This window comes from Roseibium sp. AS2, from assembly GCF_038900065.1.
In the GTDB taxonomy this organism is placed as follows: Bacteria; Pseudomonadota; Alphaproteobacteria; order Rhizobiales; family Stappiaceae; genus Roseibium.
Map to the genome: position 1 here is coordinate 113,026 of NZ_JBBMQN010000006.1, position 57,671 is coordinate 170,696.

A 57,671-nucleotide genomic window follows, 5' to 3' on the forward strand; every position below is an offset into this window, starting at 1 on the left:
ACCTACGAATATTCCTCCCACTGCCCGCTTTCGACCGATAGCGGCATCATGGCCGGGGCCTATTCGATGGAGCGGCCCGACGGATCCCGGTTCGATGTCGTCATCCCGGCCTTCTCTCTGGACCTGCCGGACGCCATCCACAGCCTCAACTGACTGCGATTGACCGCGCGCCTGCCGCCGTCAGATGCTCCACAGGGCGCCGACAAAGCCAAGCAGCAGCCAGAGGATCCATTTGCGCCGGTTGAAGGCGGTCAGCAGGGTCACCGCGAGAATGCCGAAGGTCAGATAGATCGCGTGTCCGGCAAAACCGGTTCCCAGAACAAGGGCGAACAGATCCGGATCGCGGTCCTTGGCCAGATGGAAATGGTGTTCGGCGAACATCACCAGCGAATCCGCGGCCAGCCCGCACAGGTAGCCGGCAAAGGCGATCATCATGCGCTGGCCCCAGTTGACCGGCTTCGGCTCGGCCCGTCGGTAGACGCGGCGCATGCCGCGCGCATCGAGCCGCCCGTAACCGACCCGCTGACGGTAACGCCGCAGCGGGTAGCGGACACTGGCCTCATTTTCGAACGTGCGACTGACTGACATCCGGTTCCACCTTGCTTGCGTCCTGCCGGGAGAGCGGCAGTGACGCAGCGCCAGTCTCCCTTACCCCTAGGGTATTAGGTCACGGCGTTTTAGCGAGTGGAAAACAAAATCGCTCCAATTTGAGCGATCTCCGCAATTGTGCATTCAAGAGGCACGGAACGGCCGCATGGGCGGCAAGATGCCGGGCCGAGGGACGCCTCAGTCCGTCCGGTGCCTTGCGATGGCGCCGCGTTCGATGGCCGCCACGGTCAGCTTGTCGAGGGTGAACCGGTCGCGCAGCAATTGCAGGATACGCAGCTCTTCCTTTTCCACATGCAGGTCGGCCGCGGCCACTTCCACCGCCAGGGCGTAAGCGGTGTCATAGAGCTTCGCCGGTAGCAAGTCGCCGACCAGTTCCAGAACCAGGCGAAGGCCGTCGTCTTCCTGCAGGATATCGCCGCAGCGTTGCGCGGCCGGAATGAGCCGGCTGGCGTCATAGCCGTCGAAGATCGGCAGCATCTTGATCATGTCGCCGATGGTGGCCAGTTCCTTGTCGGTCATCTCGTTGTCCGACGCGGAAACGATGACCATCACGTAGATAAGGGCTTCCTGAACGCTGATTGGCTCGTTGCTAGACACTATTCATTCTCCAGTGGCGCCTGTTCAAAGGCGAATTGAATGCTCCGTTTATAGGGTCGGCGACAAAGCTTCAAGTCACGGACTGGCAACATGAGACCGACTGTCGGCGGGAAAACGGGGAGCGGCCGGTATTGAGGACACCGCAGATGAGATTGCACAAAATAGACGGTTGATCTAGTGTCGCGCCGCAGCATAAGGCGCGGTTACCCCAAAACCGGCCGGACCTGTCTTTCACCCACTCTTTTGCTACGAAACGACACGAGAACATGACCGAACAATCCCTGCCTCCGCTTGACCTTTCGCAAGAATTTGTCGAGGCGGCCCGGAAATCGAAAGCCTGGCCGTTCGAAGAAGCGCGAAAACTGGTCAAACGGATCGAAAACAGGGGATCAGAAAAACCGGTCCTGTTCGAAACGGGCTACGGGCCGTCCGGCCTGCCGCATATCGGCACCTTCGGCGAGGTGTTGCGCACGACCATGGTGCGCACGGCGTTCCGCCTGCTGACCGAAGACAAGGTCCCGACCCGTCTGCTGTGCTTTTCCGACGACATGGACGGCATGCGCAAGATCCCGGAAAACGTGCCGGACCGCGCGGCGCTGGAGCCTTATCTGCAGATGCCGCTGAGCGCGGTGCCGAACCCGTTCGGCGGTGACTATGACAGCTTTGCGGCCCACAACAACGCCATGCTGCGCCGGTTCCTGGACACGTTCGGCTTCGACTACGAGTTCGCGAGCGCGACCGAGTATTACGCCTCCGGCAAGTTCGACGACGTGCTGCTCAGGGCGACCGAGAAATACCGGAAGATCATGGACGTGATGCTGCCGACGCTCGGGGCGGAACGCCAGGCGACCTATTCGCCGTTCCTGCCGCTCTCGCCGACGTCGGGCCGCGTGCTTTACGTGCCGATGAAGGACGTCAATGCCAAGGACGGCACGATCACCTTCGAGGACGAGACCGGCGAGGACATCACGGTCCCGGTCACCGGCGGCAAGGTGAAGCTGCAGTGGAAGCCGGACTTCGGCATGCGCTGGGCAGCCCTCGACGTGGATTTCGAGATGTTCGGCAAGGACCACATGACCAACGCGCCCATCTACGACAAGATCTGCAACATCCTGGGTGGCAAGGCTCCGGAACACTACGTCTATGAATTGTTCCTGGACGAAAACGGCGAGAAGATCTCCAAGTCCAAGGGCAATGGCCTGTCCATCGACGAGTGGCTGACCTATGCCTCGCCGGAAAGCCTCGCGCTCTACAACTACCAGAAGCCGAAGACGGCCAAGAAGCTCTATTTCGACGTCATTCCGAAGGCTGTCGACGAATACTATACCTTCGTCCAGAAATACCAGCAGATGCCGGTCGAACAGAAGCTGCAGAACCCGGCCTGGCATATTCATTCGGGCAATATTCCGAAGATCGACATGCCGGTGCCTTTCGCGATGCTGCTGAACCTCGTGTCCGCCTCCAACGCGGACAACAAGGATGTGCTGTGGGCCTTCATCTCGCGCTATGCGCCGGGCGTGACCGCGGCAACGCATCCGGAACTCGATGCGCTGGTCGGCTACGCAATCCGGTATTTCGACGACTTCGTCAAACCGAAGAAATCGTTCCGGGCGCCGGACGAGGTCGAGCGGACCGCGCTTCAGCAGCTTGATGAGAAACTGGCTTCCTTGCCGGCCGATGCGGACGGAGCTGCCATCCAGGACGCGGTTCTGGATGTGGCCCGTGCGATCGAGCGCTATCAGGACCCTTCGAAGAAAGGTCCCGATGGCGGTCCGGGCGTGTCGGTGGCCTGGTTCTCCGCTCTCTACCAGCTCCTGCTCGGCCAGGAGAAGGGGCCCCGCTTCGGCTCCTTCGTGGCGCTGTACGGCGTTGCGGAAACCCGCGAGATGATCCGCAAGGCTCTCGCGGGCGAACTGGCCGCCTGAGCCGAAACCATCAGATCAGCGGCATTGCTGCGTGCCGCTGATCCGGGCGACCTTCAAAGACGCCGGCAACCGTGCTGGCAGTCGCCCGTCTGGAGGTCCGCCTAAGCTTCGGCGCGCCTGTCTGGTGACGTGGCTGCCTCGACGCCCTTCAGGTCATGCTCCATGGCGGCGCCCAGTTCTTCCAGGCACTTGAGAACTTGTTTGCTCGCCTTGTCCAGATCGACCAGCGCTTCGAAAGCGTCGGTGGAATGCCCCTGTTCCGCTGCGCTCAGAGCACGATGCCCGGCATCGTGCACGGCCCTGTGCGGTTTTTCGAGGTTCCTGAATGTGTGGTGAGATCTGATCTTCGCGTTCTTGATGCCATCATACCACTTGCCCAGACGGCACCCCAGATGATCCGGCATTTCCGAAGACGACCATTCGTCGTGACCCGTGACGGTGTCCACAACCCGTTTCTTGAAAAGCATATGGTCGATCCGGGCCATTTCCAGCACAGACCTGTCGGATTGGGCATCATGGAATGACCCGGCAACCTCACTGAGCTGGTCGTTGCTGGTCGTCAGGCTTTGCTGCATGTTCCGCAGCTGATTGTCTGTGTTCTGGTTGGACGCGGCAACCTTGGACACGTTCCGGGCGATTTCGTGGCTGGCCTCCTTTTGCTGATGCAGGATGTCGGTGATCTGGGAAACCCTCTCCGAGACCGCGCCGACCATGCCGTCGATTGACCGCATGATCTCGTTGGCGGAGCCGATTGCCTCTTCGCCATTCTTGATGGCACCCTCGGAACTCTTCATCGCGCTCTGGATGGTCTCCATGCCGGAAGCCAGCGCCTCGATGCGCTGTGCGATGTCTTCGGTTGCCTTTCCGGTTTGCGAGGCAAGGGTTTTGACCTCCGAGGCCACAACGGCAAAGCCCTTGCCGGCCTCGCCTGCGCGCGCGGCCTCGATCGTGGCATTGAGTGCCAGCAGATTGGTCTGATCGGCGATTGACTGGATTACAGAAAGAAATTCGCTGATCTGCGAAGCTGCTTCGCTGAGATCCGCGAGGCTCTGGGAGGTTTCCCGGGACGTTGACGATATGTCCCCGATGGCCTGGGACACGGCGGACATTCTCGACATGCCGTCTTTTGCGGCTGTGTTGGTCTGTTGAGCCTCTTGGGCGGCACCTTCACTGTTTTCGGAAATCTGACCGATTGATGTCACCAGCTCATCGGCAGCGGCGGAAATCGATTGACCATTTTCATTTGCCTCCCGGGTGTTGCGGGAAAGCAGAGCCATGGCCAGGACCAGCTCGTTCAGTCCGCAGATCGTATCCGCAGTTGTCCGCAGGTTGCCAAGGGCAGCGGATTTGCTCTCGCCGATCTTCTCCAGGCGGCGCTGTTCGGCTTCGAAGGCACGTTGCGCCAGGATCATGTCGAGGAAGAAACGCGTGACAACGGCTTGCAGGGCTTCGATCAATGTGCGTTGTGAAAACCTGTTTTTCCTGACCAGTTGGGGCAGTGTGTCGTTGAGCATGCGGCCAAAGGCCGTCATCAGCCATTCTGCTTTCAATCCGATACGGACGTGTGCCTGGCCGATACGGGCAGCCTGATCCTCGAATTTCTGGTCGGGGTCATTGTTGAAGATGTAGTTCCAATGGCTGCTTTGGGCGCTCTTCAAGGAAGAAGGGTTCTTTTCGTGCTTGCCCATCTTCTGGCGAAGCTCATCTTGAGCAAGCAGGTCTTCGTAGAAGCGGTCAAGAATGCCGGGAAGGGAGGATTCCAGCATTTTCCAGGCTTTTTGCGCAGAAGCCGTGCCGCCACCGGAACCGGTCATGAACTGAAGATATTTGGATACATTGGCGGACTGGGCAGGTGTTTTCTGGGCAGGGGCGCTCATAGTGCTCGAACTCGCATGGCGGATGAAAGGTCAGGAGGAAATTTCACAAATATTGTAAAAAAGACCTAATAACCTCCTGCACAAAGCGTCCGTAGTAATACGAATGACGTTGCGTATCGGCCCGGGCAACACCGGTTATCGGACAGGTACAGCCGTTCCGGCGCCGACCGGCTGCTGCTCGCTGAAATCCGCCGGGTCGGCTCTCAGGCTCCACTCGACGATCTCCGGTTCCAGTTCCTCAAGTCCGGGGAGAGGGCCAGGCGCGCTGTCCAAGGCGGTCTCGGGCAGATCGGTCAGCCATTCCGACTGCCATTTGCCGATCTTCTTGTCCCTGGCGATAGCGGCGAGTTCCACGATGTCGGCCGGTGCGGTCTCGGCGGGATCCGCCCAGCCGTAGCGGACCAGACGCCTTCCCAGGTCGAATGTGCCACGGCTGCACGTGGCGAGGATCTGCTGTGGACCTGTTTCCTCGATCTTGTCGCAAGTCACCTTGAACTGGCGCACCAGTCCGCGCAGGAATGTTCGCGCGCGGGCGCCGCAGGGCCAGGTGCCGCCCAGGCGGGACAGGCAGGTCTCGTCCGCCTTCAGGGGCTTGATATGCGCGAGTGTGACCGTGAGACGGTCCGAGCGGATCCGGCCACCGTCCAGCACCTGTACGCGCACCAGTTCGAGCGGCCCGTCGGGAATTGGCTCGACCGGCGGATCCTTGAGTTCCTGATAGCGTTTTGACGGTTCGACGCGCTTCAGGCTGCCGTCCACAATGGGCGCCGACACGCCGTCCGGCGACACGTTGCGGATATCATCGGGCAGGGGAGCGCCGACAGGACCCGGTGTGTCGCCCGCGGGAACGCCGCTCCCATCGGCTTGCGCCGGCAATGCGGCCAGTGTGCCGGCCGGCGCAGGCGTCTGGTCCCGAACCGGTTCGGGAGGATCGGCAAGCAACAGCCAGCCGACCAGACCGCCGCTGGCGGTCAGAACAAGGGCAGGGACCAAGAGCGGCCGAAGTTTCATTTCCGCGTCACTCGCATTTTCCGGATGTCCGGATAATAAGCGCTCCGGAGGCAAATGCCGAGTGTCCGGCGCATGCCGAATTGCGCTTGTCCCCGACTGCGCGCCCGATCCCGTTGCGGGCGGCCTGCCGGGTTCTCCCGGCCGGGAGGATTTCCGGGGCGAAAGTGCTGTCAAAGCCGTGCCTGGGACAGCCGCAGGCTTGTTCCTGCGATCCCTGATGAGTAGTGTCCGCACCGGCCGGCCGGCGCGCGGCGTCGCGGCCAGGATCAGTATCAGGATCAATATCAGGATCAGCAGGGACCGGGACGAGCAGATGACATTGATATTCAAGATTGTACCGCGGTCACTTTGGCAGACGGCTGTCGATCACGGGGTTTTCCCGGGTGCCCCGGTCGATCTTGCGGATGGGTTCATACACTTTTCCACGGCCGAACAGGCACGCGAAACCGCGTCGAAACACTTTGCCGGACAATCCGACCTGCTGCTGGCGGCATTCGACGCGGAAAGTCTCGGGGAGGCGCTGAAGTGGGAGCCCTCCCGTGGCGGTGCCCTGTTTCCGCACCTTTACGGTAAACTTGCCCCCGCAGCGGCGCTCTGGGTCCGGGAGCTGCCACTTGCGCCCGACGGCACGCACACTTTCCCGGAGATCGATCGATGACACTGGCCTGGCTCGAAACCACCGCTTTGAAGGGACTGCACTGTCTGGACGCGGAAACGGCGCATCGGATGACCATCCTGGCGTTGAAATCCGGGGTGCTGCCTGCCCGACGCCCTCTTGCAGATCCTCGTCTCAACGTCAGGCTCTGGGATCTGGACTTTCCCAATCCGCTCGGCATGGCCGCCGGTTTCGACAAGGACGGCGAAGTGCCTGACGCGTTGCTGAATCTGGGGTTCGGCTTTACCGAAATCGGTTCCGTCACGCCGATGCCGCAACCCGGAAATCCGCGGCCGCGCGTCTTTCGGCTGAGCGCGCATCAGGGCGTCATCAACCGGTTCGGTTTCAACAGTGAGGGCCATGCGGCCCTGCGCGCGCGCCTGGACCGGCGCAAGGGTTTCGACGGCATAGTCGGGATCAATGTGGGTGCCAACAAGGACGCCGACGACCGGAATGCGGATTATGTCGCCGGCATTCACGCCTTCGCGGACACCGCATCCTATTTCACGGTGAACATTTCCTCGCCCAACACGCCGGGCTTGCGCGATCTGCAGGCGCGTTCCGCCCTGGCCGAACTCCTGACCGGGGTGATCTCGGCACGGGACACGTGCACACGCCACCACGGGCGCCACGTGCCTGTTCTGCTCAAGATCGCTCCGGATGTGACTGATGCGGATCTCGAGGACATCGTCGAGGAGGTCCTCCTGAAGAATGTCGACGGGCTGATCGTCTCGAACACGACCGTCAGCCGTGAGGCACTGGGGACAAGCGGAGAGACATTCGAGGCCGGTGGCCTGTCAGGCCGGCCCCTGTTCCGGAAATCGACTATCGTCCTTGCCAAAGCCCGCAAACTTGCGGGCCCGGACCTGCCGATCATCGGCGTCGGGGGTATCGACAGTGCGGACACGGCCTGGACCAAGTTCACGGCGGGAGCGGATCTGGTGCAGCTTTACTCCGCTCTGGTGTTCAAGGGGCCGGCGCTCGTCAGCGAGATCCTGACCGGCCTGGGCGCGAAGCTGGATGCGCACGGCCTGACATCCCTGCGCGAGGCTCGCGACAGCACTGTCGAGGCCTGGGCATCGGAAACGGCATAGCCGGTCAAGCGAAGGTCTCGGCGGTCCGCCGCGGACAGGCGGCCAGCAGAGTGAGACCGCGTATTCCGAAAAACAGCAGGAAGGCAAGCCAGAGGCCGTGGTTGCCCAGGACCGGAAAAAGGCTGTAGTAGGCCGCCAGGTATATGGCGAGTGACAGCAGCATCATGTTGCGCATGGTCGATGACCATGTGGCCCCGATGAAGATGCCGTCCATCTGGAAGGCAAGCACACCGCAAAGAGGTGCGAGCGCCGCCCAGACAAGATATGTTTCCGCTTCGTGGCGAACTTCGGGCGCGGTCGTCATGAATGCGATCACGGCCGGACCGAACATCCAGAAGGCAACAGCGAGGATGCCGGCCAATGAAAAGCTCCACAGCGCAGTCAATTTCAAGGTCCGGTCGAAGGCCGGACGATAGCGTGCACCCACGGCCCGCCCTGCGAGTTGTTCCGCTGCGGTCGCAAGGCCGTCCAGAAAGAAGGCGGACACCATGACGAACTTCTCCAGCAGCGCGTTCGATGCCAGCATGATGTCGCTCTGGTCCGCGGATCGGGCAATGAAAAAGGCAAAGGCGTAGAGAAGGATAAAGGACCGGATCATGATATCGCGGTTGAGGACCATCAACCGCAGCAGCAGTTTTCGCTCGAGGATGACAGCCAGACCTGGCCAGGAGCCTCCCCTGGCGCAGTACAGCACGAGCATCCCGCCCAGAAGCGCGGCCGCGATCTCGCTGATCACCGTGGCCAGGGCGGCACCTTCCACGCTCCAGTCCAGAACAATCACGAACGCGATGCTGAGAACGATGTTGAGCCCGTTCAAAAAGAGCTGCAAGGCAAGACCGGTGCCCGCTCTTCCAAGACCGATGAACCAGCCCAGGATCGCATAGTTGGCCAGCAGAAACGGCGCGCTGTAAACGCGCACGTCAAAATACCGCGTCGTGGCCGACTGAACCTCCGGACCGCCGCCCAGAAACCAGAGACCGGCTTGCAGAAGGGGTACCTGGCAGGCGATCACAAGCAACCCGCCGCCAAGGGCGATGACCAATGCGTGCAACAACGCTGCCCTGATCGCCACCTCGTCGCGGCCACCAACTGCCTGGGCGGTCAGCCCTGTGGTGCCGGAGCGCAGAAAATTGAACGAGGTGAAGACGAGATCGAAGATAATCCCGCCAAGGGCGATCCCGCCGAGCAGCGCCGCATCGCCGAGCCGGCCGATAACCGCCATGTCGACGACACCCAGCAGGGGCGTCGACAGATAGGCAAGGGTCATGGGAACGGCAATGGCCAGGACGGACCGGTGTGTGACGGCGAAGGCCAGGTTGTCAGGGGCGGTGATGGCAGGGCGCTGGGACATGACGGGGCCGTGTGGACGATTTGGTGCGGGGATCGGGCGATGAAGGCCGCGTCCTTGGGATGAGACTGGAGGCTTCCAACCGGGCCGGCTTTTGGTGAGTGACCGATCTTCTTGTCCAGCTTGGTGCTCACGTCAATCTTTTTTGCCGCATACCCCTTATACACCGGCGCCTGCGCCGGGTGGAAAGGCGATTGCTGAAAAGGATGGTGCAGGCTCGCAGGTCTCCTATATTCCTTCCCATGAGCCTGGCCATCGTCCATCATCCGGCCTATTGCGCCGATCTGCCCGCCAACCACCGGTTTCCGATGGACAAGTTCCGGGCGGTCGCGGACCTGATCCGCGCGGAGGGCCTGCTGAACGGCGGCAGCTTTTACCGGCCGCGGCCCGCCCCCTTCGAATGGGTCGCCCTTGCGCATGATTCTGCTTATGTGGACCAGGTGTTCAACGGAACCATCCCTGAAAAGATTGTCCGGGAAATCGGGTTTCCGATGCGCGAGGATATTGCGCTACGTGCCCGCTGCGCGACCGGCGGCACGGTTCTGACCTGCTATCTGGCGCTCGAACACGGGATTGCCTGCAACACGGCCGGCGGCAGCCACCATGCCCGGAGGGCGCATGGTGCGGGCTTCTGCGTGTTCAACGACGTCGCGGTCGCGCTCCGGGTGATGCAGGCGGACGGGGCCATCGGCAAGGCGCTGATCGTCGATCTCGATGTGCATCAGGGCGACGGCACCGCCGATATTTTCCAGGGAGATCCGGACATCTTCACGTTTTCGATGCACTCGCAGAAGAATTATCCGGTCCGCAAGATCCCGTCGCATCTTGATATGGGCCTGCCTGACGCGACCGGAGACGTGGTCTATCTGCAAAAGCTCGCGGAGATCCTCCCGGCGCTGCTGAAACAACGGCCCTGGGACCTTGTCGTCTATAACGCAGGAGTTGATCCCTATGAGCGTGACCGGCTGGGTCGTCTCGCGCTGACGCGCGAAGGGCTGCGCTTGCGCGACCGCTTCGTGATCGAGACGGTTTTGGCAGCGGATGTGCCGTTGGCAGGTGTGCTGGGTGGTGGCTATTCAACGGATATCGATGAACTCGCAGATCGACACCTGACGCTGCATCGAAGTGCCAGCGCCGTCTCTGCGGAGAAGTCAAAGGGACAGGGTAGGATTCCTTTTCCGCACCCGGTGCCGGGCTGAGTGAGCCATTGGCGGGGTGAGGTCTTTCGGCAAAGGCGTGACCCGGCCTTTAGACAATCACCTCCGAAAGGACGGTCGTTATGCCGCCGGTGGAGACGTCGATCCCGATCCCGGGGCCGGAGTAAGCCGCCGGCGATGCCGGCTCGGACATCGGGGTGCCGGTTTCAAGGGCGCGTTCCAGTTCAGGGTCGTTCAGTGCCCTGTCACCTGCTGTCATGTTGCCACGGACATCCTTGAGTGCCTTGTGCGCGTCCTCATCATCGTCTTCGGCAAGTCTCTCCAGCTGGTCAGCCAACATCTTTATGTCCCGCGCTATTTTTCTCAACTCTTCGCGCTGGGCTTTCAAAGTCTCAACCTGCCCGGACTGATGGGCCTTGTCCGCTTCTTCCTGGCGATCCGCATAGGTTTGAATCGCGGCTGTCAGGTCCGCCTGCCAGCCGGCGTTTTCATCCTGGGCGTCTTGTTCGCCAGGTATGGTCTCACTGGAAGTTTGGGCGGCCCCGCCCTCTTCCTCTGACGGTGTGTTTGCCGGCAGGGGTCCGGTTGTTGTGACGGGAGCCCCGGTCGAAGCGGTCGCTGCGGTCGTTTCTGCAACTGCCGCCGCTGGATTGACGACTGCGCCGGCGCTCGCTGTGGCAGTGTCTACATGTCCGGTGGCGCTTGCCGCTATTGTCGAGACGGAGCTTCCCGCAGCCAGCGCACTGCCGGCCTTCGCAAGGCCCTGGGCAGCGGATTTGAACTCCTTGGAGATCTGTTTGAGTTCCTTGAGCAGCCGCTCCGCCTGTTCGGGAGATGCGAAGCGAAGCATCTCCTTGAGCTGTTCAATACGTTGCTTGATCTGGGAGATCTTCTGGCTGCGCATCGAATCCTGGTTGTTCTCGACCGACCTGGCCAGGCTGCTGGTGAGTTCGACGGATTCCTTGTAGCTGTCGAAAAGTGATTGCGCGGCGTCTTCTGTGTCAGAGCCTATGGTCGTGATGAGAGTCACGGCTGTTGACAGCTTATTGGAAAGACTGAAGTTTTCCTGTCCGGAGCGAAAAGGGAATTTTTGGAAATTTGCCGAGTTCAGGAGAGAGGAAACGGACATTGCCAGCCCAATGCAGGTGGGAAAGGGTGCGTTCAGTATCTCTTAAGAATGGTTAACGGGATCTTAATTTCGCGATCTGGTTGCAGCTGCGGTCCGTCGGCAATCCAGGTCTACCGCTGACGCCCCATCGCCAGAAGACGCATGATCAGCCAGATCGGCAGCACCACGATCGCACCGATGACGAGATAATTGCCAAGCCGGCCGAGGGCATGAAAGCCCATGTTCCACAGGCGTTCGACAAAATCGACCGCCATGTGCACCAGATCGAGCGGATCCAGGTTGAGCGCCGCCAGGATGATCCCCACGACAAACGACAGGAACACGAGCCGCAGCACCACCTGGGCGGGAGAGCCTCCCAAAAATCGGCTCAGGCCGGTGTCGGACATGCGTTGCTCCTGAAAATGTGTATTGCGTCACGCTGACAATTAGGAGCGATCGGCTGCAATTGCAATGCGCAGCGGAGCCGCCGGCTTGCCGGCACACGGTCTTCGGACACGATTGTCACTTCGTGACTTGTGCCTCGGTCTCTTTGGATGCTGCGGGTTCACCGGTTCCGCAGTCGGCGTAGGAGGACCGGTCGCGCACTTTTTTCGGCGAAACGCCAAACCATGTCTTCACGGCGCGCGAGAACGTGCTCAATTCGGAGAACCCCAGCAAATAGGCGATTTCCTTCATCGGTATATCCGTTCCACGCAGGTATCTTTCTGCAACGGAGCGGCGAATTTCCTCGCTGAGTTTCCTGAAACTCGTGCCTTCCTTCTCCAGCAGACGCTGCACCGCGCGCTGCGACATGCCGAGCTTCGAGGCGATCTGCGGCAGTGTGCAGGCGCCGTTGGCAAGGTTCGAAGTCACTTCGTTGGCAATTCTGGAGAGGGGCTGCTCGTTCTGTCCGAACCGGTCGAGTTCCTCGTTCGCCGCTTTCAGGATGATCTCGTAAAGGTGGGCATCATTTCGGTACAGGGGCCGGGACAGCAGCCCGATCGGAATCCCGATGCGGTTGTGCGGCATCCCGAACTTGAGGCGGCTCTGATACTTTCTCTGGAAGTTCGAGGTGCACGTGGGCGGCGCGGTCGCCAGTTCGATCGTGATCGGCGGCACCTTCATGGCCAGGGCATGCTCAAGCTGCTGCGACGCCCAGCCGATCCGAGCGAACATGTTCTGGCGCCATTGGCCACGGCCCTCCAGGACCGGCCATTCGACATAGCCGCCGCTCGCGTCTTCTTCGAAGATGATCTGGTAGGCGTTGGTGCGGATGGAGGAGAACCTGACCCAGGCCTGGCAGGCCTCTCTCAGGGAAGGGGCGCAGGCGAACAGGTAATCGAATATGGAAAAACAGCCGATATCGACGGTGTTGAACAGGTCGAACATGGCTGCGTCGTCACCGAGTGCCTCGGCCACATGCTCGAAGACGGCGTGCCAGGCGGTGACGGGAACAGTTCCCTGTGGGTCGTCGAGGCTGTCGAGATCGAAATTGTACATGCGCGCCATGGCCAGCCAGTCCAAATCAGCGTTTGGACAAATGTCGCGCAACACACGGAATACATCCGATCGCGCCCACTCGCCTTCAAGCGGCATTCCTGTCTCCAGCCAGACCGTGCACAATTATTTTTTGAAACTTTGCAAGACAAGTCAGCCGGGATCAAGTTTTGTCGTAAATTGCTAACAAGAAACCCGGAAAGATAGGTAATTGTACGAGTGTTGCCTCCATCAGGAGGCAACACTGTCGGCAAACTCAGGCGGCGTCCCTTGCAGCGTCATCCGCCTTTGGCGGGAATTTGCCGTAGAAAGACGCGTTTTCCTTCGCCATGTCCCGGAGCAGCTTGTTGGGCTTGAAGCGCGGGCCCCATTTGCGGGTGAACTTCCGGCACAGCTCCATGAAGGCCGGCGTGCCCATCATGTCGATATAGCTGAGCGTGCCACCGGTATAGGGGGCAAAGCCGAAACCGAGGATCGACCCGACATCGGCTTCCCGGACGTCGGTCAGGCATTTTTCCTCGAAGATGCGGACGGTTTCCAGCGCCTGCATCACCAGAAGCCGCTGCTTCAGTTCCTCGATGTTGAAGCTTTCGGCCGGCTTTGGCTGTCCGGTCACATCCGGAATGCCAGGCCAAAGGCTCTTGTCCTTGCCTTTGTAGTCGTAGAACCCCTTGCCATTCTTGCGGCCGAAGCGTTCCTGCTTGACAACCATTTCCTCAAGGATGTTGTCGAGCGGTCCTTCCACGTATTTGACACCGAGATCCTTGCGGGTCGCCGAGACGATCTTCCACGCCAGGTCCAGGGCGACTTCGTCGCCAAGCGAGAGCGGTCCGACCGGCATGCCGGCCATTCTGCCCGCGTTTTCGATCATCGCCGCCGGCACGCCGTCGGCCAGCATCATCAGGCCCTCGCGGATATAGGTCATCACGACGCGGGACGTGTAGAAGCCGCGGCTGTCGTTGACGACGATCGGGGTCTTCCTGATCGCCTTGATGTAATCGAGCGCCATGGCGAGCGCCCTGTCGGACGTGCGCTTGCCGAGGATCACCTCCACCAGCATCATCTTGTCGACCGGCGAGAAGAAGTGAATGCCGATGAAGTTCTTCGGGCGTTTGGAGGCCTGGGCGAGCGACGTGATCGGCAGTGTCGAGGTGTTGGAGGCGAAGATCGCGCGCGATTTCATCACGGCCTCGGCTTTTTCCGTCACCGTCTTCTTGATCTCGCGATCCTCGAACACGGCCTCGATCACCAGATCGCAATCGGCAAGCGCGTCATAGTCGGCGGTCGCGTTGATTTTCGAGAGCAGCTTTTCCTTCTGCTCTTCACTGGCGCGGCCACGCTTGACGGCCTTGGTGATCAGCTCTTCGGAATGGGCCTTGCCCTTGTCGGCCGCCTCCTGGTCCCGGTCGATCAGAACGACGTCGATGCCGGCCTGCGCCGTGACGTAGGCGATGCCTGCGCCCATGAAACCGGCACCCAGAATGCCGATTTTCCTGATCTTGTTCGGGCGCTGGTCGACGGGGCGCCGTGCCAGCTTGTTCAGCTCCTGCATGGAGACGAACAGCGAGCGGATCATGTTGGCCGCTTCCGGGGTCTGCAGCACCTTGGCGAAATAGCGGCTTTCGACCTGAAGGGCGAGATCCATCGGCAGTTGCAGGCCCTCGACGACCGAATGCAGCAGGTAACGGGCACCGGGATAATTGTCGTGGGTCTCGCGGCGGTAGATCGCATTGGCAGCGGGCCAGAATTGGAACCCGGCAGGGGAATAGACCTTGCCGCCCGGCAATTTGTAACCCTTCTTGTCCCAGTCCTTGACCGGGTCGAGACCGGCTTTCAGCATCTTCTTGGCGCTTGCCACAAGCTTGCGGGTGCCTGCAATTTCGTCCACCAGCTTCATCTGCTTGGCTTGCGGTGCCCGCAGGGTCCGGCCCTGAAGCAGGAATTGCATGCCCTGCTGGCCATCGGTCATGCGCATGATCCGCTGGGTGCCGCCGGCGCCCGGAAACAAACCCACCTTCACTTCCGGCAGACCCATCTTGAGGCCTTCGTCGACCACACGGCCGTGGCACGCAAGTGCCAGCTCGGTGCCGCCGCCCATGCAGGTGCCGGCAACGGCGGCAACGAAGGGTTTGCCGCAGGTTTCCAGCTTGCGGTAGATCTGCGACAGCTTGCGGGACCCGTCGAACAGCGCCTTTGCGGCGGCTTCTGCATCATCGCCCCGTTTGCCATGGAAGTCCTTCAGGAGGCCTTCCAGCATGGTCAGGTCGGCCCCTCCCGAAAAGGCGGACTTGCCGGAGGTGATCACGGCGCCCTTGATGGCATCGTCACCGGCGACCCGGTCGACCAGGGCGTCGAGTTCTTCCATCACGGACAGGTCGATGACGTTCATCGACTTTCCCGGCATGTCCCAGGTGATCAGGGCGAAACCGTCCTCGTCGGTCTCGATGGTGAAATTCTTGTAGCTCATCTGAAAAATCCTCCGTCGTGTCGGGGGCGGCCGCGGAGGCGCCTGCCCGACCGGTTGCGCAATGCCGTTACACGCGCTCGATGATGGTGGCCGTGCCCATGCCGGCCCCGATGCACAAGGTAACCAGGGCGGTGCTGAGATCGCGGCGTTCCAGTTCGTCCAGAACCGTTCCCAGGATCATCGCGCCGGTTGCCCCGAGCGGATGACCGAGAGCGATCGCGCCGCCGTTGACGTTGACCGTTTCCGGATCGAGGTCGAAGGCCTGCTGGTAGCGCAGCACCACCGAGGCAAAGGCCTCGTTGATCTCGATGAGGTCGATGTCCTTCATCTCCATCTTTGCGTTCTTCAGCAGCTTTTGCGTGACATCCACGGGACCGGTCAGCATCAGCGCCGGCTCGGAGCCGATGTTGGCGAAGGCCTTGATGCGCGCGCGCGCTTTCAGGCCGCTGGACCGACCTGCGGCACTGGAGCCGATCAGGACGGCGGCGGCCCCGTCGACTATTCCCGAGGAATTGCCGGCGTGGTGGACGTGCCGGATTGCCTCGACTTCCGGATGCGCCTGGATGCCGACGGCGTCGAAGCCGCCCATGTTGCCCATCATCTCGAAGGAGGGGTTGAGCGAGGCCAGCGACTGCATGTCGGTTTCCGGACGCATGTGCTCGTCGCGGTCCAGGATGGTGATGCCGTTGATGTCCTTCACTGGCACCACGGACCCGGCGAACCGGCCTTCTTTCCAGGATTTGCCCGCACGTTTCTGGCTCTCCACCGCATAGGCATCGCAATCGTCGCGGGAGAAGCCGTATTTTGTGGCGATCAGGTCGGCGGACACGCCCTGGGGCATGAAGTAGGAGGGGATCGCGACTTGCGGCTCGATCGGCCACGCACCGCCCGATGCCCCGAGGCCCACACGGCTCATGCTCTCCACGCCGCCGGCGACGACCAGCTTGTGCTGTCCGGCCATGACCTGCGCCGAAGCCATGTTGACCGCGTCGAGCCCGGAGGCGCAGAAGCGGTTGATCTGCATGCCCGGAACCGAGGTCGCGTAATCCGCTGCGAACACGGCCGCGCGGGCAATGTCGCCGCCGGCCTCGCCGACCGGATCGACACAGCCCAGAACGACATCGTCGATCCTGGCGGTGTCGAGGCCGTTGCGGTCGCGGATCGCTTCCAGCGTGGTGGCGGCAAGCCGGACGGCGGGCACTTCGTGCAGCGCCCCGTCCTTCTTGCCGCGTCCGCGCGGGGTGCGCACGTGATCGTAAATATAGGCTTCGGGCATCAGATCCTCCTCTAGATCAGATCAGCCTCATTTGGCGTCCGGCAACGGATGGCCGGGCATGAGGTCATAGGGGTGTTTCCATCCGGGCAGGGACTTGATCCGGTCCAGCCAGGCGGTCACGTTCGGGTAGGGGGCCATGTCGATGCCGAGTTCGCCGTCGTAGAAGAGATAGCTGCTGAGCGAGATATCGGCGATTGTCGGTTTTGGCCCGATGGCAAAATCAGTGGCGGCGAAATGCTTGTTCAGGATCGCAAGCGCGGCGTTCGAGCGGCCGTCCAGAAACTTGGTAACATCGTTCTCGCCGGTCTTGGCCAACGTTCTCATGAACCGCAGCGGACCGATCAGTCCGGAGACCTTCTGGTTGTCGAAGATGGTCCAACGAAGGATCTCGCGCCGCTCATCGTCATTGTCCCAGCCGAACTTGCCGAATTTCCCGAACAGGTAATCCATGATGACGGCGGACTGGGTCAGGATCCGGTCGCCTTCCACCAGAACCGGCACTTCGCCCATCTCGTTCAACGTGCTGCGGAACGCTTCCGAACGGGTTTCCCCGTTGAAGAAGTCGACCCATTTCGGCTCCCAGTCGGCACCGCACAGCTCCAGCATGAGCGCTGCCTTGTAGGAATGCCCCGACTGGGCCATGCAGTGAAGAACGTATTCAGCCATAATATGATATCTCCCTGGAAAATCGAATCCGGAGCAACACTACAGTGGCCGGGCCGGGGATGCGCGGGTTAGTTTTTCTCCGGAGCGGGGATCTGGCGGACGTGCATCAGAAAGCGTCCGCGCCGACCGACATCATGGTGTCCGAACCGCTGGAGATCCGGGCGAGGTGGGCCGAGGTTTCCGGCAGGGTGCGCTCCATGAAGAAGGTGCCGAAGGCCAGTTTGTTTTCGAACCAGTCGGCCTTTCCGCCTGCATCTTCCGCCAGCTTTGCCTTGATGGTCAGGGCCATTCTCGCCCACATGTAGCCGAGCGCCGTCAGGCCGAAGAGATGCATGTAGTCGGTGGACCCTGCGCCGGCGTTGTCCGGGTTTTTCATGGCGTTGTTCATGAACCACATGGTGGCTGCCTGAAGATCGTCCATGGCTTTCTTCAAGGGTCCGGTAAACGCTGCAAGCTCCTTGTCGTCCTTGTTTTCCTTCAGGAAGGTGTTGACCTCATTGAAGAAACTCATGACGGCGCGGCCGCCGTTGGCGGGCAGCTTCCGGCCGACCAGATCCAGTGCCTGAATGCCGTTGGCGCCCTCGTAGATCATGGCGATGCGGGCATCGCGCACGAACTGCTCCATGCCCCATTCGCCGATATAGCCGTGACCGCCGTACATCTGCTGGGCGTTGACCGCATTGGCAAAGCCGGTGTCGGTCAGGACACCCTTCAGGACCGGTGTCATCAGGCCCATCATGTCGTCGGAAAACTGCCGGGATTTTTCATCGTCCGAGCGATGCGACACGTCGCCGTGCAGCGCTGTCCAGATGACCAGCGCACGCGCGGCCTCGTTGAACGCGCGGATGGACATCAGCGTCCGGCGCACATCGGGATGCACGATGATCGGATCGGCCGGCTTGTCGGGGCTCTTGGGGCCCGTCAGCGACCGGCCTTGCAGGCGGTCCTTCGCATAGGTGACCGCGTTCTGATAGGCGACTTCAGACTGGGACAGACCCTGGACGGCGACGCCCAGGCGCGCCTCGTTCATCATGATGAACATGGCCTTGAGGCCCTTGTTCTCCTCGCCGACAAGCCAGCCGGTGGCATCGTCGAAGTTCATCACGCAGGTGGCGTTGCCGTGAATGCCCATCTTGTGCTCGATCGAGCCGCAGGAGACGCCGTTGGCATCACCGGCCGTTCCGTCACTGGCGACCTGATTGCGCGGAACCACGAACAGCGAAATGCCCTTCGTGCCCTCCGGAGCGCCCTCGATCCGGGCGAGCACCAGATGAATGATGTTCTCCGCAAGGTCATGTTCGCCGGCCGAGATGAAGATCTTGGTGCCGGTGATCCTGTATGAGCCGTCGGCTTGCGGGACCGCCTTGGTGCGGATGAGGCCGAGATCCGTGCCGCAATGGGGCTCTGTCAGGTTCATGGTGCCGGTCCACGTGCCCGCGATCATGTTCGGCAGGAAGGTCTTTTTCAGATCTTCCGACGCGTGGGTCGTGAGCGCGGCAACCGCGCCCGCGGTCAGGCCGGGATACATCGCAAAGGCCATGTTGGCCGAAGACGCGAATTCGTTGACGACAGTTGCCAGCGTATGCGGCAGGCCCTGGCCACCGTAATCGGGATGCGCAGCCAGTGTGCCCCAGCCGTTTTCGCAAAATGCCTGGTAGGCCTTCCGGAATCCATCTGGCGTCGTCACGGTGCCGTCCTCATTGCGGACACAGCCTTGCCTGTCACCGCTCTGGTTCAATGGCTGCAGGACCTCTTCGGCGAACTTGCCGCCCTCGCGCAGGATCGCCTCGACCAGATCGAGCGGGGCATCGGAGAAGCCCGGCAGGTCGGCATAGCGGTCGTAGCCGAAGACATCTTTCAACAGAAACAGCGTGTCGTCGACGGGCGCGGAATAGCTCGGCATGGAAATCCTCCCAGATCTGCCTGTTCATGGCGCCTTACGTTTCCGTAAACGTAAGCTTGGGCTCCTGTATACGCGTGATGAATTTGTCCGGCAAGTGGTTTCCCAAGGGAAGGGATGCCAAAAAAATACGTCCAAAACATGCTTTTGGGAATGATTCCGTGTCACCAGTCGCATGAATCCGTGACCTGGAGACGAAAAAACCGCCACCCGGGGGTGACGGTCAAAGCTGTGCGCAGCGGTCGTGAAACCGGATCAGGCCTCTTCGGCTTCTTTCTGCTTCAGCATTCCGGACACGATCTCGACGGTGCGGGACAGTTCCTCGATGGCCTGTTCGATGTCCTTGCGCTGGACTTCGAGGACGGCAATCTGTTCGTTGAACTTGGACAGCGCCACCCGCAGCTGGGTGACCTGACCGTCGCGCAGATCGTAGAGGTCGAGCATGTCGCGGATCTCGGAGAGGGAAAAGCCGACCCGCTTGCCCATCAGCACCAGTTTCAACCGGGCGCGGTCGCGGCGATTGTAGATGCGGTTGAGGCCATCGCGCTTGGGGTTCAACAGGCCCTTGTCCTCATAGAACCGCAGCGTGCGCAGAGTGCAGCCGAATTCCTTGGCAAGGTCGCCGATGCCGAACTGGGTCTTCTTGGTGCTGTCGTCGGACGCGGACACCACGTCCACGAGGTCGTCTTCGTTGAGAATTGAAAGCGCTTCGCTCATAGCAGTTGGTACTCGTTTTCCAGCCGTTATCCGGCTCATCATTGATATTGTCGGTGTGTCGAAACCCGCTCCCGGGAACATGCCTCCGGAGCGATCACAGCAATTGCGGTCTGGTGCAATGTGGCCCAGCCGGTTTCTTGCGCACTGTGTAGCTTACGTTTGCGTTAACGTCCAGTCACGCTGGGGCACCCCGGGAAAAAAACGTTAACAACGCCCCTGGGCGATTCGCGTCCAAGTTTGCTTGTGAACAGCGAATCCAGCTTCAAAACAACTGGTTTTGCATTTGGCAAGGCCGATTAACGGCCTGTTTACCCTAAGTCGACAAAGTCTTTCAAAACGCTGCGCCAGTCCTTTCGAGGGCAGAATTCGGGTGCAGACTTTCCATCAGCGGTCCGAAAGACCGTCAGTCCAGGGTCATGAGATGCCGGCTTGGAAGAAACACGAGGCAGGACGCCGCGGCCGCGATGCGTTTGAAAGCGACGGGTTTTACGACGCGCCACGCCGTGAACCTGCACACAATCGTATCGAACGGCTGACACGCACGGCGACGGCGCTCGGTGGCCACGACCGGTATCCGCAAGAGGGTGGCGACGACGATCTGGACGCAGTCGCGGACGAACTGGACCGGCTGCTGGCGGATCAGGACGGACCGGTCGCCCGGCAGTCGTCACCGCGGCGGCGCGACACGCGCCGGGAAGCGGGCGTCGATGAGGTCATGGGCGCGCTGGACCGGCTGGACGAGCAGGTACAGGGGCTGGCCGGATACGACGACCGCCGTCCGCCGCACAGGGCAGCGCCCCGTCACAGGTCGGGCCGCTATGCCGTCGATGACCTGCCTGAAGACGAGTATTATTCCGAGGACGAGGAAGACGACGGCTACGGCTATGGTTCCGGCTATGATTCTGGCAGCGAGTTTGTTTCCGCGCCGCCTCCCGGCCGTCGGGGCGGGCGCGATGCCCGCGCGAACCGGGAAACCCCTGCACACCTCTACAAGGATCTCGGCCGCCGCATCGATGCCCTGAGAGCACCGCAGGAACAGGCATTCGGCCAGGTGCGCGAGGAGATCGGTTCCCTGCGCGATGCCCTTGGCGGACTTTCGCGTGGAACCAGCGAGACCGTCAGCAGGCAGAACACGGAGCTGCGCCGTCTGTCGGACATGGTCGAACGGCTGCGCAAGGACAAGAAGAACGACCTGTTGGCCAGGGACATCCGCAAGGAAGTCGCCGAGCTCAAGGACATGGTCGGCCGCACCAACGTGGAAGGGGCGCTGCAGACGCTGGAACATGGCTATTCCCATATCCTTCAGCGCCTCGACGAACTGTCCCGTGCCTCGGTGGACCCCAGGGTCCTGCGCAGTGTCACCGCGCGCCTCGGCGAGATCGAGGAAGCCTTCGCCGTCCTGCCGCGCTCCGAGCACATGGTGGTTCTGGAAGACCGCGTGGTCAGCATTGCCGAACGTATGGAAGAACTTCTGCAGCGCAAGGGGCACGCCGACATCGAGCCGCTGCGTGCCGAATTGCGCGAAGTCCGCGGCTTTGTCGAGCAGATCGACATCAAGGGTCTCGTCGAGGGCATCGACGACCGCATGAAGTTCGTGTCCAGCCGCCTCGACGATCTGGAGGTGCTGGCCCGCGAGCAACGAGGCCTCGACACACGCCTGTCTGCGATGGAAGAGCGCATGCCGGAGCCGGAGACGATTTCCCGGCTGCAGGGCAGGCTTGAGGATATTGTCGGCATGATGGCCGACGACCGGGCCACCCCGGTCCCTCACGACCAGATCAGTCAGGTCGACAGCCGCCTCGACGAGATTGTCGACCGCCTGGAACGCATGGAGCGGACACCGCCACTGCCGTCGGGCGAGGCCGGTGCCTTCGAGGCGCTGGAAAAACGGCTTGAAACGATTTCGAACAAGATCGACGCGATCGAGAAGAAGTCGTCGCGGCCGGTCCCCGTTCTCGATGCGGCGGCGATGCGTGCGGGCGGCGGCCAGGACAGCGCGTTCCTCAGCCAGCTTCAGGAGCGCTTGAACGAACTGACCGCCCGTCTGGATCAGCCTCAGGACACGGTGACCACGTCGGATCTGGACAAGCTGCGCAAGGAAATCGGTTCCATGCGGGCCAGTGTGGCCGGGCCGGGCTCCACCGAAGCCCTGGAACAGCGCATCGCGGATCTGGCCCAGGTCGTGTCGAAGGGCGCCGAAGCCACCGATGACGGCCGGTTCGAGCAACTGGGCGCGAAGGTTTCCGCTCTGGCGGATCAGATCGAGAACACCTCAACGACCGTCTTCAGCGCCGATCAGCTGTCGCCTTTCTTCGAGCGGATTGAAAAAGGGCTGGAGCAGACGCGCGCCGATGTGACGGACATCGCCCGGAAGGCCGCGCAGGAAGCTGTCGCCAACGCCCCGGGCCCGAAAAACAGCCGGTATGACGAGACCATCAACCAGCTTCAGGGTGACCTGAAGCGTCTGCTGGATGCCGCGGAAGGCAGCGAGGAACGGACCCTCAATACCTTTGACGGCGTCAAGTCCGTTCTGGGCTCCCTGACCGAACGGCTGGACCATCTGGAGCGGGGCGACATGCCCGGCATGGCCGCGTCCGCGCCGATGGCTCCGGCGGCAAGTTTCTCCCCGCTCAAGGTCGAAGAGCCCGCGCCGCTGTTCGGCCGGGCGCAAAATGCCGACAAGGTCGATCGGGCAGCGGGCGAGGGAAACCTCGACGGCGCCGGGCTCTCCGAAGACAGGGCGCGCGACCGGAAGGCGGACTTCATCGCTGCGGCGCGCCGGGCAGCGCAGGCAGCCTCCGCGGAAGCTGCCCAGCTGGAAAAGCATCGCAAACCCGAAAGCGACCCCTCGGCTGCAGACGAAGAGCGCGGCAAGGAGCGTGTCGGCTGGCTGCGCAACGTCCTCAGGCGGGACAAATCCGCCGCGGTGGCGGACGACGGAGACGATGCGGCCACCGGTCCGGATCTGGAACCGGAAGACATCTCGGATCGGAATTTCGAAGCCCAGGACACCACGGTTCTGCCGGGTGACCGCCCGGCGCCCGAAGCTCCCCAGGCGTCCGGTGGCCGGCGCCGCGCCATCCTTTACACCGCTGCGGCCGTCGTCCTGCTGTTGGGAACCCTTCAGGTGGTCCGGCTGACGTCGACGGGTGGGGAAGAGGCAGACCAGCTTGCCTCGGTCTCTCAGGAGACACAGGACACCGGCGAGGTCTTGCCGGTGACGGACCCTGCTGAAACCACGGCTCCCGCCCAGGGCGCTCCTGCCGATCTGGCCGAGAACCGCCAGGCGGCCGCATTCGTATCTGGCGCATCTGGCGCAAATGACGCAAGTGACGCTGGCGGTGCAAGCGTTGCTGGCGCAGTTCAGGCTTCGGCATCGGCCCCGGCCATGGCCACGGATCCGGCGCGGCCTGCCACCGCCACCGGGGTGACCGCGACTGCGCCTGCCGCAACAACCGATCCTGCTCCCCGGACGGAGACTGTTCAAACGGCCGCCGCGTCCGCTCCGGCGACGCCGGAAACGGATCTGGCGTTTTCGCCGCCCTCACCGATCCCTGGAGGGTTTGGCGTTCCCCCGGTCGACAGCGCCGGCGGGTTCAAGGCCCCGGAGACCGGCGATGCCGCCTCCAGCCTGCTTGCCAGCCTGCCGCCGGAAGGTGTCGGCCCGATGGCGCTGCGCAGCGCCGCGGCCGGCGGCAATCCCGCGGCCGAGTTCCTGGTCGGTGTGAAATACACCGAGGGCAGCGGCGTGCCGGCGGATCTTTCCAAGGCGGCCGTCTGGTATCAGAAGGCGGCCGACAAGGGGCTCGCGCCGGCTCAGTACCGTCTGGCAAGCCTTTATGAGAAGGGCCGGGGTGTCGAAAAGGACCTGCCCAGGGCCAAGGCCTGGTATTCAAAGGCCGCCGAAGCGGGCAATGCAAAGGCCATGCACAATCTTGCGGTGATCTTCGCCGAGGGCGGCGGCGGGCAACCCGACTATGCTGCCGCGGCGAAGTGGTTCGAGGCGGCCGCGAATTTCGGCGTCAAGGACAGCCTGTTCAACCTCGGCATTCTCTATGCCGGCGGCATCGGCGTCGACAAGGATCTGGTCGCCAGCTACAAGTGGTTCGCGATTGCCGCCGACCAGGGCGATCCGGAAGCGGCCAAGCGGCGTGACGACGTGGCCAACATGATGGATCAGGCAACGCTGGCCAATGCCCGGCTTGCTGTCGAGCAGTTCGCGCTGAAGACACCCGATCCTGCCGCCAACAAGGTCACCATGGAACCGGGCTGGGCCGACAGCGCATCGTTGCCGGCGGAGAAGGTGGCGATCAAGGCGGTCGACAACACCGCGATGATACGCGATGCCCAGGACAAGCTGAATTATCTCGGATTCGAGACCGGCACACCGGACGGCCAGATGGGGCCGCGGACCAGCAGTGCCATCCGCGCGTTTCAGCGCAGCCTTGGCCTTCCCGAGACCGGCCTGGTCGACAGGCAACTGCTGGACGAACTCAAGAGCCAGGCGATCTGACACGTAATACCAACCTCAACAAATAAGAACGCATCTGATGGCCTGTTCCGGCCCGCCGGACGGCGTTGCATCGCTTGAACGGCCAACCAGGCCGTCCTGCGCAGCGCGCCTGGCCGGCAAATAGGAACAGTGCCATCAGATGGGTTCTTATTTGTTGAGATTGGTATAACGGCGGTGTGGCGACCGAAATGCGCCCATCCGAACCGGACGGGTCCGCAGACAGGTTGACACACCGGTCCGCACGGGTCTTTAACCATTTCAAGTTAGGCTTTTCGCAGTCTTGTCCGCAGTCAGTTCCGGCGTGATCCTGTGCAACTATACCTGCCCATTGCCGAGTTACCGGTCAATATCTTTGTGATATTTGGCATGGGCGGCGCCGTGGGGTTCCTGTCCGGGCTCTTCGGCATCGGCGGCGGTTTTCTTCTGACGCCTCTTCTGATTTTCTCCGGAATTCCCCCGGCGGTCTCCGTGGCGACCGTTACGACCCAGGTGGTCGCCTCGTCCGCTTCGGCGGTCGTCAGCTACTGGCGGCGAAAGGCGATCGACCTGAAACTGGCGACGATCCTGCTGGCGGGCGGCGTGTTTGGCTCGCTCATCGGCGTGGTGCTGTTCGACGTGCTGCAGGCGGCGGGCCAGCTCGATCTGGTGATCTCGCTGTCCTATGTCACCTTCCTGGGCGCGATCGGCGGGCTGATGCTGTTCGAGTCCATTCGTGCCATCCGCAGGCGCAAGTCCGGTGTGCCGCCGAAGGCCCGCAAGCCCGGCCAGCACAACTGGATCCACGGACTGCCGCTGAAGGTCCGGTTCCGCCGCTCGAAACTCTATGTCAGCGTCATTCCGGTCGTCGGTCTGGGGGCCATAATTGGTTTCCTGGGGACCATCCTGGGCATCGGCGGCGGCTTCATGATGGTGCCGGCGCTGATTTACCTGCTCAGGGTGCCGACCAGCATCGTCATCGGCACCTCCCTGTTCCAGATCCTGTTCACCATGGCAGCGGCCACGGTGTTCCATGCCATGGGAACGAAGACCGTCGATATCGTTCTGGCCATGACGCTTATGATCGGCGGTGTCATCGGCGCGCAATTCGGTGCCCGCATGGGCCAGAACCTGCGCGGTGACCAGTTGCGCCTGCTGCTGGCCATGCTGGTGCTGGGGGTCGGGCTGCGCTTTGCCATCGACCTGCTTCTCGTTCCCGATGACTTCTATTCCATCGCCGTGCGCAAGGGGGCCGGACTGTGATCCGCGCCGCTTTCCTCCTATGCGCCATGCTGGCCGTCACCGGAGCGTCCGCCCAGGGGCGGCAGACGCTTGACCTGGTGACCGCGCTGTCCTCCGACGTGATTTCGATCCAGTCGAATTTCACCGGCACGGAAATCGTCATCTTCGGTCAGGCAACCAACATTGAGCGTCAGCCGAACGATCCCAGCGGCTACGAACTGGCCATCGTCGTGGAAGGCCCGCCGCAGGACATCACGACCCGCCGCAAGGGGCGATTTCTCGGTGTCTGGGTGAACCGCGAGGCGGAACGCTTCCAGAATGTTCCCTCCTTCTACGCGGTCGCCAGTTCCGTCGATATCGGCCGGATGGCAAGCCGCACGGTTCTGGACGATCTCGGGATCGGCCTCAACCATATCAACCTGGCGGTCTCTGGCGTTTCCAACGTGGCGCTGGCCGACCGGGACGATTTCCGCAAGGCCTTTATCCGGTTGCGCAGGCAAACCGGGCTCTATTCGGAGCAGCAGACCTCGATCGAATTTCTGACCGACACCATGTTTCGGACCAAGATTCCACTACCGGCGAACATTCCCGTCGGTGACTACAAGGTGAAGAGTTTCCTGTTTCATCATGGCAAGGTGCTGTCGCAGACCGAACAGACCCTTGCTGTTGCCAAGACAGGTTTCGAGCAGATCACCTTCGAACTCGCCCAGAACTATCCGCTCGTCTATGGAATTCTCGCCGTCGGCCTCGCGATCTTCACAGGCTGGCTGGCAGGGGTGATCTTCCGCAAGGATTGACCTGACGTCATTTCCGCAACGGCATTCCAGTCTGTCCTCCTCCTCCTCCTAGAAGGGAGGCCGGACGAGAGGGGGGCAGGGAAAGGGCCTTCGGCTGCCGGAGCGCTCAGTCCCCGACGAGCCGGGACGCCGTGAACGGGAACAGCCGGTCGTTGCCGAGCATGAAGACGGAAAACTGCCGGCGGCGGAAGATCATGCTGTAGGCCTCGTGGGTGACATTGAGACCACCCGTCAGCGCGCCGAAAGCCGGTAGGACCAGGCGGCTGCCGTCGGTGACGAAGCAGGCCCTGCGAATGGAGCGTCCGAACCGGCGCACACGCGCCGCCGGATGCAGATGACCGCAGATTTCACCGGCGGAGTCCGAAGAGCCGACTTTCTCGACAGGTTCATGGCGAAAGGTCAGCGGACCGATCTTGATCTCGTCGACAGTGATGCCGCACAGGCGCACCGGCGCGACCGGGTCATGGTTGCCGGTGACCCAGATCCACTCGCGGCCGAGCTGCAGGGTCGTCAGCATTGCCCGGTAGGGGGCGGGCAGCCGGTCGGATCCGTCCGGATCGTGGAAGCTGTCGCCGAGGCAGATGACCGTGGCCGGATCGAAGGCGTCTATCACGCCGGCCAGTTTCTCGAGCGTGGCACCAGTGTCATAGGGGGGCAGCATGACGCCGCGGCGCGCGTAGCTGGAGCCCTTTTCCAGATGCAGATCGGCAACCACAAGGATGGACTGGTCCGGCCACCACAGCACGCCGCTGTCATGCAGGCCGATCAACTGGCCGTTGATCTGAATGTCGTGACACACCGGCGCAGCCGCGAATTTGCGCATGTGCGACATCAGGGCACTCATTCCATGGCCTCCAGTACCAGTTCCTCTGCCGCCTCTGCCAAAAGCGTATCGATTGCCTCTCCGTAGACCGGTTCTTTGCCAATTTCCAGAAGGATGGGCACGGCGAGGGGCGAGACGTGTAAAAGTTGAGTATGCGTGATTCGTCCCCGAATCCGTGCAAGAAGTTCCCCAAGCCGCGAGATATCCAGAAGTCCTTCGGCGGCGTCGTTCCAGGTGGCTTTCAAGAGAATGTGGTCCGGCTCATGGGCGCGCAGCACGTCGTAGATCAGGTCCGAGGACACGGTCACCTGCCGGCCCGTCTTCTCCAGCCCCGGATGGCGGCGCTCTATCAGTCCGGCAATCACCGCGCAATTGCGGAATGTCCGCTTCATCAGGCTGGAGTCCGCGAGCCAGGCATCCAGGTCGTCCCCCAGTATGTCTTGCTCGAACAACTGATCGAGCTGAATGCGGCCGGAGGAAAACAGCAGCGACAGGTCGCCGAGACCCCATATGGACAGTGCGTAGTCATTGGCCACGAAGCCGAGCGGGCGGGCCCCCATGCGTTCCAGACGCCGGGTCAGCAGCATGCCGAGGGTCTGATGCGCCAGCCGGCCCTCGAACGGATAACAGACCATGTAATGCTTGTTCGCCCGCGGAAAGGTCTCCACCAGAAGGCCGTCCTTCGCCGGCAGGACCGACTTGTCTCGCTGGAGTTCGAGCCAGTCCCGGACCTGTTCCGGTAGAGCCGCCCAGGAGGACGGTGTCGCCAGCATCGTTCTGACGCCTTCGGCGAGATAGGTCGACAGCGGAAACTTGCCACCCATGTAGGACGGGATCATCGGGTTGTCGGATTTCGAGCGCGAGACATAGGCTTCGCTCTCTCGAAGTCCCTCGAAGCGCACCACTTCACCGCCGAACAGAAACGTGTCGCCCGGGGCCAGTTGCTCGATGAAATACTCTTCGATCTCGCCGAGCAAACGTCCGCCGCGGCCCACGGGTGTCCTGCGTCCGTCCGCCTTGGAGCGGACCAGCCGCACCTTCAGCATCGGCGCTTCGACGATGGTGCCGACATTGAGCCGGTATTGCTGCGCGATCTTCGGATGGGAGATGCGCCAGAGCCCGTCCTTGCCCTTGCGCAGCCTGGCGTACTGGTCGTAGCTCTTCAGCGCATAGCCGCCGGTCGCAACGAAATCGAGCACCTTCTCGAACGTCTCCCAGTCGAGATGCCGATAGGTTTCCGAGGACCGGATCTCGTCGAAGGTGGCGAGCGCATCGAGCGGATCGGCGCAAGCGAGGCCGAGCAGATGCTGGGCCAGCACGTCGAGCGCGCCCTTGCGCAGCGGCGGCGTGTCCTGCTCACCGCGCCTGGAGGCCGCGAGCGCCGCCTGGCATTCCAGCACCTCGAACCTGTTGGAAGGGATCAGGACCGCCTTGGACGGTTCGTCCATGCGGTGGTTGGCACGGCCGATCCGCTGCGCCAGCCGGCTTGCGCCCTTCGGTGCGCCGATGTTGATCACCAGGTCGATGTCGCCCCAGTCGATGCCCATGTCGAGTGAGGACGTGGCCACGACCGCCCGCAAGGATCCCGAAGCCATCGCCGCTTCCACCCGGCGCCGCTGGCCGACATCGAGCGAGCCGTGATGGAGCGCAATCGGCAGCGTGTCCTCGTTGATCCGCCAGAGCTCCTGAAACACCATCTCCGCCTGGCTGCGCGTGTTGACGAACAGCAGCGAGACATTGTGCGCCTTGATCTGCCGGTACATGTCGCCGATGGCATAGCGCGAAGAGTGCCCGGACCAGGGCAGGCGGGCCTCACTGTCCAGGATCGAAATGTCCGGCTGCGCCCCGCCCGCGACCTCGACGACATGGGACAACGCGCGGGCTCCGGGATCGGGCTGGTTCACAAGATAGGCCCTGAGGTCGTCGGGTTCGGCAACGGTCGCCGACAGGCCGACGGTTCTGAGATCCGGCGCCAGTTTGCGCAGCCGCGCGAGCCCGAGCGCCAGCAGGTCTCCGCGCTTGGACGTCACCAGCGCATGCAGTTCGTCCAGAATGACGGTTCTCAGAGAGCTGAACAGCCGCGCCGAGGCCGGGTCCGACAGGAGCAGGGCGATCTGCTCGGGCGTCGTCAGGAGAATGTCCGGCGGATTCAGCTTCTGCCGCTGACGCTTGTGCGACGGCGTGTCTCCGGTGCGGGTTTCCAGCCTGACCGGTAGGTCCATTTCGCACACCGGGGCTTCCAGGTTGCGCGCGATATCGACGGCGAGAGCCTTCAGCGGGGAGATATAGAGCGTGTGAATGCCGTTGCCGGCCGCGCCTGGCTTGCGCTTGCCGCGTTTTTCCAGCTCGACAAGGCTCGGCAGGAACCCGGCCAGCGTCTTGCCCGCGCCTGTCGGCGCGATCAGGAGCGTGGAATGACCTTGAGAAAGATGATCGATCAGTTCAAGCTGATGGGCACGTGGATCCCATCCCCTCGCGGCGAACCAGGTCTGAAACTTTTCGGGAAGCAGTGCAGCGGCCATGGCACTGTTTTAGGATAACGGATACAAAAAGGCGAGGGATGCGCAAGGCGGTATGTTCACTTTGTGTTCAGGGCGGTGCCCGGCGCGTTTCTCACTGTTTTTTTAGCGCCCGGCGCTTGAACTGGCTCCGCGCGGACCCATAAAGCAGGCGATGCCAGATCTTCTCACTTTGACGCCCCGGGGTCTCTATTGCCCGGAGGCCGGCGCCCATATCGATCCGGTCCGGCCGGTCGACAAGGCGGTCATCACCCATGGTCACGCCGATCATGCCAGGTCGGGCCACGGCGCCGTTCTGGCGACAAGGCAGACGCTGGAGATTATGGCGATCCGCTATGGTGCGGACTTCTGCGGTCAGGCGCAGGCCATCGGCTATGGCGAGGTCCTGACCGTCGGCGGCGTCGATGTGTCCCTGCATCCTGCCGGCCATGTGCTCGGCTCCGCCCAGGTCCTGCTGGCCGCCCGGGGGCAGCGCACGGTCGTATCGGGCGACTACAAGCGTCAGCCCGATCCGACCTGCGCGCCATTTGAACCTGTCCTGTGCGACACGTTCGTCACCGAAGCCACCTTCGGCCTGCCGGTGTTCCGTCATCCGCCAGCTTCCGGGGAAATCGCGAAGCTGTTGTCGTCGCTGGAGCTGTTTCCCGACCAGACCCATCTGGTCGGTGCCTATGCGCTCGGCAAGGCGCAGCGGGTGATCGGCGAACTTCGGGCGGCGGGCTACACCAGGGTGATCTACCTCCACGGCGCGCTGGAAAAGCTGACGGCCTATTACGAAAGCCAGGGCGTTGGTCTCGGGCCGGTGGAACCGGTCGGGAAGCGCGGCAAGGAACTCAAGGGGGAAATCGTTCTCTGCCCGCCCGGGCAACTCTCGGACCGCTGGGCGCGCCGCTTCGGCGACCCGGTCACGGCGATGGCCTCCGGCTGGATGCGGGTACGGGCCCGCGCCCGCCAGCGCGGCGCGGAATTGCCGCTGATTGTCTCCGATCATGCCGACTGGGACGATCTCTGCCGCACGGTGATCGAGACCGGGGCCGAGCAGGTCTGGGTGACCCACGGCGTGGAGGAAGCGCTGGTTCACTGGTGCGAATTGAATGGACGAAACGCCCGTCCTCTCAATATGATAGGCTATGATGACGGCGAGGACGCCGACACGGTTCCGCTTGCGGACAGTGAGGCGGACCGGCGCAATGCATAACAGTTCTGGGGAGGCCATCATGGCGGATGACGGTGGAAGTGCGGACTCCGGCAATGGTGCGGATGACGGTGTGGATGACGGTGCCGGGTCCGGCGCGAACGGAGACGCGGAAGAAGCGATTGCACAGCTCTTCGACGACTACCAGGCCGGATTCAACGATTATGAAATCGAACGGATCTGTGACTGCTTTGCCCTGCCTGCCGTCATCTGGCAGCACGAAAAGGGCCATGTCTTTCACGACGAAGAGGAATTGATCGAAAACATCGAGGCGTTGTTGAAGGCGCTGGAGAAAGAACGCGTCAGCCATTCCGACTTTCACGTCGTCTCCAGCCATGTCAGCGGCTCCTCGGCCCTGGTCACTCTGGACTGGTCGCAGGAATCCTCCGATGGTGAAGCCGTTTTCGAATTCACCTGCCATTACCAGCTGATCCAGGACGGGCCGGACTGGGTGATCGCCGGGATCATCAATGAATAGGCCGGTCCGGCGAAACCTGGTATCCGGTGGTCTTCTGGCCATCTGCATCTTTGCGGCAGCCGGGGGGACCGCAGCTCGGGACGCCGCGCCAATGGGAGCCCTGACCCCGGCGGCACCAGAGCTGAGGGACTGCGATCTGCCACCGATTAAGTCCGGCAAGGTTCTGCTGGAAACGGACTGCCGGTACACGCAGCCGGTGATCATTGCGCACAGCAACGTCATTTTCGATTGCCGGGGCGCCACCATCACGGGTCTGCGCAAGCGCGGGATCACCATCCGGCCCGGCATGAAAAACGTCACCATCCGCGATTGCCGTCTCGACGACACGGGCGGCGTCCTGATCGAGGGCCAGACGCCTTCGGACGACGCCGCATCGCGCGAGATTGCCCGCGCGACGTCGTCCGAAGACGTGGTGCTGGAGCACCTGACGATCACCCGATCCTACATGACCGGCATCTTCGTCGATCATTACGTGGTGGGAGCGACGATCCGCAATTCCATTGTCGCCGACGGCCACCATGTCGGCATCTATCTCGAGCACGGCTCGCAGAAGGCCACTGTTTCAGGCAACCTGATCCGCAACAATGGCCTGTTCACCAACAAGGGCATCCGGCGCATCGGGCCGACACGGCGCGAAGGCCTGTCCGTGGACGGCTCCGCCTATAACCTGATCGAGAACAACATTTTCGAAGACAATGCCTTCGGCGGCATCTTCCACTACCGGAACTGCTGGGAATTCCACACGGCCAATCCCAACAGCCGCCCGCGCCAGCAGGGCTCGGACGGCAACGTCATTCGCGGCAACGTTTTCCGCGACATGGACATCGGCATCTGGGTGGCGTCGCGCCAGGCGCGCGATCTGGTGATGTGGGATTGCGGCGACACGAGCCCCTACGACAATCCGGTGTCTCTGAAACTGATGATGAAAAACCGGCCCTGGGGGCAGTCAGACGCGTTGCTGGGATACCGGTTCAATCCCGAGCTGATCGCCGGTCTCGTCGACAGGCGCGCACCGGCGCCGCGCTGGCCGTTCCCGACGGCGCTTTACCTGTTCGAGGATTTCGCGAAGGACAATCTTTACGAAGACAATTGCTTTGAAAATCTGAAGACCGGTATCCGGATCGAGGATGACGGCAATACCGTCAGGGACAATCTGTTCATCGGCGATTTCGAGTATCTTTATCTCGGCAGTCCGTTTCGGGCAGCTCTTCTTGACCGCCCGCTCACGGGAACCGAAATCATCGGCAACCGGAATGTCTCGCACGCAGGCCGCACGTTTCTGCAGAACAGCTTCATCGCCGAGGGGGAACACAGTGGAACGGTGATCAAGCAGCCGCGAACAGACAGTGGCGGCGATCTGGCCGGCGTTTCCTGCCGAACCCGGACATGACTGATCCCCCGCACGCATCCGCATGCGGGGGACAGGTCAGGACGCGGACCACGTCAGCTCTTCGCCTTGGTCGCCTTGCGTTCGGAACGCGACGGCTTGTTTCTCTTCGCGGCCTTCTTTTTCGCGGCGGCCGGCTTGGCGGCCGAGCGGGTGCGCGGCTTGCGGCGTTCGCCGTCTTCCGCGGACCTGGGCTTGCCGGCCGCGTCACCGCCACTGCTGTCAAGGTCACGGGCAAGAGCCTTCATGTCCAGCGGTTCATAAGCCGGATGATTGGGGGCCGCGTCCTTGTCGTCGGGACGGCGGCGGGTCTTGCCGCGCGGGGCTTCGGAATCCCGTTTCGGACCGCGCTTCGGTCCTCTCGGTTTCAGCGTGTCTTCCGAGCCCATGTTTTCATAGTCCGGAGCATCGCCCTTGTTGAAACGGCGCTTCGGCGGACCACTGCGGCCGCGCCGGTCATCGTCTTCCTTGGGCGGAGACGGGATCTTGCCGCCGCGCGCGTCCAGGAGGGTGATGGTGGCGTTTTCTTCTCCGGAACCGTCGCGCTTGATGACCTCGGCAAAGCGCTGGCCGTGGCTGCCCGCGATCTCGAAATAAAGCTGGTTCTGGAAGATCTTGATCGCGCCGACTTCCTTCTTGGTGACATGCCCGGCCCGGCAGATCAGCGGCAGGATCCACCGCGGTTCCGCGCGCTGACGGTGTCCGAGCGAAAGCGAGAACCAGATGCCGTCCTCGAATTTGCCGGTGATTTCGGCGCTGCGGCCGCCGCGCGCGCCCGCGTCCCGGCCCTTCAGAGCGGACTCGTTGAGTTCGCCGATCTCTTCGGGAGCCGGCAGGCGGGACTGGCGCAGCTTGACGAAGGCGGCGGCAAGCTGTTCCGGGCTGTGCAGAGCCAGCAGCTCCTGCGCGATGGCGCGGTCTTCTTCTTCAAGCTCCACGCTCAGGGCCGGGTCGGCAAGCAGCCGCTCCTTGTCCTTCGCGCGGATGTCGTCCGCCGTGGGCGCGCCTTTCCAGGTGGCCTTGATGCCCGCGAATTGCAGCACGCGTTCGGCCTGGCGTCGGCGCGGGAAGGGGACCATGAGCACGCAGGTGCCCTTGCGCCCGGCGCGGCCCGTACGGCCGGACCGGTGCAGAAGCGCGGACTTGCCGGTCGGAAGATCCGCATGGATGACGAGGTCGAGGTTCGGCAGATCGATGCCGCGGGCCGCCACATCGGTGGCGACGCAGACCCGGGCGCGGCCGTCCTTGATGGCCGCCAGCGCGCTGGAACGCTGTTCCTGGCTGAGTTCACCGGACAGGGACACGATGGAAAAGCCACGGTTGGCGAGACGGGAGGTCAGCCGGCTGACGGCCTCTCGGGTCGAGCAGAACACGATGGCCTTGTCTGAATCGTGCAGGCGCAGCACGTTGATCAGCGCATTCTCGCGCTCGTTCGGGGCAACGGGATGGGCGATGTAGTCGATATCGCCATGCTGTTCGCGCGCATTGATGGTCGACAGGCGCACGGCGTCCTTCTGGAATCGCTTGGCAAGTTCGGCGATCTGCTTGGGCACCGTTGCGGAGAACATCAGCGTGCGCCGTTCGCGGGGCGCAGCGTCGAGGATGAACTCCAGGTCTTCCCGGAAGCCCATGTCGAGCATCTCGTCGGCTTCGTCGAGGACCACGGCGCGGATTTCGGAAAGGTCCAGGGCGCCGCGTTCGATGTGATCGCGCAGGCGGCCGGGCGTGCCGACCACGATGTGAACACCCCGGTCCAGCGTGCGCCGTTCCATGCGCGGATCCATGCCGCCGACACAGGACGCCGTGGTGGCGCCTGCATCCTGGTAGAGCCAGGTCAGCTCTTCCTTGACCTGCAGGGCCAATTCCCGGGTCGGGGCGATCGCGAGCGCGATCGGTGCGCCTGCCCGGCCGAGGTGATCCTCGCCCTGAAGCAGGGTCGGGGCCAGCGCAAGGCCGAAGGCGACGGTCTTGCCCGATCCGGTCTGCGCGGAAACAAGCAGATCCGCATCTTCGGGGGCATCCGTGAGAATGCTTTGCTGTACGGGAGTGAGGCTTTCATAGCCCCGTTTCGCCAGCGCGGCCTTGAGCGCCGGGGCGAGAGACGTCATATCGGTCATCGAAATCTTTCAACTGCTCCGGATCATCTGCATGCCATTCAGCAGTCTACCGGATCGGGCCGATCTTGCATCAGCCAAAGGATGGCCGCGGCTTATACAGGCAAAAGCCGGCTTCGTCCATCCCGGATCACGCATGGCAGCCTTGACGCTGGCGATTGCAGATGCATTTAGCGCTGGTGAAAACGTGTTTTCCGGTCGGTATTGATGTCATGCGCGCATTCTCCCAGTTGCTGGACAGGCTCTCTCTCGAACCTCGGCGCCTTGCCAAGGAAGCGCTGCTGATGCGGTATCTGCGCGAAACCCCGGATCCGGACCGGGGCTACGCACTGGCGGCCCTGACAGGTGGTCTTGCTTTCAAGAACGCGAAACCGGCCCTGCTGCGGTCCCTGATCAGTGACCGGTCCGATCCGCATCTGTTTGCCCTGTCCTATGATTTCGTCGGCGACCTGTCCGAAACCATCGCGCTGATGTGGCCACGATCTCCGGACGCCCTGCCGGCACAATCGGCCGGCGGGCCGGAGGCGCCCTCCCTGTCGCAGGTCGTCGGTCAACTGGAGGAAACGGGCAGGACACAGATGCCGGGTCTCCTGACCGGCTGGCTGGACGCCCTCGACGAAACCGGCCGCTGGGCTCTGTTGAAGCTGGTGACGGGCGGCCTCAGGGTCGGCGTGTCCGCCCGCCTTGCGAAATCCGCCGTAGCCAGACTCGGCGGGCTGGACGTGGCGCAGGTCGAGGAAGTCTGGCATGGGCTGTCCGTGCCCTATCGGGATCTGTTCGCCTGGGTGGAGGGACGCGCCGGCCCGCCGGAAAACGACGACCCCGCGCCGTTCCGGCCGGTGATGCTGGCCCATCCCCTCGATGAAGACCGGGACCTTGAGCAATTGCGGGCCAGCGATTTCGCAGTCGAATGGAAATGGGACGGCATCCGCGTCCAGGCAGCCGCAGGCCGCTCTGACAAGGCGGGCGACGTCCGCCGCCTGTTCAGCCGGACGGGAGAGGATATTTCCAAGGCGTTCCCGGACATCGTTGAACTGCTGACCTTTGATGCCTGCATTGACGGTGAGCTTCTCGTTGTGTCGGACGGCGCGGTGCGTCCGTTCTCCGATCTCCAGAAACGCCTGAACCGCAAGACAGCCGGACCGAAACTGATCCGGGACTACCCGGCCGCCATCCGGGCCTATGACATCCTCGACCTTGAGGGCGAAGACCTGCGCGGCCTGCCTTTCTCGCAGCGGCGCGCCAGGCTGGAGGCTTTTGTCGCCGGTCTGGCGGACTCAAAAATTGACCTGTCGCCCATGGTCGACGCCGGGACCTGGCAGGCAATCGCAGGTGCGCGGGCGCGCCCGCATGAACATCTGCCCGCGTCCGACGCTGCGGCCGTCGAAGGCGTGATGCTGAAACGTTGGGATTCGGTCTATGCCGCCGGACGCCCGAAGGGGCTGTGGTTCAAATGGAAGCAGGAGCCGCGGCTGATCGATGCCGTGCTGATGTACGCGCAACGTGGCCATGGCAAACGCTCTTCCTTTTATTCCGACTATACGTTCGGCGTCTGGCGGGACGGTGAAGACGGCCCTGAACTGGTGCCGGTGGGCAAGGCCTATTTCGGCTTCACCGACGACGAGCTCCGGCAAATCGACCGGTTCGTGCGCAACAACACCGTCAACCGGTTCGGGCCGGTCCGCGAAGTCGCGCATGGTCCGGATGCCGGTCTGGTTCTGGAGGTCGCGTTCGAAGGGCTCAATCGGTCCGGACGGCACAAGTCCGGGGTCGCCATGCGGTTCCCACGCATATCCAGGCTGCGGTGGGACAAGCCACCCGCCGAAGCCGATCGCCTCGAAACGCTCGAGGCAATGCTGCCGGTGCAGGATCCGGCCCGGACCTGACAATCGGGCGCGGGATTGCCGGATTGCAGCAATTGGCCGTGCTTTGGCCATGGAATCATGGCACGCCTTGGCAAACACGAACGCTCGGCATCGTGCCGGCACTGGAGAGGCGACATGACAATCCGCATCCCGCGCAACGCTCTTTTTACCGGCGTGATGTCGGCGGCGATACTGTTCGCGGCGGCCGCGTCCGCACAGGACAGCGTGGCGCCGGCAGATGCGCAGGCCGCGACCCAGGGACAGCCGGAGCGCTATTCACTGGTTGCGATCGATGGCGACATTCTGAGAGTGGACCGGCAGAACGGCACCGTTTCGGTTTGCCGCGAGCAAAATCAGGCCTGGCGATGCCGTCCGGTTCCGCTGGCCGAAGACGCCTATCTCGCGGAAATCAGTGAACTGGCCGGCGAGGTTGACCGGCTGACCGCGCGTCTGGAGCAGCTTGAGAGCGCGGGGCCGAAAACGGACGGCAAACTTCCGCCCGGTTCCGCTCTCGACCGACCCGGCGCGGACAAGGACAGCAGCGATCACCCCTCTTTGATGGACGAGGAGGAGGAAGACCTTGAAAAGGTCCTGACCTTCACGGAAAGCGCCATGCGGCGTTTCTTCGGCATGGTCCGGGAGCTGCAAAAGGACTTTGAGGGCGACGAAAACTGAGTTTCACGCCTTTGCCTAGTCGATCAGCATCTGGTTGATGCTCTGGAAAGCTTCCTGGGGCAGTTCCACAGCGGTCCGGCTCTTCAAGTCCATCGTCAGTGCAACGACATCGACGGTCGCCGCGAGCCGGTTCGTTCTGCTTTCAAACACATGATGGCGCATGGTGAAGGTCTTGGGGCCGACGCTGGTGAACCCGGACAGGACCGTCACCATGTCGCCCGTCTTCAGCGGGGTGACCCAGGTCAGCTTCATTTCCGCTGCGACCCGGCCATATCCGTTGTCGGTCAGATAGGTGTGGTTCATGGGCGTGCGCTGCCAGACATGGGCGACACCATCGGTGCAGCACGACAGGACAAATCGGTCATCCGCCTTGCCGTCGATGCCGATGTCGCGCGGCAGAACCGTACCTCGATAGGCGATGCGTGCGCCCTTGCTCTCCAGCGCCGGAACCGTCGAGCGCTGATTGGCGGGACCGGCCGGAATGCCTCTCGGGGCGGCGTCGGCAATCATCGATGCCTGGAACCCCTTGAAGCGCTGCCGCAGCGTCTTGGCCGAATTGGCGCTGGGCTCGTATCCGTCGAGAGCGGTGGCCGTCAGCGTTCCCGTGGTGCCGTCGCGCATCTCGTGAATGACGGTCAGCATGTGCGGACCGTCAAAGGCGATCGTCGAATGAACGGTGATGAGGTCTCCCATGCGCATTTCCTGGTGAAACCGCACATGACGCACCCTGCGGGCACCGACCAGTGTCTCACTCAGGCCGCTGAGAAGCCGGAACTGGCGGTCGGCCTCTTCGAACCGGCCAAAGTAAAATTGAACGTTCAGATGATCATTTTCGTCGCATTCCCAGCGATTAACAAATGAAAACAGCGTTGTCTGTATTGTCATAATATGGTTTCGCGCACTCAGTGATTTTGATTTTGAACTTGCTTCTATGCGGTCATTTGTTGCTGTGTTTGCCTTGATTATCAACAACAAATCGAGGATGTGGAAAAGGAACTTGTTCAGCGGCTCGTCCATGCCCGAGAATTTCCGTTCCTCCGGGCCATGCATTTGCCAATTCCAGGTTGAAGTGTCTGCGCCAATGCAAACCCGGCCGCCGAACACGGAAATTTTGCATGACGTAGCGTCATCATACGTCAAATCGTCGGTGTAGACAGAAAGCATGGTTTGACTTGCGCGTCTGCCGTGATGCAAACATACTTATTAAAGGCCGCAACAATGGGGCTCTGCTTAGAAAATACAGGGGCTGAATGCGTGCCGGGAGGAACAAGGCGCGGCAGCCCTGCGTCAAGCAGTGACCCCGAGGCTGTCGAGGGAGGAATAACAACGTGCCGGCGACATTGTATCGATTCATTATCGCGGATGATCATCCCCTGTTTCGAGGCGCATTGCGCCAAACGCTTGAGACACAGTATCCGGAGGCCGTCATTGAAGAGGCCGGGGCGCTGGAAGATGTGACCGGGCGTCTGGAACAGGATGGGGACGTTGACCTGATCCTTCTGGATCTGACGATGCCCGGCATGCGTGGTTTTTCCGGCCTGATGTATCTGCGGGCGCAATTTTCCGGTGTGCCGGTGGTCGTTGTCTCTGCCAACGAGGATCCGCAGGCCATTCGCCGCGCGGTCGAGTTCGGCGCCTCCGGCTTCATTCCCAAATCACACGGCATCGAAGTGATCCGTCAGGCGATCTCCGAAGTCATGTCGGGAAACATGTGGACCCCGCCGGACGTCGATTTGTCGGCGGACGACGGCAGCAGTGACCTGGTCCAGAGACTTGCCACGCTGACCCCGCAACAGGTTCGTGTCCTCATGATGCTGTCGGAAGGCCTCCTAAACAAGCAGATCGCCTATGAGCTGTCCGTTTCGGAAGCGACCGTCAAGGCGCATGTGTCTGCCATCCTCCAGAAACTGGGGGTCGAGAGCCGGACGCAGGCGGTCATTGCCGCCTCGAAGATAGAAGCCGGACAGTGGCAACTGGGCGGCGAAGCTGCAGAGGCCGCCGGCGCGCAGTAGCGCCCTTCAGTCCGCCGGTACCCGGAAGACGCCAGGTCGTCTCCGGGTGGTCGCGCGCGTCTCCCCCAGTCCCGGTATGCCTGCCGTCTCCAGACGAATGTTCCGATTGTGCGGATTTCCGGCCACCGCTTTTACCGGAATTTCAGGGAATGCATGTATCCATTGGCCTCACGGGGCTGAGCCCCGCACTGTGCGGAACGCGGATGCGGAGACAAAATGCGGCTCAGCGCCAACTGGAACCTGATCTTTCGGACGGTCTGTCTGGCTCTTGTAAAGCCGGGTCAGCCGTTCAGGTCGGAACACGACTACAGACGTGCGGAAACCGGTGGAACGCCGGGGTCGAACCCGGACCGTGCATTCCTGCTTGCGTTCGGTCATCCGGTTGTCGAACAGCATCTGGCGCGCCGTGTGCGTGCCGCGCAGATCTCCAGCATCGCGCGCCTGACGCCTTTCACGATACTGGCCAACGTGGTCAACACCTTTGTCATCGCGGTGACATTCCAGAAATTTCTCCCGTTTTCCTATCTCGCCACGTGGATTGCGGCCATCGCCGCCTTGCTCGGCTACACCTTGCTGAAGTGGGTCAGGGCCAAGAAATCACCGGTCCAGCTCGCGTCCCGCCGGTCCCTGAACAAGGCCGTGCAACACGCGACGGTCTTCAGTCTGCTCTGGGCCGTGGTACCGATCACGGCCTTCGCCGCCGGGGACCCCGACGGCATCTGGATCGCGGCCTGTGTCAGCACCGGCATGCTGTGCGGCGGCGGCTTCGCGCTTGCCACCGTTCCCCAGGCCGCCTTCCGCTGGGTCGCCATTCTCTATGTGTCCTCGCTTGTCTCGCTCGTCATCGGGCAAAGCCATGCCCTGTGGCCGCTGTTCCTGCTCCTGACCAGCTACACGCTGGTGGTCCTCGGCAGTGTCGCGTCGAGTGGCTGGCTGTTCGCGTCCCACTTTCTGGCCGAAGCCGAACTGGAACAGCGTGGAGAGTTGATCGCGCTGCTTCTCAACGAGTTCGAGGAAAAGGCCAGCGACTGGATCTGGGAGACCGACAGCCGTGGATTTTTCCGGTCCGTATCCGACCGGTTCGTGCACGCCAGCGGTCAGAAACGCCCCGCGCTCGAGATCATGCGCATGGTGGATCTGGCGTATTCGCTGGACGAACCGGACGCCCGCTCGGCCGTGGCCGGACTTGAAGAAGTGATGTCGTCTCGGCGGGCTTTCCGCGACATCGTCATCGGTGTCGAGATCGCCGGCGAGGAACGCTGGTGGTCGCTGGCGGCCCGTCCGGTTCACGACGATCACGGCTCGTTCACCGGTTACCGCGGCGTGGCGTCCGACATCACGGAAGCCCGCAGGGCAAGCGCATTGGTGTCCCACCTTGCGGAGCACGATTCCCTGACCGGGATCGGCAATCGAAGCTGGTTCCTGAAGCAGGCGGAAACGCTTATGGCGCAGCAGAGCCAGTTCGCGGAGAACGCGCTGACCCTGTTCCTGATCGATCTGGACAATTTCAAGGTTGTGAACGACACCAGCGGCCATCCGGCGGGCGACGAGTTGCTGCGCCAGGTCGCGGCCCGGTTCACGTCTCTCAGTGAAGGCGGCACGATCCTTGCCCGTTTCGGCGGCGACGAGTTCGCCGCGCTCGGCCAGTTCGTGAGCGACGAGGCCGCGCTCGCCTTCGCGGAGGAACTTGTCAACGTGGCGCGCAAGCCCTTCCGGATCGGCCGCAGGGACTTTGCGATCGGCGCGACCGTGGGGTTCACCTGCTTTCGCGACCGCGGGGACACGGTCGATGACCTGATGCGCAAGTCGGACATTGCGCTCTACAAGGCCAAGGAAAGCGGCCGTGGCCGCGCTCTTGCGTTTGAAAACGAGATGGAACGGGAGGTACGCGAGCGCCGCGAGCTCGAAGCGGATCTGCGTGAGGCGTTCGAATACGAAAAGCTCAACGTCGAGTTCCAGCCCATCGTGGATGCGCGCTCCGGCAAGGTCGTCTCCAGTGAAGTACTGTTGCGCTGGCTGCATCCCACACGAGGCGATGTTGCGCCGGACACCTTCATTCCGATCGCCGAACATGCCGGTCTCATTCTCCCGCTCGGCGCCTGGGTCTTGAAAAAAGCCTGCGCCGCGGCGGCTCAGTGTCCGGAACTGGAAAGCGTCGCGGTCAACCTGTCTCCGGTTCAGTTCATGGATCCGAACCTGGTCGAGCACGTGATGACCGTGCTCCGGGAAACCGGCTTTCCGCCGGAACGCCTGGTGCTGGAGATCACCGAATCCGTGTTCCTGCGCGATTTCGGGTCGGCGGCCTGCAAACTCCAGAAGCTGCGCGATCAGGGCATCCGCATCGCGCTGGACGATTTCGGCACCGGCTATTCGTCGCTGTCCTATCTGCGGCAGTACAAGTTCGACAAGATCAAGATCGACAAGTCGTTCGTCGACGAGATCGGCGAGCGCAGCGATGGTCTTGCGATCATTTCCGCGATCATCGCCCTGGCGCATAATCTCGGTCTGGAAGTCACGGCCGAGGGTGTGGAACGCCAGTTTCAGGTGGACGCGCTGCGCACGCTCGGCTGCGACACCCTGCAGGGCTACTATTTCGGCCGGCCGGCTTCCAACCCGGTCCAGATCGCGCAAATCCGCAAGGAAGACTGGGAGGACAGGTCCCCCAGCACGGCCCCCAAGGACCCGGGAAACATGCAGTCTGCTTCCTGATCCGCGCAGCGGTCGGGGCTTGCGGCTATTCCGCGGCCTGGCCTGCCTGACAGCGCGCGAGATGCGCGCGCAACGCCGCCGGTTTGAGCGGCTTGTTGAAGAAAGCGATATCTTTCTCGCCCGCCTCGGTGCGCACCGCCCGGCTGCGGTCCGCGGTGATCAGGATCGCCGGGATGTCCTTGCCGAATTTCCAGCGCAATTTCACGATCGCCTCGATGCCGGTGCCGTTGTCCAGGTGATAGTCGGCGAGAATGACGTCCGGTGACAATCCCGCCCTGTTCAGTTCGATGGCGGCCTCGGCCTCGTCGGGCGCTGTCACGACCCTGCAGTTCCAGTTCAACAACAGGTGGCGCATGCCGCTCAGGATGTCCGGCTCGTTGTCGATGGCGACCACACACAGACCGTCCAGTTGTCCCACCGCGGCGGCAACCTGGTGGATCGGGGCGATGACCGGAATGGACAGGGACCGCGGCAGTTCGACCGAGAAGCAAGAGCCCTTGTCGGTCTCCGAGCGCAGCGCGACGGGGTGGTTGAGCACATGGCTGATGCGTTCGACGATGGACAGGCCGAGACCGAGGCCCTTGGCAACGCGCATTCCGTCGTCAAGCCGGTGGAATTCCTGAAAAATGGCCTTCTGCTTGCTTTGCGGAATTCCCATGCCCGTGTCGTGGATCTCGACGACAACACGGTTGCCGCGCCGGCGGCATCCCACAAGGACGCGGCCCTGCTGGGTGTATTTCAGGGCATTCGACACCAGGTTCTGAAGCAGGCGCCGCAACAGGCGCCGGTCCGTGCGCACGGACAGGGAGGTCGGCACGATCCTGAGTTCCAGATCCATTTCCTCCGCGACCGGCTGGAAGTCCAGCGCCAGTCCACTCAACAGTTCATCGAGACGGAAAACGGTCGGTTCCGGTTTGAGGGCCCCCGTATCCAGCCGTGAAATGTCCAGCACGGCGCCCAGGATGTCCTCCACCGATTCAAGCGCCAGCTCGACGTTTCTCACAAGCGCGCCTTCTTCCCCTTCCGAGAGCTTGTCGACAAGGACCGATGCATAGAGACGGGCGGCGTTGAGCGGCTGGAGAATGTCGTGTCCGGCCGCGGCCAGGAAACGCGTCTTGCCGATATTGGCATCCTCCGCCTCCCGCGTTGCCACCACCAGTCTTTCATTCACATGGGTGAGCTCTTCCGTTCTCTCCCGCACCCGGCGCTCCAGGGTCTCGTTGGCCCGTGCCAGGGCTTCCTCGGCCAGAACCCGTTCGGTGATGTCGGTGTAGGTGGTCACGATACCGCCGTCGGGCATTGGGCTGACCCGGACTTCGAAAACCGTGCCGCTCAGTTCCAGTTTCTCCTGGAAGGTCTCCTGAATGAGCACCAGCTTTTCGATCCGGTTGGCAATGATCGTCTCCACGGGCCCCGGGCCGTGTTCGCCGCGCTCCACATTGTAGCGCAGGATGGTATCGAGGGTGGTGCCGACCTGGCCGAATTCCGCGGGCAGACCCAGCATCTCCCGGAACTGGCGATTCCAGCAGATCAGCCCGAGATCGCGGTCGAAAACGCCGATGCCCTGGCGGACCTGATCGAGGGCGGTCTGCAGCAGGTCGCGATTGTACTGGATGGCGATCGACGCGTCGTCGAGCAGCTTGACCGCCCCCTTGGTGGACGGGTCGTGCCGCTTGAGCATCAGCGTCAGCACCAGGCGGGAGGAGGCCGCACCGATCGCGCTGGCCAGAAGCTGTTCGGAAAACCGGAGCAGGTTGGCGTCCGCCAGCATCTTCGGGTTCAGCTTCTTGCCGCGCTCGCTGGCGAACCTGCGGAAGGACCGCTCGGTGCGTTCTTCGCCAAGATAGCGCGCAACGGTCGCCTGCAGGTCTCCGGCGGTCACCGATGTGCGCCAGTAGCGCAAGCTCGGGGAGGGGGCGAACTCGTTCGGAACGAAGACGTTGGCCTGAAGCGTTTCCGCGGGCAGCGGCTTTCTCAGGAAGGACGCACCGACGAACAGGCAGATATTGACGCCGAGGCTCCAGAGCGTGCCGTGAATGAAGGGGTCGATGTCGATGCCGAGCAGGGCCTGGGGCTTCAGGAAGCCGATGCCGAACGGGCCGGTGTCGAGGAAGCCGTCGAAGATCAGTCCCGTCTTGGCGAAGGTCGGCAGCAGCAGCGTATAGGCCCAGAGCACGAAGCCGCCGCTGAGACCCGCAATTGCTCCCGGTGACGTGGCACGGCGCCAGAACAGGGCACCGAAAAAGGAGGGCGCGAACTGTGCGATCGCGGCGAAGGACAGCAGGCCGATCGACACCAGCGCGGCGGTGTTGCCGGCTGCCTTGTAATAGGCATAGGCGAGCAGCAGGATGCCGAAAATCGCCAGCCGCCGGATGGTGAGCAGGCGATTGCTCATGTCCTCGCCGGTCGCGTTGACGATCTCGTCCTCGCTGTGCCGCCGGAGCAGAAGCGGCACCACGATGTCGTTGGAAATCATGATGGCAAGAGCGACCGTGGCCACGATCACCATGGCGGTGGCCGCCGACAGGCCGCCGATGAACGCGAACAGGGCCAGCCAGCCCTGGCCGGCGTCGATGGGCAGGGCCAGGACGAATGTGTCCGGATTGATGTCCTGACCGAAACGCAGCAGGCCGGCCGCGGCGATCGGGATCACGAAGAGATTGATCAGGATCAGATAGACGGGGAACATCCAGGTGGCCCGCCGCAACTCCGCGTCGGAATTGTTTTCCGTCACCGTGACATGGAACTGGCGCGGCAGCATGAGCACCGCGAACGCGGACAGGCAGGACATGACCAGCCAGTTGCCCATGTCGAGCGGCCTTTCGAAGACCTGCGCCACCTCTGGCGCTTCCGTGATCGCCCGGAAAAGGTCGAACGGGCCGTCGAACAGGAAGTAGGTCACCCAGATGCCGACCGCCAGGAAGGCCAGCAGCTTGACGACCGCCTCCGCGGCGATCGCCAGCATGAGGCCTTCCTGATGCTCTGTCGCGTCGATGTGCCGTGTGCCGAACGCCCAGCTGAAGATGGCCATGCCGAGTGCGATCAGCAGGGTGATGTCGTCGAACACGGGTGTGAAGACATCGCCCGGCGACGTCATCGGACCGATCATCGTGGTGATCGACAGGGACACCGCCTTGAGCTGAAGCGCGATATAGGGCACCACACCGATGACGGCGATCAGGGTGGCCAGCGCGGCAACGGACTGGCTCTTGCCGTAGCGGGCACCGATGAAGTCGGCGATCGAGGTGATGCTTTCCGTCTTCGAGATACGGATGATCCGCTGCAACAGCGGATAGCCGAGGGCGAAGACCAGCAGCGGGCCGATGTAGATGGTCAGAAATTCGATGCCGGTCCGGCTGGCATTGCCGACGGAGCCGAAAAAGGTCCAGGACGTGCAATACACCGACAGCGACAGCGCATAGATGAACGGACGCCCGCCGGAGCGCAGCGACTTCCGCCGTGTCATGCGGTCGCCATAGCTTGCGATCGCGAACAAGCACAGGATGTAGGCCGTTGCGGCCAGTATCACGAGCCATCCATGCAGCATGGTCTGGGTTACCGTCCTCCCGTCCGGTTAGGCGGCTTGGCGCGCCTTTGTCCGGCTTGATCGGACCACAGCTAAGTCGTTCTGTCTATTCGTCTTGCGAACGAGACCATTCTGCCGAATGTAGCAGGCTGGCGGCCGGGCGGAAATCGATCACAACTGGTGAAGTGAGGTTCAATTCCTTTCATGAAACATTCGCGGACAAACCCGATAAGATGGGCGCAGCACCGAGGAAAGGGATCCGCACTTTGTCAAGTCTGATCGGCCGGTTGAGCCCGCAGGCGCGCAATGCGCCGGAAAGCGGTATCGTGGAAATATTCAATGAGGGGTGGGGCCGGGACGACCTGATTCCTCTCTGGGCGGGAGAAGGAGACCTGCCGACCCCGGACTTCATCGTCGAAGCCGCCAAGGCGTCCCTCGACAGGGGCGAGACCTTCTACACCTACCAGCGCGGCATTCCGCCCCTGCGTGAGGCCCTGGCAGTCTATCATGAAGGTCTCTACGGCAAGCCGTTCTCGCCTGAACGGTTTCTGGTGACCGGGTCCGGCATGCAGGCGATCCAGCTGGCCGTCCAGGCGGTCTGCCGCAGCGGCGGCGAAATGATCGTGCCGACGCCGGCCTGGCCCAACATCACCGCCGCCATCGAAATCCACGGCGCTCGTGCCGTGTCCGTGCCCATGCGCGAAACAGAAGACGGATGGCAGCTCGACCTGGAAGACGTGGAAGCGGCGATCACGCCCCGGACCAGGGCGCTCTTTCTGAATTCGCCCTGCAATCCGACGGGGTGGGTTGCCGACAAAGCTCTGCTGACGGCGTTTCTCGATCTGGCCCGCAGGCACGGGCTCTGGATCGTGGCCGATGAGATATACGCCTTGTTCCACTATGGTGAAGGCGACCGTGCTCCGTCCTTCTATGACATTGCCGAGGAAGACGACCAGATCGTCTTTGTCAATTCCATGTCCAAGAACTGGGCGATGACCGGATGGCGTGTGGGCTGGATTTCCGCGCCCGCCGCGCTCGGCCAGGTGTTTGAAAACCTGATCCAGTACTCGACCTCCGGCGTGCCGTCCTTCTCGCAGTGGGGCGCGGTTGCCGCGCTGACCTCGGGCGAGACATTCCTGAAAGACCAGGTGGCGCGCGCGCGCGGCGGCCGGGACTGCGTGGTCAACGGGTTACGCGCAATCAACCGCGTCAGGGTGTTGCCGCCGCAAGGCGCCTTCTACCTGTTCTTCTCGGTTGACGGGGTGAGTGACACGCGCCGGTTCGCACTGGATCTCGTCAACCAGACCGGCGTCGGCCTGGCGCCCGGAACAGCGTTCGGAGCCGGAGGAGAACAGTATCTGAGGCTTTGTTTCGCTCGGAACCATGCCCATCTCGAAGAAGCCATGCGTCGAATTAACGCTTGGTTACCAGAGATTTAGAGCCGCAATGGGTTGCTGGTGTAAGGGAAAACCCTTAAAACCCTGAATGGACGCAATTTCCATTTGGGCACCGGCATGACACGTGACGGCAGTTTTGATCAGGGCGAAGACACGGCCGCGGTGACGGAAGCACGGCTCGCGAGCGTTTTCGACACGGCCGCCGACGGCATGATCGTCATCAACGACCGGGCTCAGGTTCTGGCATTCAACAAGGCGAGTGAACGTCTTTTCGGATACGAGGCATGGGAACTGCTCGGCCGCAACGTCAGCCGGATCATGCCGCAGAAATACGCCAGTGCGCACGATGAATACCTGCGGAACTATCTCGACACGGGCAAGAAGCAGATCATCGGCATCGGCCGTGAGGTTCAAGCCCGACACAAGGACGGGACCGTGTTTCCGATCGAGCTTTCGGTCGGTGAAGCGGCCACGCCCGGCGGGCGGCAGTTCATCGGCATTCTCAGGGATCTGCGGTCGCGCAAGCAGATCGAGGACCGGCTGGCCAGGACGCAGGCCCAGCTCGTGCACATGACGCGGATCAGCGCCCTTGATGAAATGGGCGCGGCGATTGCCCACGAACTCAATCAGCCCTTGACCGCCGTCCTGCTCTACCTTCAAACGGTCTCGCGCAAGGCGAAGGCGGAAGAGTCGCTGGAACCGCTAATTCTGGAAGTGATCGACAAGGCTGTCCGCGAGGCCGAGCGAGCCGGCGAGATCATTCAGCGCATGCGCCAGCTCGTGGAGAAAAAAGCGCCGGCACGTGAGGCCATCGAAGTTGAGGAACTGGTCCGGACCTGCATTGAAATGGCCGAACTCGGCAGCGTTGAAGGCGGCACATTCATACTTGCGGAAGTCGAGGCCGATCTGCCGCCCCTGAAGGCGGATCCCATTCAGATCCGCCAGATCCTGATCAACCTGCTGCGCAACGCGCGCGAGGCGGTTGCCGGCCGGGCGGACCCTCAGGTCACCCTGTCTGTCCGCCGCGGTGACAGCGGGATGGAGTTCCGGGTCACGGACAACGGTCCGGGAGTTCCCGAGGAACTGGTCGAAGGTCTGTTCCGTGCCTTTATCGGTGCCAAACACAAGGGCGTCGGTCTGGGATTGGCGATTTCCCGTTCGATAGCGCAGAACCACGGTGGTGATCTGCGGCTTGAGAGAATACCGGAAAAGACGGGGGCTTCCTTCCTCCTCACGCTGCCGCTCGACCTGCCCGAAACCGCTGCGGGCGATGAGCCGGTGAACGCCATGATTGATGACAAGCTGGGGAAACCAAGTAAATGAAAGCTGACGCAGAGGCCATTTACATCGTCGACGATGACCCTGCGGTGCGCGACGCGCTGTCGGTGCTGTTCAGTCTGGAAGGGTACATTGTCGAAACCTTCTCTGACGGAGACGCGTTCGTGAATTCGGCGCTCAAGGCGGTGCCTGCCTGTGTCATGCTGGACGTGCATATGCCGGGGCGGTCCGGAATCGAGATTCTCAAAGCCCTGAACGCGGATGATTATCCCGCACCGATCTTCATCATATCGGGTCAGGGCGATATCCCCATGGCCGTGGAGGCCATTCGCAACGGGGCGTTCGATTTCATCGAAAAGCCGTTTTCCGCCGAGACGGTTCTGGAACGGGTGAAAGAGAGCATCTCCGTTGTCCGGCAAAGGCATGACAACAGTTCGAAACCGTCTTTCCAGGGTGCGGACCTGTTGACCCGCCGCGAACTGGAGGTCCTGAAGGAAATAACCGACGGGGCCTCCAACAAGGAAGCAGGCAGGACGCTGGGAATCAGCCCGCGAACCGTCGAGGTGCATCGGGCGCGTATCATGGAAAAACTCGGCGCCCGCAACGCCGCCGACCTGGTGCGTATCGTGCTCGGTCATCCAACCGCCGGATAGAGGGCAGGGACCTGAAGGCGGACGCTTGCAGCGGCGGTGTATTTCACGGCCCTCGTATTTCTGCGTACATCTTTCCATGTAGTTTTCGCGTATGTCTGCCCGAGGTGCGACAATTTAGTCAGGCCTTGAGGATCTGTTCCCGTGATCGTGCATATAGTCGAAGACGATGAAGCGGTTGCCGACGCGCTGGCGATAGCGCTGGAAGATCTTGACCGGCGTGCCGTAACCTACAGGGATGGCGAGACTTTTCTCGCTCAGGCCGCCCCCTTGGCGGATGACTGGGTGATCGTCGATCTCGGTCTGCCGGGCAAGAGCGGAGCCGAAATTGTCCAGGAACTGATGACCCTGACCGATCCGCCGAGCGTTGTTGCCATATCGGGCAAATCCAGGGCGGGCCTGATGGCCCAGCTTCAGAAATTTCCGGACCTGACGGTTCTGCGCAAGCCACTTTCGCTTCAGATGCTGACGGCCGCTTTCGCCTGAAACTCGTCACGGCCGCAATGCCGTCCGCGCGCGGAGCAGGGTCGCTGGCCCGCGCATTTCTTCACGGACAAGATGCTCCTCCAGACCGGAGCTTCGAACCGGATGCCGGCAGGCCCCGGGCCGGGAAACCGTGCGGCAGATTACCTCATATGTAGTTCCTCTTACGCAGTCGACCGAATTTTATCGGCTCTTGTCGATGGATAGAGTTCGAACTGCAAGCTGCAGTGCGCCGGACGGGGCGCCTGTAAGCAGGCAAGGTTTCCCGGCTGGGACGAGCGGCGGGGGAACGCGTTGCGGCCCCGCCGCAAGCAAACGCCGTGCAGATCGCACGTAGGAGGGAACTATGGCATATATCGACGCGGGTACCGCGGGACAGGACACGGGTGCAAGGCATCAGGGAGTGCCGATGCGCGCGCCCGAAAAGACGTCCTTCTCGGAATTCGGCGGCAAGGCTGCCCACTACCTCACGCACGCCGTAATCTATTATGAGGGCGATCCGGCCAGGCGGCTCTACGAGTTGGTCAAAGGCTCCGTGATGCTCTACAAGCTCCTGCCGGACGGGCGCCGCCAGGTCGTGGAGGTTCTGCGTCCCGGAGACATTTTCGGTCTTGCGGGCGGCGAGGAGAACGACTGCACGGCTGAAACGCTGACGGATGCCGAGGTGCAGGAAATCGACCTCAGGAAGGTCGAGCGTTCCGACGAATTGCAGCGCAGGCTCACCCGATGCCTGACCAAACAGATGCGCGTCCTGCACGAGCATGCCGTCCTTCTCGGCCGCAAGTCGGCCGTGGAACGGGTCGCCAGTTTTTTCATGTACCTGGTTCCGAATCGGGGCGGTCCCGATTGTATCGGTGCGCGCAATGCGCTGGATGACGGATTTGATCTGAAGCTGAACATGACGCGTCAGGAAATTGCCGATTATCTGGGGCTGACCATCGAGACGGTCAGCCGCGTGGTGTCGGATCTGAAACGCAAGGGTGTGATTCGTGTCGAGAAAGCCGACAGGATCCACCTCAACAAGGTCTGCGGTCTCTGCCAGATGACCGGCATGCATTGACCGGTCGCCTGGACCGCAAACACTCTTTTTGAATTATCCTGAGGCCGCGGATCCCGCGGCCTCTCTTTATTCATGCTTGTAGCGCCGATCACACCGCCGCCGAGTGTCGTGCCTTGCTGCCGGGCAGATAGGCGTCGAAGGCCGCAGCCGCCAGGCGGACGAACGGCCGGCCGGCCTCGGTAACCTCGATCCTCGCATTGTCGTTGGCGCCGATCTCGACCCGGACCAGACCGTCCGCTGCGAGGTCTTTCAGGGTCGCGAGGGCATCGGCGAGATGACCGGTGGACAGGCCGTGGGATGTGCACAGCGGTTTGAGATCGCAGGCGTAGCTGGTCATGAGTTCTTCGATGATCCGTGCGCGCAGCCGGTCATCCGTGCTGAGTGCAAGACCCTTGGCGACCGGCAGACGGCCGGCTTCCACGCTGCGGCGCCAATTGCCGACATCCGGCTGGTTCTGGACGTATCCGGAGGACAATCTTCCGATCGAGGAGACGCCGAGGCCGATGAGCTGATCGCCCTGATCCGTCGTGTAGCCCTGGAAATTGCGTTTCAGGGACCCGTCCGCCAATGCGATCGCCATGCTGTCGTCCGGCCGGGCGAAGTGATCGAGCCCGACGGCGACATATCCCGCTCTTGTGAGCTCCGCGCGGGCAAGGTCCGCAAGTTCGAGCCGTTCTGCCGCCGAAGGCAGGGCGCTTTCATCGATCAGACGCTGGTGTTTGCGCATCCACGGGACATGGGCATAACCGAACAGGGCGATCCGGCCGGGGGCCAGGGACAGCGTCTTTTCGATCGTGTCCAGGATGGTCGCCGATGTCTGACCCGGCAGGCCGTACATCAGGTCGAAGTTCAACCGGGTCACGCCGGCCCGTCTCAGAAACTCCGACGCCTGCCGCACGGTCTCATACGGCTGCACCCGTCCGATTGCCTTCTGGACCCCGAGGTCGAAATCCTGCACGCCGAGGCTTGCCCGGTTGACCCCGATCAGGGCGAGTGTCTCGGCCAGTTCGGCGCCGACCAGGCGCGGGTCCAGCTCGATGGCATGTTCCAGATCCCGGGCCAGGTTGAAATGGACCCGCAGCAGTCCCGCCAGTTCGATCAGGCCCTGCAAGGGCAGAAGGCTCGGCGTGCCGCCGCCCCAGTGAATGTGTCTGACCGGTCCGGAGTGTTTCAGGTGCTCGCCGACGAGGCCGATTTCCTGGCCCAGGGTCGCAGAATACGCCTTGAGCGGTGCCTCCTGGCGCGTGGCCTTGGTGTGGCAGCCGCAATAGTGGCAGAGTTCCCGGCAATAGGGCACATGCAGGTAGAGCGACAACGTCTCGTCGGGAGATACCCCGTCGAGCCAGCCGGCATAGGTGGCCGCCGTCACACCGTCATGGAAATGCGGCGCCGTGGGATAGCTGGTGTAGCGCGGCACGGAGCGCATGGCATGGGAGAGTGGATCCTTCATCATCCGGCCATGTAACCGGCCGCCGGCAGCCGTCGCCTTGATTTTGCTCAAGCCGGCACGGGCAAACCGGATCTGTTGATCAATGCAATCAATCTATGGTGCCCGGGAGCCGCTGCGCTATAGCCCGGACGGTTCGTTGATGATATCCGGTGATCCATGATGCTTTCTCCCATGCAATCAGGCGCGGCCCGCCTGGGCATGACCCTGCTGGTCGCTGCCTGCGGAGGCGGGATCTTTCACCTTCTGGGTCTGCCCGCCGCCCCGCTGTCAGGTGCCATGGTATTCGTGGCCGTGACGACACTGGCCGGTGCGCCGACACTTTTGCCCGACCGGCTGCGCGATGCGCTGTTCGTCGCGATCGGCATCTCCATGGGTGCGGGCGTGCAGCCTGACCTGATCGAGCGGGCAGGGGACTGGCCGGTGTCCATGGCGTTGCTGGTGGTGGTGGTGATCTGTGTGACGCTCTCGGGCTACGCCGTGCTTCATCTGGGTGCGAAGTGGTCGAAGGAAACCGCTTATTTCGGCGCGATTCCCGGGACTCTGTCCTATGTGATCGCGCTGGCGAGCGAACGTGGCGCGGATCTGCCGCGCATCGCTTCGAGCCAGTCGTTGCGCCTGTTCGTGCTGGTCGCGATCCTGCCTTTCGCGGTGGTGTCCTCGAGCGAGGTCGGCGCCGGCGCCGTCCAAGGCGTGGCGGCGTCGAGCCCGGTGGAGATCCTCGTCGGCGTGGCGCTCTGTCTTGCCGCAAGCTGGCTTGCGGTCCGGATGCGGGTGCCGGGCGGCTGGATGACGGGCGCCTTTTTCATGAGCGCGGCCCTCAACGCCACCGGCATACTGACCCTGGCCCTGCCGCAATTTGTGCTGGTGCTCTGTTTCGTCATGTTCGGCGCCATGATCGGCACGCGTTTCGCCAGCATGACCTTTCGCCAGTTCGTCAGCGTGCTCGGCGCGTCTCTGGCGGCCTTTTGCGCGGCATTCCTGACTTCGATTGCCGGGGCGCTGCTGGTGTCGGCCCTGGTGGACATACCCTTCGACCAGGCCTTGCTGGCCTATGCGCCCGGCGGTCTCGAAGTCATGACGCTGCTGGCCTTCATGCTCGATCTGGACCCGGCCTTCGTCGCCGCGCACCAGATCGCCCGGTTCACCGGCATGGTCCTGCTGCTGCCATTCGTGACCGGTCTGGTGCTGGGCCGGCCTCCGGAACGCGGCGCCGGCAAGGGGCCTCAGCCCAGGACGTAGTGAAGGCTGTCGAACGTCTGCCGCCAGGCGGCGACCCGTCCGGCCATGGCATCGGGGTCATTGGACCGCAGCGCCTCCGCGATCAGTTTCGCCAGTTCGGGCATGTCCGCCGGTGTCATGCCCCAGCGGACCAGTTCCGGCGTTCCGAACCGGAGGCCGTTCATGTCTCCGTCGACCGGTGCGATCGGCAGGCCGATGCCGCAGGCCAGGAATCCGGCCTGGCGCAGCTTCCGCGACGCGGCTTGTCCGCCGCCAAAGGCCGCCGCCTCCAGTGCGAACTGGTGCGAGGCGGTGATGCCCTTCGCAGTGGCAAAGACCGGCAGGCCGTCGGCCGCCAGCGCATCGGCGAGTGCGGCAGCCGTTGCCGCCATCCCGGCCGCATAGGCCTGTCCGTATTCTCTCCAGTCCAGAAGCGTGATTGCGAGCGCTGCGGATTTCGCAACATCGAAATTGGCGGTCAGGCCGGGAAAGGCGATTGCGTCCAGCTTCTTGCAGAGATCCCGGTCGTTGGTGACGATGAGGCCGCCTGCCGGTCCGCCCAGGCTCTTGTAGGTGCTCATGGTCATCATATGCGCGCCTTCGGCAAGCGGGTCGTCGAAGAGGCCGCCGGCAATCATGCCGCACTGATGAGCGGCATCGAACAGCACGAAGGCGCCAACCTCGTCGGCGATCGCCCGGATTTCCCTGACAGGATGCGGAAAGAGGTTGAGGCTCATGCCGATGGTGATCAGTTTCGGGCGAACCTTCAGCGCCAACGTGCGCAAGCCTTCGAGATCGACGGTGTAGCCGTCCGCATCGACAGGGGCCTCGTGAATGTCCAGGCCGTAGAGGCCGGCGCAGCCTGGCGCATGATGGGTCACATGCCCGCCGACGGAAGCGGGCGGGGCGATGATGGCATCCCCGGGCTTGGTGCTCGCCATGAAGGCGTAGAGATTGGCCAGCGCTCCCGAGGCGACCCGGATTTCGGCATGGTCCGCATTGAAGATTTCACAGGCGAGACCGGCGGCGATCACCTCGATTTCCTCGATGGCTTCCAGGCCCATCTCGTATTTGTCGCCCGGGTAGCCGAGCGACGGGCGGGACCCGAGGCCGCTGGCCAGCAAAGCCTCGGCGCGCGGGTTCATCACATTGGTCGCCGGATTGAGATTGAAACAGTCCCGCTCGTGGATCTGCCTGTTTTCAGACGCGAGCGCTTCGAGACGGGCGGCAAGATCCGCGGTCGTCATGGCCTGCGTTCGCCCGGTGATGTCGTCGATGCGGGCAGTGGCCGCCGCGGGCAGCCAGGGACGTGATTTCGTTGCGCTCATGCTCAAATCTCCGGGGAGTTCATATGTGACCTGCCGGCAGTGTCGTATTCCGCTTGCCGGCGCGCAAATTAGATTTTAGAAATTTGAGGGCTAGAAAAATTAAGGCTCAAGAATGCCCGTCTCGCCCCCTGTTCCCGGTCTGCCCTCCCTGAACGCCTTGCGCGCCTTCGAGGCGTCGGCACGCCTGGGCGGGTTCGCCCAGGCAGCGGAAGAATTGCAGGTGACACCGGGCGCAGTGGCTGCCCAGATCAAGGGGCTTGAGGGCGCGGTCGGCGCGGCGCTTTTCGAACGCCACCCCCGGGGTGTCCGGCTGACACCGCTCGGCCAAAGAGCGTTGCCGGGATTTGTCGCCGCCTTCGACAGCCTGGGGCAGGCGGTCGTGGACCTGAGGCGCGACGCGGCCCCCGGCAAGGTGCATATCGCGGCCCTGCCGGCTCTAGCCGAATTGTGGCTTGCGCCAAGGCTTCCGGCGATCCGCGAAAAACTGCCTGTCGTCGACATATCGATCACGGCAATGGAGGCGCCCCCGAACCTGAAGCGCGTTCCCTTCGATCTCTGCCTGTTTTACGCCGAACCGGACGCGGCGGGCAAAACGCCTGTCTCGGAAGATGAATTGCTCCCGGTCTGCACACCCCGCATCGCGGCAACTCTGGATACGCCGAAGGACCTGAGAAATGCGGTGTGCCTGACCGACACCTCCTGGGCGGATGATTGGCGGTACTGGGCCGAAAAAGTTCTGCCCGGCGCGGGGTTCGTTCCGAGGGGACCGGTTTTTTCTCTCTATTCCCTGGCGGTTCAGGAAGCACTCAACGGAGCCGGGGTGCTGATGGCGCACAGGTCCCTGGTCGCAGAGCATCTTGCATCCGGAGCGCTGGTCGCACCGTTTCCGATACCAGTCCCGTACCAGAGGACGATTTCGCTCTGGAGCCTCCCCGGGAGACATCAGAGCGAAACAGTCGAAAAAGTGTCCTCGGAGTTGCGGGCTCTGAGCTGCTCCGGAACCTGAGGCCCGGAACCAGAAGCCCGCAACCAGAAGCCCGCAACCAGAAGCCCGGCGCCTGCATGCAGACCGGGCTGCGCGGGTCGGGGCCTCAGGTCGGCTTAAAAAACCTCGTCTGCCACGTCTCCGGCGGCTTTCTCCGCCTTGCGCGGCAGCACTGCGATCCGCCGCTACGCCGCCAGGCTGAAGGCGCAAGGCAAACTATTGACATTCATCCTTGCAGTCATGACGTGTAGTGCCGACGAGTGCTGACCATGACCCATCTGATGATCGCGCCTGGAAGGCCTTCGGCCTGCGTTGCGCGTGTTCCGGATCGGGAGGATACCGCAGGAATTGGTCGTCGCCTGCGGGTGGTCTGGAGGACGTGTCGTCGCGAATTGAGGGCAGATTGGGATCGGCCGGGCTTCGTCCGAGCGTGTGGAGAGATGGATCATGAAACGCAGAACAGCCGTATGGACGTCAGGCCTGGTCATCACGGTTGCCATCGGACTGACCTATCTGTTCATGACCGGCGAGCGCGGTCTTTCAAGATCATCACAGCCGGTGCGGCCTCTCGACATCACACGCCTGAATGAAGAAAAAGCCGCAAGTCTGGGCTGGCGTTCAGATGAGCTTGATGCCGTCTTGAACCATGCCGCGAAGCTGAGCACCGACAGTTTCATCATCGTGACGCACGATGAAGTGGTCGCCGCATTCGGCGATCTTACAGAACCATACGCCACACACTCGATGCGCAAGTCATTCCTCAGCGCCCTCGTTGGCCGGCACGTTGGCTCGGGCCCGGGGCAGATCAGTCTGGGCGCTACGCTGAAAGAGCTGGGCATCGATGATACTCCCGCGCCGCTGACACCGAAGCAGAGGCGCGCGACGGTTCTGCACCTGCTCAAGAGCGTGTCGGGTGTCAATCATCCCGCTGCGGCCTCGGGCGGTTTGCGAGCCGACATCGACAAGAGGCTGGGCCCCGTTGAGAACGAACCCGGCACCATATGGGCCTACAGCAACTGGGACTACAACGCCTTGACGACCATCTTTGAAGAGCGCACCGGCATTGGAATCGCGCAGGCCTTCCAAGAAGGCATTGCCGGACCGACAGGGATGGAGGACTTCGACATTGCAGCGGTGTCCTATGTTGCCGATGCCGACGTGTCGATGCACAAGGCCGCGGCGTTTCGCATGTCAGCCCGGGACCTGGTCAGGTTCGGCCAGCTTTACCTCAACAAAGGCCGCATAGACGATCGGCAGGTTCTGCCGGCAAGCTGGATCGACCGCACGGCAAACGATTTCACGGAAACGGGAATGAACGGCTTGAGATGGGGACACGGGTATCTGTGGTGGATTCCCGGCCCGGGCACCGGCCTGCCGGAAGGAACGGTCTGGGCGTGGGGGCTTGGAAATCAGGCTCTCTTCGTTGTGCCGGCATGGGATACGGTCATCGTCCACCAGTCCGACACGACCGAGTTTCTGAAACGTTTCCTGCCGCTGATCGAAAACGACGGGATGGAGGGAGAAGCCGCGATTTTGCAGCTTGTTCTTTCATGCCGCGAACCTGAGAACCGCAGCAGCACGTTTTGCGTCGAGCATCGCTTTCTGTCCCGACCGGAGTTCGACAAGTTGATGTCCCTTGTTGCAAAAGCACGCCTCTAGAGCGCGCTGCCTCCTGATAGAAAACAGTGTTCTTCTAAAGCGTGTCGCAGTCGATTGGATTCGGAATTCCCATTTTTTTGATCCGTGATTCCTCGTTTTGAAATGGAACGAGGCGGTCTTCAGAAGCAAGGGGCACTATGCAATGCCAGGAGAGGCAGAAAGAGCGGCGTCCTTCTCGAATTGGTTTTGATTGCGGAATAAGGTGGCAGTAGGCAGGTGGTGCAAAGCTATTCACGGAGTAAATCTATGAGGTTTTGCCCCGTTAGTTGGGGGGGGTGAGTTTCTTTCTTTTTGGAAAAAAGAGCCGACACAATATAAATTGGAAGAAACAGGGGATTTTGTTCTCGTTGGAAGTAGAGATCAAACGGGAATGTTTCGATCTTGTGACGATCAACCTTGAGCTTTTCTGAGAGTTCGAGAATAAGGTT

44 protein-coding genes (2 of these 44 only partly in view) are annotated in these 57,671 nt (G+C 62.4%); 23 read left to right on the forward strand and 21 right to left on the reverse strand.

Going from position 1 to position 57,671, the window contains the following annotated elements:
- Positions 1-153 carry the 3' end of a Co2+/Mg2+ efflux protein ApaG gene (apaG, locus tag WNZ15_RS18440; protein ID WP_342894483.1) on the forward strand. 249 nt of this gene lie to the left of the window's left edge, so the window shows 153 of its 402 coding nt (coding positions 250-402); its start codon lies beyond the left edge, outside the window; its stop codon occupies positions 151-153.
- A 27-nt stretch (positions 154-180) separates the two neighbouring features.
- Here the strand turns inward: apaG and WNZ15_RS18445 are convergent, their stop codons facing one another.
- Both WNZ15_RS18445 and WNZ15_RS18450 read right to left on the reverse strand, forming a co-directional pair.
- Positions 181-588: a hypothetical protein gene (locus WNZ15_RS18445; protein WP_342894484.1), complete on the reverse strand. Its 408-nt coding sequence runs from the start codon at positions 586-588 to the stop codon at positions 181-183.
- A gap of 198 nt (positions 589-786) precedes the next feature.
- The gene (locus WNZ15_RS18450) at positions 787-1,158 is read right to left on the reverse strand and encodes a tellurite resistance TerB family protein (RefSeq protein WP_342894690.1); all 372 of its coding nucleotides are present in this window, start codon (positions 1,156-1,158) and stop codon (positions 787-789) included.
- 314 nt (positions 1,159-1,472) lie between these two features.
- On the opposite strand from WNZ15_RS18450, the gene WNZ15_RS18455 reads away from it, so the two are divergent.
- Positions 1,473-3,131, forward strand: a complete 1,659-nt coding sequence (locus WNZ15_RS18455) for a lysine--tRNA ligase (protein ID WP_342894485.1) — start codon at positions 1,473-1,475, stop codon at positions 3,129-3,131.
- A gap of 101 nt (positions 3,132-3,232) precedes the next feature.
- Here the strand turns inward: WNZ15_RS18455 and WNZ15_RS18460 are convergent, their stop codons facing one another.
- Positions 3,233-5,008, reverse strand: coding sequence for a methyl-accepting chemotaxis protein (locus tag WNZ15_RS18460; RefSeq protein WP_342894486.1), 1,776 nt, complete (start codon positions 5,006-5,008; stop codon positions 3,233-3,235).
- 135 nt (positions 5,009-5,143) lie between these two features.
- Positions 5,144-6,019: a thermonuclease family protein gene (locus WNZ15_RS18465; protein ID WP_342894487.1), complete on the reverse strand. Its 876-nt coding sequence runs from the start codon at positions 6,017-6,019 to the stop codon at positions 5,144-5,146.
- A 313-nt stretch (positions 6,020-6,332) separates the two neighbouring features.
- Between WNZ15_RS18465 and WNZ15_RS18470 the strand changes: the two genes are divergently transcribed.
- Together WNZ15_RS18470 and WNZ15_RS18475 are read left to right on the forward strand one after the other, a co-directional pair.
- Positions 6,333-6,677: a DUF952 domain-containing protein gene (locus WNZ15_RS18470; protein WP_342894691.1), complete on the forward strand. Its 345-nt coding sequence runs from the start codon at positions 6,333-6,335 to the stop codon at positions 6,675-6,677.
- Positions 6,674-7,768 (forward strand): quinone-dependent dihydroorotate dehydrogenase, encoded by a 1,095-nt coding sequence (locus WNZ15_RS18475; protein WP_342894488.1) that lies wholly within the window; start codon positions 6,674-6,676, stop codon positions 7,766-7,768. The genes WNZ15_RS18470 and WNZ15_RS18475 overlap by 4 nt, the downstream gene beginning before the upstream one ends.
- 4 nt (positions 7,769-7,772) lie before the next feature.
- On the opposite strand, the gene WNZ15_RS18480 is transcribed toward WNZ15_RS18475, so the two are convergent.
- Positions 7,773-9,119 (reverse strand): MATE family efflux transporter, encoded by a 1,347-nt coding sequence (locus WNZ15_RS18480; protein WP_342894489.1) that lies wholly within the window; start codon positions 9,117-9,119, stop codon positions 7,773-7,775.
- A 239-nt stretch (positions 9,120-9,358) separates the two neighbouring features.
- On the opposite strand from WNZ15_RS18480, the gene WNZ15_RS18485 reads away from it, so the two are divergent.
- Entirely contained in the window at positions 9,359-10,315 is a 957-nt protein-coding gene (locus WNZ15_RS18485) for a histone deacetylase (RefSeq protein ID WP_342894490.1), read from the forward strand.
- A 49-nt stretch (positions 10,316-10,364) separates the two neighbouring features.
- Here WNZ15_RS18485 and WNZ15_RS18490 read toward each other — a convergent pair whose 3' ends face one another.
- The 8 genes from WNZ15_RS18490 to WNZ15_RS18525 form a co-directional block, all read right to left on the reverse strand.
- Positions 10,365-11,402 carry a hypothetical protein gene (locus WNZ15_RS18490; protein ID WP_342894491.1) on the reverse strand — a complete coding sequence of 346 codons (1,038 nt, stop codon included), beginning with the start codon at positions 11,400-11,402 and terminating at the stop codon, positions 10,365-10,367.
- Positions 11,403-11,512: 110 nt separating this feature from the next.
- A complete protein-coding gene (locus tag WNZ15_RS18495; protein ID WP_342894492.1) occupies positions 11,513-11,788 on the reverse strand; it encodes a DUF6460 domain-containing protein in 276 nt (91 codons plus the stop codon).
- A gap of 115 nt (positions 11,789-11,903) precedes the next feature.
- Positions 11,904-12,890 (reverse strand): helix-turn-helix domain-containing protein, encoded by a 987-nt coding sequence (locus WNZ15_RS18500; protein ID WP_342894493.1) that lies wholly within the window; start codon positions 12,888-12,890, stop codon positions 11,904-11,906.
- Positions 12,891-13,134: 244 nt separating this feature from the next.
- Entirely contained in the window at positions 13,135-15,345 is a 2,211-nt protein-coding gene (locus WNZ15_RS18505) for a 3-hydroxyacyl-CoA dehydrogenase NAD-binding domain-containing protein (protein ID WP_342894494.1), read from the reverse strand.
- A gap of 67 nt (positions 15,346-15,412) precedes the next feature.
- Positions 15,413-16,621, reverse strand: coding sequence for an acetyl-CoA C-acetyltransferase (locus WNZ15_RS18510; RefSeq protein WP_342894495.1), 1,209 nt, complete (start codon positions 16,619-16,621; stop codon positions 15,413-15,415).
- A 27-nt stretch (positions 16,622-16,648) separates the two neighbouring features.
- Positions 16,649-17,287 carry a glutathione S-transferase gene (locus tag WNZ15_RS18515; RefSeq protein WP_342894496.1) on the reverse strand — a complete coding sequence of 213 codons (639 nt, stop codon included), beginning with the start codon at positions 17,285-17,287 and terminating at the stop codon, positions 16,649-16,651.
- Between the two features lie 106 nt (positions 17,288-17,393).
- Positions 17,394-19,190, reverse strand: coding sequence for an acyl-CoA dehydrogenase C-terminal domain-containing protein (locus WNZ15_RS18520; protein ID WP_342894497.1), 1,797 nt, complete (start codon positions 19,188-19,190; stop codon positions 17,394-17,396).
- Positions 19,191-19,442: 252 nt separating this feature from the next.
- Positions 19,443-19,904 carry a MerR family DNA-binding transcriptional regulator gene (locus WNZ15_RS18525; RefSeq protein ID WP_342894498.1) on the reverse strand — a complete coding sequence of 154 codons (462 nt, stop codon included), beginning with the start codon at positions 19,902-19,904 and terminating at the stop codon, positions 19,443-19,445.
- A gap of 421 nt (positions 19,905-20,325) precedes the next feature.
- Here WNZ15_RS18525 and WNZ15_RS18530 point away from each other — a divergent pair, with 421 nt between their 5' ends.
- From WNZ15_RS18530 to WNZ15_RS18540, 3 genes are all read left to right on the forward strand, one after another.
- On the forward strand, positions 20,326-24,417 hold the full coding sequence (locus WNZ15_RS18530; RefSeq protein ID WP_342894499.1) for a peptidoglycan-binding protein: 4,092 nt from the start codon (positions 20,326-20,328) through the stop codon (positions 24,415-24,417).
- Between the two features lie 309 nt (positions 24,418-24,726).
- Positions 24,727-25,656 carry a sulfite exporter TauE/SafE family protein gene (locus WNZ15_RS18535; protein WP_342894500.1) on the forward strand — a complete coding sequence of 310 codons (930 nt, stop codon included), beginning with the start codon at positions 24,727-24,729 and terminating at the stop codon, positions 25,654-25,656.
- A complete protein-coding gene (locus WNZ15_RS18540; protein ID WP_342894501.1) occupies positions 25,653-26,432 on the forward strand; it encodes a TIGR02186 family protein in 780 nt (259 codons plus the stop codon). The genes WNZ15_RS18535 and WNZ15_RS18540 overlap by 4 nt, the downstream gene beginning before the upstream one ends.
- Before the next feature lie 106 nt (positions 26,433-26,538).
- Here WNZ15_RS18540 and pdeM read toward each other — a convergent pair whose 3' ends face one another.
- Both pdeM and WNZ15_RS18550 read right to left on the reverse strand, forming a co-directional pair.
- Positions 26,539-27,276 (reverse strand): ligase-associated DNA damage response endonuclease PdeM, encoded by a 738-nt coding sequence (pdeM, locus tag WNZ15_RS18545; protein WP_342894502.1) that lies wholly within the window; start codon positions 27,274-27,276, stop codon positions 26,539-26,541.
- Positions 27,273-29,777 (reverse strand): ligase-associated DNA damage response DEXH box helicase, encoded by a 2,505-nt coding sequence (locus WNZ15_RS18550; RefSeq protein ID WP_342894503.1) that lies wholly within the window; start codon positions 29,775-29,777, stop codon positions 27,273-27,275. The genes pdeM and WNZ15_RS18550 overlap by 4 nt, the downstream gene beginning before the upstream one ends.
- Positions 29,778-29,928: 151 nt before the next feature.
- Here WNZ15_RS18550 and WNZ15_RS18555 point away from each other — a divergent pair, with 151 nt between their 5' ends.
- The 3 genes from WNZ15_RS18555 (at position 29,929) to WNZ15_RS18565 (ending at position 32,837) form a co-directional block, all read left to right on the forward strand.
- On the forward strand, positions 29,929-30,972 hold the full coding sequence (locus WNZ15_RS18555; protein WP_342894504.1) for a ligase-associated DNA damage response exonuclease: 1,044 nt from the start codon (positions 29,929-29,931) through the stop codon (positions 30,970-30,972).
- 19 nt (positions 30,973-30,991) lie between these two features.
- On the forward strand, positions 30,992-31,447 hold the full coding sequence (locus tag WNZ15_RS18560; protein ID WP_342894505.1) for a DUF4440 domain-containing protein: 456 nt from the start codon (positions 30,992-30,994) through the stop codon (positions 31,445-31,447).
- A 91-nt stretch (positions 31,448-31,538) separates the two neighbouring features.
- On the forward strand, positions 31,539-32,837 hold the full coding sequence (locus tag WNZ15_RS18565) for a right-handed parallel beta-helix repeat-containing protein (protein WP_342894506.1): 1,299 nt from the start codon (positions 31,539-31,541) through the stop codon (positions 32,835-32,837).
- Positions 32,838-32,890: 53 nt separating this feature from the next.
- Here WNZ15_RS18565 and WNZ15_RS18570 read toward each other — a convergent pair whose 3' ends face one another.
- Positions 32,891-34,951: a DEAD/DEAH box helicase gene (locus WNZ15_RS18570; RefSeq protein WP_342894507.1), complete on the reverse strand. Its 2,061-nt coding sequence runs from the start codon at positions 34,949-34,951 to the stop codon at positions 32,891-32,893.
- Between the two features lie 209 nt (positions 34,952-35,160).
- On the opposite strand from WNZ15_RS18570, the gene WNZ15_RS18575 reads away from it, so the two are divergent.
- Both WNZ15_RS18575 and WNZ15_RS18580 read left to right on the forward strand, forming a co-directional pair.
- Positions 35,161-36,834: a cisplatin damage response ATP-dependent DNA ligase gene (locus WNZ15_RS18575; RefSeq protein ID WP_342894508.1), complete on the forward strand. Its 1,674-nt coding sequence runs from the start codon at positions 35,161-35,163 to the stop codon at positions 36,832-36,834.
- 114 nt (positions 36,835-36,948) lie between these two features.
- The gene (locus tag WNZ15_RS18580; protein ID WP_342894509.1) at positions 36,949-37,488 is read left to right on the forward strand and encodes a hypothetical protein; all 540 of its coding nucleotides are present in this window, start codon (positions 36,949-36,951) and stop codon (positions 37,486-37,488) included.
- Between the two features lie 15 nt (positions 37,489-37,503).
- Here the strand turns inward: WNZ15_RS18580 and WNZ15_RS18585 are convergent, their stop codons facing one another.
- The gene (locus WNZ15_RS18585; protein WP_342894510.1) at positions 37,504-38,373 is read right to left on the reverse strand and encodes a thioesterase family protein; all 870 of its coding nucleotides are present in this window, start codon (positions 38,371-38,373) and stop codon (positions 37,504-37,506) included.
- 443 nt (positions 38,374-38,816) lie between these two features.
- On the opposite strand from WNZ15_RS18585, the gene WNZ15_RS18590 reads away from it, so the two are divergent.
- Both WNZ15_RS18590 and WNZ15_RS18595 read left to right on the forward strand, forming a co-directional pair.
- Positions 38,817-39,500 carry a response regulator transcription factor gene (locus WNZ15_RS18590; protein WP_342894511.1) on the forward strand — a complete coding sequence of 228 codons (684 nt, stop codon included), beginning with the start codon at positions 38,817-38,819 and terminating at the stop codon, positions 39,498-39,500.
- A 216-nt stretch (positions 39,501-39,716) separates the two neighbouring features.
- Positions 39,717-42,209 carry an EAL domain-containing protein gene (locus tag WNZ15_RS18595; protein WP_342894512.1) on the forward strand — a complete coding sequence of 831 codons (2,493 nt, stop codon included), beginning with the start codon at positions 39,717-39,719 and terminating at the stop codon, positions 42,207-42,209.
- Positions 42,210-42,234: 25 nt separating this feature from the next.
- Here the strand turns inward: WNZ15_RS18595 and WNZ15_RS18600 are convergent, their stop codons facing one another.
- Positions 42,235-45,756, reverse strand: a complete 3,522-nt coding sequence (locus WNZ15_RS18600) for a PAS domain-containing hybrid sensor histidine kinase/response regulator (protein ID WP_342894513.1) — start codon at positions 45,754-45,756, stop codon at positions 42,235-42,237.
- A 245-nt stretch (positions 45,757-46,001) separates the two neighbouring features.
- Here WNZ15_RS18600 and WNZ15_RS18605 point away from each other — a divergent pair, with 245 nt between their 5' ends.
- From WNZ15_RS18605 to WNZ15_RS18625, 5 genes are all read left to right on the forward strand, one after another.
- Complete coding sequence (locus tag WNZ15_RS18605) at positions 46,002-47,174, forward strand: pyridoxal phosphate-dependent aminotransferase (RefSeq protein ID WP_342894514.1); 1,173 nt, start codon at positions 46,002-46,004, stop codon at positions 47,172-47,174.
- A 75-nt stretch (positions 47,175-47,249) separates the two neighbouring features.
- The gene (locus WNZ15_RS18610) at positions 47,250-48,455 is read left to right on the forward strand and encodes a PAS domain S-box protein (RefSeq protein ID WP_342894515.1); all 1,206 of its coding nucleotides are present in this window, start codon (positions 47,250-47,252) and stop codon (positions 48,453-48,455) included.
- Positions 48,452-49,063, forward strand: a complete 612-nt coding sequence (locus WNZ15_RS18615) for a response regulator (RefSeq protein ID WP_342894516.1) — start codon at positions 48,452-48,454, stop codon at positions 49,061-49,063. The genes WNZ15_RS18610 and WNZ15_RS18615 overlap by 4 nt, the downstream gene beginning before the upstream one ends.
- 141 nt (positions 49,064-49,204) lie before the next feature.
- Positions 49,205-49,546, forward strand: a complete 342-nt coding sequence (locus WNZ15_RS18620) for a response regulator (RefSeq protein WP_342894517.1) — start codon at positions 49,205-49,207, stop codon at positions 49,544-49,546.
- Between the two features lie 343 nt (positions 49,547-49,889).
- Positions 49,890-50,603 (forward strand): helix-turn-helix domain-containing protein, encoded by a 714-nt coding sequence (locus tag WNZ15_RS18625; RefSeq protein ID WP_342894518.1) that lies wholly within the window; start codon positions 49,890-49,892, stop codon positions 50,601-50,603.
- 88 nt (positions 50,604-50,691) lie between these two features.
- Here the strand turns inward: WNZ15_RS18625 and hemN are convergent, their stop codons facing one another.
- A complete protein-coding gene (gene hemN / locus WNZ15_RS18630) occupies positions 50,692-52,056 on the reverse strand; it encodes an oxygen-independent coproporphyrinogen III oxidase (protein WP_342894519.1) in 1,365 nt (454 codons plus the stop codon).
- A 168-nt stretch (positions 52,057-52,224) separates the two neighbouring features.
- Between hemN and WNZ15_RS18635 the strand changes: the two genes are divergently transcribed.
- Entirely contained in the window at positions 52,225-53,292 is a 1,068-nt protein-coding gene (locus tag WNZ15_RS18635; RefSeq protein ID WP_342894520.1) for an AbrB family transcriptional regulator, read from the forward strand.
- On the opposite strand, the gene WNZ15_RS18640 is transcribed toward WNZ15_RS18635, so the two are convergent.
- Complete coding sequence (locus tag WNZ15_RS18640) at positions 53,277-54,599, reverse strand: aminotransferase class I/II-fold pyridoxal phosphate-dependent enzyme (RefSeq protein ID WP_342894521.1); 1,323 nt, start codon at positions 54,597-54,599, stop codon at positions 53,277-53,279. The genes WNZ15_RS18635 and WNZ15_RS18640 overlap by 16 nt on opposite strands.
- 112 nt (positions 54,600-54,711) lie before the next feature.
- On the opposite strand from WNZ15_RS18640, the gene WNZ15_RS18645 reads away from it, so the two are divergent.
- Positions 54,712-55,605: a LysR substrate-binding domain-containing protein gene (locus WNZ15_RS18645; RefSeq protein WP_342894522.1), complete on the forward strand. Its 894-nt coding sequence runs from the start codon at positions 54,712-54,714 to the stop codon at positions 55,603-55,605.
- A 426-nt stretch (positions 55,606-56,031) separates the two neighbouring features.
- Entirely contained in the window at positions 56,032-57,243 is a 1,212-nt protein-coding gene (locus WNZ15_RS18650; protein WP_342894523.1) for a serine hydrolase, read from the forward strand.
- Positions 57,244-57,470: 227 nt separating this feature from the next.
- Here WNZ15_RS18650 and WNZ15_RS18655 read toward each other — a convergent pair whose 3' ends face one another.
- Positions 57,471-57,671, reverse strand: partial view of a hypothetical protein gene (locus tag WNZ15_RS18655; protein ID WP_342894524.1) — the 3' portion only. Its footprint extends 120 nt past the window's final position; 201 of the gene's 321 nt are visible here — the last part of the coding sequence; its start codon lies off the right edge, out of view — the gene reads right to left on this strand; its stop codon occupies positions 57,471-57,473.

Excerpts from the sequence above, each read along its gene's own strand:
- WNZ15_RS18445 (WP_342894484.1), bottom strand. The coding sequence starts at position 588 with ATGTCAGTCAGTCGCACGTTCGAAAATGAGGCCAGTGTCCGCTACCCG.
- WNZ15_RS18450 (WP_342894690.1), bottom strand. The coding sequence starts at position 1,158 with ATGGTCATCGTTTCCGCGTCGGACAACGAGATGACCGACAAGGAACTG.
- WNZ15_RS18455 (WP_342894485.1), top strand. The coding sequence starts at position 1,473 with ATGACCGAACAATCCCTGCCTCCGCTTGACCTTTCGCAAGAATTTGTC.
- WNZ15_RS18460 (WP_342894486.1), bottom strand. The coding sequence starts at position 5,008 with ATGAGCGCCCCTGCCCAGAAAACACCTGCCCAGTCCGCCAATGTATCC.
- WNZ15_RS18465 (WP_342894487.1), bottom strand. The coding sequence starts at position 6,019 with ATGAAACTTCGGCCGCTCTTGGTCCCTGCCCTTGTTCTGACCGCCAGC.
- WNZ15_RS18470 (WP_342894691.1), top strand. The coding sequence starts at position 6,333 with ATGACATTGATATTCAAGATTGTACCGCGGTCACTTTGGCAGACGGCT.
- WNZ15_RS18475 (WP_342894488.1), top strand. The coding sequence starts at position 6,674 with ATGACACTGGCCTGGCTCGAAACCACCGCTTTGAAGGGACTGCACTGT.
- WNZ15_RS18480 (WP_342894489.1), bottom strand. The coding sequence starts at position 9,119 with ATGTCCCAGCGCCCTGCCATCACCGCCCCTGACAACCTGGCCTTCGCC.
- WNZ15_RS18485 (WP_342894490.1), top strand. The coding sequence starts at position 9,359 with ATGAGCCTGGCCATCGTCCATCATCCGGCCTATTGCGCCGATCTGCCC.
- WNZ15_RS18490 (WP_342894491.1), bottom strand. The coding sequence starts at position 11,402 with ATGTCCGTTTCCTCTCTCCTGAACTCGGCAAATTTCCAAAAATTCCCT.
- WNZ15_RS18495 (WP_342894492.1), bottom strand. The coding sequence starts at position 11,788 with ATGTCCGACACCGGCCTGAGCCGATTTTTGGGAGGCTCTCCCGCCCAG.
- WNZ15_RS18500 (WP_342894493.1), bottom strand. The coding sequence starts at position 12,890 with ATGGCGCGCATGTACAATTTCGATCTCGACAGCCTCGACGACCCACAG.
- WNZ15_RS18505 (WP_342894494.1), bottom strand. The coding sequence starts at position 15,345 with ATGAGCTACAAGAATTTCACCATCGAGACCGACGAGGACGGTTTCGCC.
- WNZ15_RS18510 (WP_342894495.1), bottom strand. The coding sequence starts at position 16,621 with ATGCCCGAAGCCTATATTTACGATCACGTGCGCACCCCGCGCGGACGC.
- WNZ15_RS18515 (WP_342894496.1), bottom strand. The coding sequence starts at position 17,287 with ATGGCTGAATACGTTCTTCACTGCATGGCCCAGTCGGGGCATTCCTAC.
- WNZ15_RS18520 (WP_342894497.1), bottom strand. The coding sequence starts at position 19,190 with ATGCCGAGCTATTCCGCGCCCGTCGACGACACGCTGTTTCTGTTGAAA.
- WNZ15_RS18525 (WP_342894498.1), bottom strand. The coding sequence starts at position 19,904 with ATGAGCGAAGCGCTTTCAATTCTCAACGAAGACGACCTCGTGGACGTG.
- WNZ15_RS18530 (WP_342894499.1), top strand. The coding sequence starts at position 20,326 with ATGCCGGCTTGGAAGAAACACGAGGCAGGACGCCGCGGCCGCGATGCG.
- pdeM (WP_342894502.1), bottom strand. The coding sequence starts at position 27,276 with ATGAGTGCCCTGATGTCGCACATGCGCAAATTCGCGGCTGCGCCGGTG.
- WNZ15_RS18550 (WP_342894503.1), bottom strand. The coding sequence starts at position 29,777 with ATGGCCGCTGCACTGCTTCCCGAAAAGTTTCAGACCTGGTTCGCCGCG.
- WNZ15_RS18555 (WP_342894504.1), top strand. The coding sequence starts at position 29,929 with ATGCCAGATCTTCTCACTTTGACGCCCCGGGGTCTCTATTGCCCGGAG.
- WNZ15_RS18560 (WP_342894505.1), top strand. The coding sequence starts at position 30,992 with ATGGCGGATGACGGTGGAAGTGCGGACTCCGGCAATGGTGCGGATGAC.
- WNZ15_RS18565 (WP_342894506.1), top strand. The coding sequence starts at position 31,539 with ATGGGAGCCCTGACCCCGGCGGCACCAGAGCTGAGGGACTGCGATCTG.
- WNZ15_RS18570 (WP_342894507.1), bottom strand. The coding sequence starts at position 34,951 with ATGACCGATATGACGTCTCTCGCCCCGGCGCTCAAGGCCGCGCTGGCG.
- WNZ15_RS18575 (WP_342894508.1), top strand. The coding sequence starts at position 35,161 with ATGCGCGCATTCTCCCAGTTGCTGGACAGGCTCTCTCTCGAACCTCGG.
- WNZ15_RS18580 (WP_342894509.1), top strand. The coding sequence starts at position 36,949 with ATGACAATCCGCATCCCGCGCAACGCTCTTTTTACCGGCGTGATGTCG.
- WNZ15_RS18585 (WP_342894510.1), bottom strand. The coding sequence starts at position 38,373 with ATGACAATACAGACAACGCTGTTTTCATTTGTTAATCGCTGGGAATGC.
- WNZ15_RS18595 (WP_342894512.1), top strand. The coding sequence starts at position 39,717 with ATGCGGCTCAGCGCCAACTGGAACCTGATCTTTCGGACGGTCTGTCTG.
- WNZ15_RS18600 (WP_342894513.1), bottom strand. The coding sequence starts at position 45,756 with ATGCTGCATGGATGGCTCGTGATACTGGCCGCAACGGCCTACATCCTG.
- WNZ15_RS18610 (WP_342894515.1), top strand. The coding sequence starts at position 47,250 with ATGACACGTGACGGCAGTTTTGATCAGGGCGAAGACACGGCCGCGGTG.
- WNZ15_RS18615 (WP_342894516.1), top strand. The coding sequence starts at position 48,452 with ATGAAAGCTGACGCAGAGGCCATTTACATCGTCGACGATGACCCTGCG.
- WNZ15_RS18625 (WP_342894518.1), top strand. The coding sequence starts at position 49,890 with ATGGCATATATCGACGCGGGTACCGCGGGACAGGACACGGGTGCAAGG.
- hemN (WP_342894519.1), bottom strand. The coding sequence starts at position 52,056 with ATGATGAAGGATCCACTCTCCCATGCCATGCGCTCCGTGCCGCGCTAC.
- WNZ15_RS18635 (WP_342894520.1), top strand. The coding sequence starts at position 52,225 with ATGCAATCAGGCGCGGCCCGCCTGGGCATGACCCTGCTGGTCGCTGCC.
- WNZ15_RS18640 (WP_342894521.1), bottom strand. The coding sequence starts at position 54,599 with ATGAGCGCAACGAAATCACGTCCCTGGCTGCCCGCGGCGGCCACTGCC.
- WNZ15_RS18645 (WP_342894522.1), top strand. The coding sequence starts at position 54,712 with ATGCCCGTCTCGCCCCCTGTTCCCGGTCTGCCCTCCCTGAACGCCTTG.
- WNZ15_RS18650 (WP_342894523.1), top strand. The coding sequence starts at position 56,032 with ATGAAACGCAGAACAGCCGTATGGACGTCAGGCCTGGTCATCACGGTT.